The 57,364-nt window shown below is 55.8% G+C and carries 50 protein-coding genes and 2 tRNA genes (1 of these 52 cut by a window edge); 26 read left to right on the top strand and 26 right to left on the bottom strand.

All coding sequences use genetic code 11. The annotated features are described in order from the left end of the window. The 8 genes from ACMWL8_RS21940 to ACMWL8_RS21905 form a co-directional block, all read right to left on the bottom strand. Positions 1-1,365: the 5' portion of a gamma-glutamyltransferase family protein gene (locus tag ACMWL8_RS21940; protein ID WP_045259785.1), read on the bottom strand. 237 nt of this gene lie to the left of the window's left edge; 1,365 of the gene's 1,602 nt are visible here — the first part of the coding sequence; it begins with the start codon at positions 1,363-1,365; its stop codon lies off the left edge, out of view. A gap of 9 nt (positions 1,366-1,374) precedes the next feature. Further along, positions 1,375-2,250, bottom strand: coding sequence for an ABC transporter permease (locus ACMWL8_RS21935; RefSeq protein WP_045259784.1), 876 nt, complete (start codon positions 2,248-2,250; stop codon positions 1,375-1,377). A 2-nt stretch (positions 2,251-2,252) separates the two neighbouring features. Next, the gene (locus ACMWL8_RS21930; protein WP_028012068.1) at positions 2,253-3,194 is read right to left on the bottom strand and encodes an ABC transporter permease; all 942 of its coding nucleotides are present in this window, start codon (positions 3,192-3,194) and stop codon (positions 2,253-2,255) included. Positions 3,195-3,212: 18 nt separating this feature from the next. Next, positions 3,213-4,727, bottom strand: coding sequence for an ABC transporter substrate-binding protein (locus ACMWL8_RS21925; RefSeq protein ID WP_200891416.1), 1,515 nt, complete (start codon positions 4,725-4,727; stop codon positions 3,213-3,215). Between the two features lie 2 nt (positions 4,728-4,729). Further along, positions 4,730-5,812 carry an ABC transporter ATP-binding protein gene (locus ACMWL8_RS21920; RefSeq protein ID WP_045259782.1) on the bottom strand — a complete coding sequence of 361 codons (1,083 nt, stop codon included), beginning with the start codon at positions 5,810-5,812 and terminating at the stop codon, positions 4,730-4,732. After that, positions 5,809-6,822, bottom strand: coding sequence for an ABC transporter ATP-binding protein (locus tag ACMWL8_RS21915; RefSeq protein ID WP_045259781.1), 1,014 nt, complete (start codon positions 6,820-6,822; stop codon positions 5,809-5,811). Before ACMWL8_RS21915 ends, ACMWL8_RS21920 begins: the two co-directional genes overlap by 4 nt. Beyond that, the gene (locus ACMWL8_RS21910) at positions 6,819-7,538 is read right to left on the bottom strand and encodes a FadR/GntR family transcriptional regulator (RefSeq protein WP_028012064.1); all 720 of its coding nucleotides are present in this window, start codon (positions 7,536-7,538) and stop codon (positions 6,819-6,821) included. The genes ACMWL8_RS21915 and ACMWL8_RS21910 overlap by 4 nt, the downstream gene beginning before the upstream one ends. A 365-nt stretch (positions 7,539-7,903) precedes the next feature. After that, positions 7,904-9,733: a glycosyl hydrolase family 18 protein gene (locus ACMWL8_RS21905; protein ID WP_045259780.1), complete on the bottom strand. Its 1,830-nt coding sequence runs from the start codon at positions 9,731-9,733 to the stop codon at positions 7,904-7,906. A 316-nt stretch (positions 9,734-10,049) separates the two neighbouring features. Here ACMWL8_RS21905 and gspG point away from each other — a divergent pair, with 316 nt between their 5' ends. From gspG to ACMWL8_RS21835, 14 genes are all read left to right on the top strand, one after another. Further along, a complete protein-coding gene (gspG, locus tag ACMWL8_RS21900; RefSeq protein ID WP_045259779.1) occupies positions 10,050-10,469 on the top strand; it encodes a type II secretion system major pseudopilin GspG in 420 nt (139 codons plus the stop codon). 2 nt (positions 10,470-10,471) lie between these two features. Next, positions 10,472-10,936, top strand: a complete 465-nt coding sequence (locus ACMWL8_RS21895; RefSeq protein ID WP_032644836.1) for a lytic transglycosylase domain-containing protein — start codon at positions 10,472-10,474, stop codon at positions 10,934-10,936. Further along, a complete protein-coding gene (locus ACMWL8_RS21890) occupies positions 10,933-12,102 on the top strand; it encodes a type II secretion system F family protein (protein WP_045259778.1) in 1,170 nt (389 codons plus the stop codon). Before ACMWL8_RS21895 ends, ACMWL8_RS21890 begins: the two co-directional genes overlap by 4 nt. After that, positions 12,102-13,721, top strand: coding sequence for a GspE/PulE family protein (locus ACMWL8_RS21885; protein WP_052682935.1), 1,620 nt, complete (start codon positions 12,102-12,104; stop codon positions 13,719-13,721). Before ACMWL8_RS21890 ends, ACMWL8_RS21885 begins: the two co-directional genes overlap by 1 nt. Beyond that, on the top strand, positions 13,705-14,421 hold the full coding sequence (locus ACMWL8_RS21880; RefSeq protein WP_045259777.1) for a hypothetical protein: 717 nt from the start codon (positions 13,705-13,707) through the stop codon (positions 14,419-14,421). The genes ACMWL8_RS21885 and ACMWL8_RS21880 overlap by 17 nt, the downstream gene beginning before the upstream one ends. Then, positions 14,399-14,914: a hypothetical protein gene (locus ACMWL8_RS21875; RefSeq protein ID WP_045259776.1), complete on the top strand. Its 516-nt coding sequence runs from the start codon at positions 14,399-14,401 to the stop codon at positions 14,912-14,914. Before ACMWL8_RS21880 ends, ACMWL8_RS21875 begins: the two co-directional genes overlap by 23 nt. Continuing rightward, entirely contained in the window at positions 14,898-15,416 is a 519-nt protein-coding gene (locus ACMWL8_RS21870; RefSeq protein ID WP_028012056.1) for a hypothetical protein, read from the top strand. The genes ACMWL8_RS21875 and ACMWL8_RS21870 overlap by 17 nt, the downstream gene beginning before the upstream one ends. Then, positions 15,413-15,925 carry a hypothetical protein gene (locus ACMWL8_RS21865; RefSeq protein WP_028012055.1) on the top strand — a complete coding sequence of 171 codons (513 nt, stop codon included), beginning with the start codon at positions 15,413-15,415 and terminating at the stop codon, positions 15,923-15,925. The genes ACMWL8_RS21870 and ACMWL8_RS21865 overlap by 4 nt, the downstream gene beginning before the upstream one ends. A 92-nt stretch (positions 15,926-16,017) precedes the next feature. Beyond that, positions 16,018-17,811: a secretin N-terminal domain-containing protein gene (locus ACMWL8_RS21860; RefSeq protein ID WP_223824739.1), complete on the top strand. Its 1,794-nt coding sequence runs from the start codon at positions 16,018-16,020 to the stop codon at positions 17,809-17,811. After that, positions 17,811-18,287 carry a type II secretion system protein gene (locus tag ACMWL8_RS21855; RefSeq protein WP_028012053.1) on the top strand — a complete coding sequence of 159 codons (477 nt, stop codon included), beginning with the start codon at positions 17,811-17,813 and terminating at the stop codon, positions 18,285-18,287. The genes ACMWL8_RS21860 and ACMWL8_RS21855 overlap by 1 nt, the downstream gene beginning before the upstream one ends. Next, on the top strand, positions 18,274-18,636 hold the full coding sequence (locus ACMWL8_RS21850) for a type II secretion system protein (RefSeq protein ID WP_080339181.1): 363 nt from the start codon (positions 18,274-18,276) through the stop codon (positions 18,634-18,636). The genes ACMWL8_RS21855 and ACMWL8_RS21850 overlap by 14 nt, the downstream gene beginning before the upstream one ends. Then, positions 18,623-19,111: a type II secretion system protein gene (locus tag ACMWL8_RS21845; RefSeq protein WP_045259774.1), complete on the top strand. Its 489-nt coding sequence runs from the start codon at positions 18,623-18,625 to the stop codon at positions 19,109-19,111. The genes ACMWL8_RS21850 and ACMWL8_RS21845 overlap by 14 nt, the downstream gene beginning before the upstream one ends. Positions 19,112-19,402: 291 nt before the next feature. Further along, a complete protein-coding gene (locus tag ACMWL8_RS21840) occupies positions 19,403-19,774 on the top strand; it encodes a hypothetical protein (RefSeq protein WP_041911158.1) in 372 nt (123 codons plus the stop codon). A gap of 60 nt (positions 19,775-19,834) precedes the next feature. Continuing rightward, a complete protein-coding gene (locus ACMWL8_RS21835; RefSeq protein ID WP_045259773.1) occupies positions 19,835-20,029 on the top strand; it encodes a hypothetical protein in 195 nt (64 codons plus the stop codon). A 20-nt stretch (positions 20,030-20,049) separates the two neighbouring features. On the opposite strand, the gene ACMWL8_RS21830 is transcribed toward ACMWL8_RS21835, so the two are convergent. Further along, positions 20,050-20,310, bottom strand: a complete 261-nt coding sequence (locus ACMWL8_RS21830; protein ID WP_045259772.1) for a hypothetical protein — start codon at positions 20,308-20,310, stop codon at positions 20,050-20,052. 97 nt (positions 20,311-20,407) lie between these two features. Continuing rightward, entirely contained in the window at positions 20,408-27,421 is a 7,014-nt protein-coding gene (locus tag ACMWL8_RS21825; RefSeq protein ID WP_246893713.1) for an inverse autotransporter beta domain-containing protein, read from the bottom strand. Positions 27,422-27,923: 502 nt separating this feature from the next. On the opposite strand from ACMWL8_RS21825, the gene ACMWL8_RS21820 reads away from it, so the two are divergent. The 3 genes from ACMWL8_RS21820 to ACMWL8_RS21810 all read left to right on the top strand — a co-directional run bounded on the left by ACMWL8_RS21820 (position 27,924) and on the right by ACMWL8_RS21810 (position 32,438). Continuing rightward, the gene (locus tag ACMWL8_RS21820; RefSeq protein ID WP_045261195.1) at positions 27,924-29,903 is read left to right on the top strand and encodes a S8 family serine peptidase; all 1,980 of its coding nucleotides are present in this window, start codon (positions 27,924-27,926) and stop codon (positions 29,901-29,903) included. Between the two features lie 314 nt (positions 29,904-30,217). Beyond that, on the top strand, positions 30,218-30,655 hold the full coding sequence (locus ACMWL8_RS21815) for a hypothetical protein (protein ID WP_045261194.1): 438 nt from the start codon (positions 30,218-30,220) through the stop codon (positions 30,653-30,655). Positions 30,656-30,671: 16 nt separating this feature from the next. Beyond that, positions 30,672-32,438 (top strand): lytic polysaccharide monooxygenase, encoded by a 1,767-nt coding sequence (locus ACMWL8_RS21810; RefSeq protein WP_131678085.1) that lies wholly within the window; start codon positions 30,672-30,674, stop codon positions 32,436-32,438. Positions 32,439-32,555: 117 nt separating this feature from the next. Here ACMWL8_RS21810 and ACMWL8_RS21805 read toward each other — a convergent pair whose 3' ends face one another. Both ACMWL8_RS21805 and ACMWL8_RS21800 read right to left on the bottom strand, forming a co-directional pair. Then, positions 32,556-33,305: a prepilin peptidase gene (locus ACMWL8_RS21805; protein WP_045261192.1), complete on the bottom strand. Its 750-nt coding sequence runs from the start codon at positions 33,303-33,305 to the stop codon at positions 32,556-32,558. A gap of 45 nt (positions 33,306-33,350) precedes the next feature. Beyond that, positions 33,351-33,569 (bottom strand): ANR family transcriptional regulator, encoded by a 219-nt coding sequence (locus ACMWL8_RS21800; RefSeq protein ID WP_120266880.1) that lies wholly within the window; start codon positions 33,567-33,569, stop codon positions 33,351-33,353. Positions 33,570-33,736: 167 nt separating this feature from the next. Here ACMWL8_RS21800 and ACMWL8_RS21795 point away from each other — a divergent pair, with 167 nt between their 5' ends. Further along, positions 33,737-34,933: a hypothetical protein gene (locus ACMWL8_RS21795; protein WP_193541135.1), complete on the top strand. Its 1,197-nt coding sequence runs from the start codon at positions 33,737-33,739 to the stop codon at positions 34,931-34,933. Here the strand turns inward: ACMWL8_RS21795 and ACMWL8_RS21790 are convergent. The 4 genes from ACMWL8_RS21790 to ACMWL8_RS21775 all read right to left on the bottom strand — a co-directional run bounded on the left by ACMWL8_RS21790 (position 34,896) and on the right by ACMWL8_RS21775 (position 38,428). Next, the gene (locus ACMWL8_RS21790; protein ID WP_028015621.1) at positions 34,896-35,423 is read right to left on the bottom strand and encodes a cytochrome b; all 528 of its coding nucleotides are present in this window, start codon (positions 35,421-35,423) and stop codon (positions 34,896-34,898) included. The two genes, ACMWL8_RS21795 and ACMWL8_RS21790, sit on opposite strands and share 38 nt — an antisense overlap. A 65-nt stretch (positions 35,424-35,488) precedes the next feature. Then, positions 35,489-37,090, bottom strand: coding sequence for a glycosyl hydrolase family 18 protein (locus ACMWL8_RS21785; protein WP_052683017.1), 1,602 nt, complete (start codon positions 37,088-37,090; stop codon positions 35,489-35,491). Between the two features lie 148 nt (positions 37,091-37,238). Beyond that, entirely contained in the window at positions 37,239-37,718 is a 480-nt protein-coding gene (locus tag ACMWL8_RS21780; RefSeq protein WP_126296587.1) for a hypothetical protein, read from the bottom strand. After that, on the bottom strand, positions 37,688-38,428 hold the full coding sequence (locus ACMWL8_RS21775; protein WP_028015618.1) for a winged helix-turn-helix domain-containing protein: 741 nt from the start codon (positions 38,426-38,428) through the stop codon (positions 37,688-37,690). The genes ACMWL8_RS21780 and ACMWL8_RS21775 overlap by 31 nt, the downstream gene beginning before the upstream one ends. A 535-nt stretch (positions 38,429-38,963) precedes the next feature. On the opposite strand from ACMWL8_RS21775, the gene ACMWL8_RS21770 reads away from it, so the two are divergent. The 3 genes from ACMWL8_RS21770 (at position 38,964) to ACMWL8_RS21760 (ending at position 43,666) form a co-directional block, all read left to right on the top strand. Then, positions 38,964-39,560 carry a response regulator transcription factor gene (locus tag ACMWL8_RS21770; protein ID WP_028015617.1) on the top strand — a complete coding sequence of 199 codons (597 nt, stop codon included), beginning with the start codon at positions 38,964-38,966 and terminating at the stop codon, positions 39,558-39,560. A gap of 2 nt (positions 39,561-39,562) precedes the next feature. After that, positions 39,563-42,895 (top strand): ATP-binding protein, encoded by a 3,333-nt coding sequence (locus ACMWL8_RS21765; protein WP_045261190.1) that lies wholly within the window; start codon positions 39,563-39,565, stop codon positions 42,893-42,895. 84 nt (positions 42,896-42,979) lie between these two features. Next, positions 42,980-43,666 carry a LuxR C-terminal-related transcriptional regulator gene (locus ACMWL8_RS21760; RefSeq protein ID WP_041911170.1) on the top strand — a complete coding sequence of 229 codons (687 nt, stop codon included), beginning with the start codon at positions 42,980-42,982 and terminating at the stop codon, positions 43,664-43,666. Positions 43,667-43,744: 78 nt separating this feature from the next. Here the strand turns inward: ACMWL8_RS21760 and ACMWL8_RS21755 are convergent, their stop codons facing one another. Together ACMWL8_RS21755 and ACMWL8_RS21750 are read right to left on the bottom strand one after the other, a co-directional pair. Further along, positions 43,745-45,691 carry a TonB-dependent copper receptor gene (locus tag ACMWL8_RS21755; RefSeq protein WP_082071020.1) on the bottom strand — a complete coding sequence of 649 codons (1,947 nt, stop codon included), beginning with the start codon at positions 45,689-45,691 and terminating at the stop codon, positions 43,745-43,747. A gap of 144 nt (positions 45,692-45,835) precedes the next feature. After that, on the bottom strand, positions 45,836-46,750 hold the full coding sequence (locus tag ACMWL8_RS21750; protein ID WP_045261189.1) for a LysR family transcriptional regulator: 915 nt from the start codon (positions 46,748-46,750) through the stop codon (positions 45,836-45,838). A 101-nt stretch (positions 46,751-46,851) separates the two neighbouring features. Between ACMWL8_RS21750 and ACMWL8_RS21745 the strand changes: the two genes are divergently transcribed. Beyond that, positions 46,852-47,784, top strand: a complete 933-nt coding sequence (locus ACMWL8_RS21745) for a DMT family transporter (protein ID WP_045261188.1) — start codon at positions 46,852-46,854, stop codon at positions 47,782-47,784. A 37-nt stretch (positions 47,785-47,821) separates the two neighbouring features. Here the strand turns inward: ACMWL8_RS21745 and ACMWL8_RS21740 are convergent. Continuing rightward, a tRNA-Asp gene (locus tag ACMWL8_RS21740) sits at positions 47,822-47,898 on the bottom strand. Between the two features lie 132 nt (positions 47,899-48,030). After that, on the bottom strand, positions 48,031-48,762 hold the full coding sequence (dnaQ, locus tag ACMWL8_RS21735) for a DNA polymerase III subunit epsilon (protein WP_045261187.1): 732 nt from the start codon (positions 48,760-48,762) through the stop codon (positions 48,031-48,033). A 64-nt stretch (positions 48,763-48,826) separates the two neighbouring features. Here dnaQ and rnhA point away from each other — a divergent pair, with 64 nt between their 5' ends. Beyond that, complete coding sequence (gene rnhA / locus ACMWL8_RS21730) at positions 48,827-49,294, top strand: ribonuclease HI (protein WP_028015610.1); 468 nt, start codon at positions 48,827-48,829, stop codon at positions 49,292-49,294. Here rnhA and ACMWL8_RS21725 read toward each other — a convergent pair whose 3' ends face one another. Next, a complete protein-coding gene (locus tag ACMWL8_RS21725) occupies positions 49,295-50,011 on the bottom strand; it encodes a class I SAM-dependent methyltransferase (protein WP_045261186.1) in 717 nt (238 codons plus the stop codon). Between the two features lie 32 nt (positions 50,012-50,043). Between ACMWL8_RS21725 and gloB the strand changes: the two genes are divergently transcribed. Both gloB and mltD read left to right on the top strand, forming a co-directional pair. Beyond that, positions 50,044-50,802 (top strand): hydroxyacylglutathione hydrolase, encoded by a 759-nt coding sequence (gene gloB / locus ACMWL8_RS21720; protein ID WP_045261185.1) that lies wholly within the window; start codon positions 50,044-50,046, stop codon positions 50,800-50,802. Positions 50,803-50,870: 68 nt separating this feature from the next. Then, a complete protein-coding gene (gene mltD, locus ACMWL8_RS21715; RefSeq protein WP_045261184.1) occupies positions 50,871-52,235 on the top strand; it encodes a murein transglycosylase D in 1,365 nt (454 codons plus the stop codon). Between the two features lie 52 nt (positions 52,236-52,287). Here the strand turns inward: mltD and ACMWL8_RS21710 are convergent, their stop codons facing one another. The 3 genes from ACMWL8_RS21710 to ACMWL8_RS21700 form a co-directional block, all read right to left on the bottom strand. Continuing rightward, complete coding sequence (locus ACMWL8_RS21710; RefSeq protein WP_045261183.1) at positions 52,288-53,061, bottom strand: class I SAM-dependent methyltransferase; 774 nt, start codon at positions 53,059-53,061, stop codon at positions 52,288-52,290. Positions 53,062-53,136: 75 nt separating this feature from the next. After that, entirely contained in the window at positions 53,137-53,937 is an 801-nt protein-coding gene (locus tag ACMWL8_RS21705) for an endonuclease/exonuclease/phosphatase family protein (protein ID WP_028015605.1), read from the bottom strand. Between the two features lie 136 nt (positions 53,938-54,073). Beyond that, positions 54,074-55,249 carry an MFS transporter gene (locus ACMWL8_RS21700; protein ID WP_028015604.1) on the bottom strand — a complete coding sequence of 392 codons (1,176 nt, stop codon included), beginning with the start codon at positions 55,247-55,249 and terminating at the stop codon, positions 54,074-54,076. A gap of 104 nt (positions 55,250-55,353) precedes the next feature. Here ACMWL8_RS21700 and yafC point away from each other — a divergent pair, with 104 nt between their 5' ends. Further along, positions 55,354-56,259 (top strand): DNA-binding transcriptional regulator YafC, encoded by a 906-nt coding sequence (gene yafC, locus ACMWL8_RS21695; RefSeq protein WP_028015603.1) that lies wholly within the window; start codon positions 55,354-55,356, stop codon positions 56,257-56,259. Between the two features lie 28 nt (positions 56,260-56,287). On the opposite strand, the gene dkgB is transcribed toward yafC, so the two are convergent. Together dkgB and ACMWL8_RS21685 are read right to left on the bottom strand one after the other, a co-directional pair. Further along, positions 56,288-57,091, bottom strand: a complete 804-nt coding sequence (gene dkgB, locus ACMWL8_RS21690) for a 2,5-didehydrogluconate reductase DkgB (RefSeq protein WP_028015602.1) — start codon at positions 57,089-57,091, stop codon at positions 56,288-56,290. 160 nt (positions 57,092-57,251) lie between these two features. Next, positions 57,252-57,328, bottom strand: a tRNA-Asp gene (locus tag ACMWL8_RS21685). Between the last annotated feature and the right edge of the window lie 36 nt (positions 57,329-57,364).

The following is a 57,364-nucleotide window of genomic DNA, read 5'->3' as shown; positions in this document are numbered from 1 at the left end:
CGGGTTTTGCCCGTGCAGCATAATGCGCAGCGCCATCTGCATGTGCCCCTGCGCCTGCATCGGGCCGCCCATCACGCCGAAGGACATCAGCGGCTGGCCGTTGCCGTCCATCGCAAAGCCCGGAATGATGGTGTGGAAAGGACGCTTGCTGCCCGCCAGCGCGTTCGGGTGTTTGGGATCGAGCACAAAGCCGCAGCCGCGGTTTTGCAGGCTGATTCCGGTATCCGGCACCACAATGCCTGAACCGAAGCCCATAAAGTTGGACTGGATAAACGAAACCATCATCCCGCTGGCGTCCGCGGTGCTGATGTAGACCGTGCCGCTCTGCGTCGGTGAACCGTACACAAAGTCAGAGGCGTTATCGCGATCGATAAGCGCCGCACGCGACTTCAGATAATGGTCGCTCAGCAGCTCTTTTGCTGCGAACTCCATATGTTCTTCATCCGCCACGTAGCGGTCGAGATCCGCCAGCGCCAGCTTCATGGCTTCAATGGATAAGTGCAGAGACTGCACGGAGTCCGGATGATGTTTCTCAATGCCGCATTGCTCCAGAATACCGAGTGCAATCAGCGTGGCGATCCCCTGCCCGTTTGGCGGCAGCTCCTGTACCGAGCCGCCCGCGAAGTCGCGCGACAGCAGTTCAACCCAGTCCACGCGATGGTTTGCCAGATCTTCCGCTGACAGGTGCGCGCCGTGCTCCTGGGCGAAGGCGGCGATTTTCTGCGCCAGCTCACCACGGTAAAAGGCTTCACCGTTGGTTTTGGCAATCAGCTCCAACGAATGTGCCTGCGCCGGGTTACGGAAGATCTCCCCCACGCGTGGGGTGCGGCCTTCCGGCGCGAAGCAGGCGCTAAAGCCAGGCTGATCTTTCAGCTTGTTATAGCCGCGCTGCCAGAGATGACCAATCAGCGGCGAGACCGGGAAGCCGTTGCGCGCGTAGTCAATCGCAGGCTGCGCCAGCGTGGTCAGCGGTAGCGTGCCGAAGCGTTCTGCCAGGGCCACCCAGCCCGACACCGCACCCGGCACCGTCACCGCGTCCCAGCCGATTTCCGGCACTGCGCTTTTACCGGCAAACAGATCCGCATGCCAGCTGGCCGGCGAGCGCCCGGACGCGTTCAGGCCGTGAAGTTTTTCACCGTCCCAGACGATGGCAAAGGCGTCGCTGCCGATGCCGTTGCCGGTCGGCTCAACAACGGTCAGCGCCATGGCGGTGGCAATGGCCGCATCGACGGCGTTGCCACCCAGCTGCAGCATTTTCATTCCCGCCTGCGCCGCCAGCGGCTGCGAAGTGGCAACGGCGTTGTGGCCCATCATCGGCGGGCGGCGTGAAGTGTAACCGGATGTAAAATCAAGCGCTTTGGTCATCATGACTCCTTAGTCGTGGCGCGGATCGAGCGCATCGCGCAGCCCGTCGCCAAGTAAATTAAAGCCCTGCACGGCAAGGAAAATCGCCACGCCGGGGAAAACGGACATCCACGGCGCCTGCTCAAGGAAACCTTTCGCGGTATTAAGCATGGACCCCCAGGACGGATTGGGCGGCTGCTGCCCCAGCCCTAAAAACGACAGGCTGGCTTCGGCAATAATCGCCGAGGCAATGGCCAGCGTGGCCTGAACCATGATCGGCGACATCACGTTTGGCAGAACGTATTTAATGATGATCCAGCGATCCGGCAGGCCAATCGCCCGCGCGCCGTCGATGTACTCTTCATTGCGAATGGCGATCACCTGCCCGCGCGTCAGGCGGGCGAAGATCGGCATCGCCGAAAGACCGATGGCGATCATCGCGTTGGTCAGGCTCGGGCCTAAAAATGCCCCCAGCGCGATCGCCATGATCAGGAACGGGCAGGCCAGCAGCGCCTCGATAAAGCGCGAGATGACGCCGTCCCACATTTTCTGGAAGTAGCCCGCCACCAGCCCCAGCGGCACGCCGATGGCCACCGCGATAACCACAGACATACAGCCCGCCATCAGCGAGGTTCGCGCTCCCCAGATTATGCGGGACAAAATGTCGCGCCCCAGCTCGTCGGTGCCGAACCAGTACATCGCTGACGGCGCTTCGCGCACCGCGAGGAAGTTGGCTTTAACCGGGTCAAACGGGGCGATCCACGGCGCCAGCAGCGCCACCAGCACAAAGAAACCCACCACAAGCGCGCCAACCACCGCGCTTTTATTGCCGAGGAATTTCTTCAGCACCCGGTTCTGCGCGTGCGGCAGCGCGGGGGCTACGGTTTGCGTCGTCAGTTCCGCCATCGTTAACCTCGCATTTTCGGGTTGATAAGGACGTAAAGCACGTCGGCCAGCAGGTTGAGCAGCAGGAAGCCGATCGCCACGATCAGCACCACGCCCTGCACCACCGCGTAGTCACGGTTGAACACCGAGTCGACGATCATCTTGCCAAAGCCCGGAATGGTGAACACCTGCTCGGTCAGCACCGCGCCGCCCAGCAGCTCGCCGAACAGCAGCGTGGTGAGGGTGATCACCGGCACCAGCGCGTTGCGAAACGCGTGCTTTAGAATGACCGCCTTCGGCAGCAGCCCCTTGGCGCGTGCGGTACGGATATAATCCGCTTTCAGCACCGCAATCATCGACGCGCGGGTATGGCGCATCAGCGTCGCCGCCAGCCCGGTTCCGAGCACGGACGCGGGCAGCAGCAGCGTGCGCAGGTTCTGAAGCGGATCTTCACTGAACGGCACGTAGCCGGACGCGGGCAGCCACTGCAGGTTCACCGAGAAGACCAGAATCAGCAGGATCCCCAGCCAGAAGTGGGGAATAGAGATCCCCGAGATCGCCACGAAGTTCGCCCCGTGATCGACCCAGCTGTTTTTGTTCACCGCCGCAAGGATCCCCATGCTGATGCCAAACACCAGCGCAATAATCATCGCCAGCAGCGACAGCTCCAGCGTAACCGGCAGCTTGCTGGCGATAAGCTCGGTCACCGGCTCGTGCGTGCGCAAGGAGACGCCCAGATCGCCCTGCAGCGCCCGCGTCAGCCAGTGGAAATACTGAACCGGGATCGGCGCATCCAGGTTCAGCTCCGCGCGCAGCTGGGCGATCACCGCCGGATCGCGTTCCTCACCGGCCATCGCAATCAGCGGGTCGCCGGGCAGCAGCTTTTGCAGCCCGAACACCATCATGCTTACCAGCAATAGCGTCGGGACGGCCAGCAGCAGACGTTTGCAAATCAGTTCCAGCATGGGTTCTCCTCAGGACGTTTATTTCGCCAGCGTCAAACCCGCCAGACGCACGATGCCGTCCGGGTAAGGCTTAAAGCCCTGCACGCGCTTGTTCAGGCCAAAAATGCGCGGCTCGAAGTAGAGGTAGGCAATCGGCATATCGGTTTGCAGCTGCTTCACCACCTTGTCATACAGCGGCTGGCGTGCGGTCTGGTCGATGCTCTGGCGCGCCTGCGTCAGCCACTCATCGACCTGCGCGTTGCTGTAACGGCCATCGTTAAGCGTGCCGTTGCTGTGGATAAAGCCGTAGATGCTGCCGTCCGGATCCGGGCGACCCGACCAGCCGGAGAAGCTCAGCTGATAATCACCGCTCTGCTGGCGATCCAGCAGCGTGGCAAATTCGGTCATCTGCAGGTTCAGCGTGAAGCCGGCCTCGGCGACCATCGCCTGCAATACCTGACCCACCTGCTGCGAGGTTGGGTTGTTCGGCACCAGCAGGTTGACGGTCAGCGGCGTGGTGACGCCTGCCGCTTTGAGCAGCGCTTTGGCTTTATCAACGTCGCGCGGCGGAACCGGCAGATTCACGTGATACGGGCTCACCGTCGAAAACGCCTGGTTGGCTGGCGTATACAGCCCTTCAAAGACCACCTGGTTTAACGCATCACGGTCGATGGCCTGAGAAAACGCCTCGCGCACGCGGGCATCTTTGAACGGATCGTTCGCCGGGACCTTGCCGTTGTTAATATTGAAGGTGATCCCCTGATAGCCCAAGCCGGTGACCTTCGCCAGCGCCAGCTTGCTGTCGGCTTCGACGGTTTTGACGTCGCTGGCGGCGATGCCTTCGGTCAGATCCAGATCGCCCGCGCGCAGGTTCGCCAGACGCACGGAGGCATCCGGGATCGGCAGATAGATAATTTTGTCGAAGTGGTAGGCGCCTTTGTTCCAGTAGTTGTCGAAGCGGGTCAGAACGATGCGGTCCTGCGACACGCGGCTGTCGAACTTGTACGGGCCGGAACAGACCGGATGGGCGGCAAAGTCAGGCTTTTTCGCGGCCTCGGGTGCCATCATCGCGCCCGCGCGGTCGGTAAGCTGCATCAGCAGCGCGGCGTCCGGCGTTTTCAGGTGCAGCGCTATCTGCATCGGGCCGGTGACCTCTACCGATTCCACGGAGGAGATCTCGCTTTTCCGCAGGGAGCCTTTGAGGGTCAGGGCGCGGTCGAGGTTGTATTTCGCGGCGGCGGCATCGAATTTCTCTCCGTCATGGAAGGTCACGCCTTCGCGCAGATCCATGGTCAGCGTTTTGCCGTCGGCGCTCCAGGCCCACGATTTCGCGAGACCTGGCACGACCTTCAGATGCTCGTCGACGTCCACCAGCCTGTCGCACAGGGAGGCAAACACGAAGCGGCCATAGTAGGTGCGCGCCAGGTGCGGGTCGAGCATGTCCGGGTCTGCCCCCAGGCCGATTCGCAGCACGCTTTCAGAATGGGCGGGCAGCGCCGCGCCAAGCAACATAACACTTCCCAGTACGGTCAAAAGAGAATTACGCATTGTCATTATCATGAGTTCCTTGAAGGAAGGGAGGAGTGAGTGGCCGCGTGTTCAAACAGCGCGCGGCGGCGCAGAAAGGCTGCGGATGGCGGTGCGATCTGGATAACGCTGCGATCGCGGTTAATCTCCTGCCAGCGGTGGCAGGCAACCTGACGCCCGCCGTCGAGCACCTGATTAATCGGCTCGACCTGGCGGCATTCGTCAGTGACGTACGGGCAGCGGGTGTGGAAGCGACAGCCCGACGGCGGGTTCGCCGGGTTCGGCAGATCCCCCTGCAGCAGCGGCGCGTCGCGCTCAATACCCGGCTGCATCTGCGGCGCCGAGGCGATCAGCGCCTGGGTGTAAGGGTGCAGCGGTGCGTCAAAGATCTCGTCGACGGTGGCAAGCTCAACGATTTGCCCAAGGTACATCACCGCCACGCGGTCGCTCATGTGGCGGATCACCGCCAGACCGTGGGCGACGATCACCATCGTCAGCCCCAGCTGGTGCTTCAGGCTCTCCAGCAGATTAACCACCTGCGCCTGCACCGATACATCCAGCGCGGAAACCGGCTCGTCGCCCAGCAGCAGCTTTGGCCCCGAAGCCAGCGCGCGCGCAATGCCAATACGCTGGCGCTGCCCGCCGGAAAACTCGTGCGGATAGCGCCCGGCCCAGGCGGCAGGCAGGCCAACGGTCTTGAGCAGCTCCGCGACGCGGTACTGACGATCCGCTTTCTTCATGTTCTGGTGCAGCCACAGCGGCTCACCGACGATCTGCTCCACCGTCATGCGCGGGTTCAGCGAGGCAAAAGGATCCTGAAAAATAATCTGCAGCTCGCGCCGGAGCTGGTTCAGACGGGCGCCTGTGGCGTGGGTAATCTCCTCCCCCTGATAAAACACGCGTCCTTCGCTGGCGGCCAGCAGACGCAGCAGCAGACGGCCAAGGGTGGATTTCCCGGAGCCGGACTCGCCGACAATCGCCAGCGTTTCGCCCGGCATCACGGCAAGCGAAACGCGATCGACCGCCGTGACAAACCGGGCCGGGGAAAAGAGTTTTTTCGGACCAGGGAAAAGCTTGCTGAGGTCCCGGGCTTCAAGAATGGGCGTGGTCATGCGGTCTCTCCCAGGGCAATGTGGTGTTCAAGCGGCACGCGGAAGCAGGCGACCTGATGGCCCGCGCCGAGCGTGGTGAGCTGCGGTTTTTCATCATGACAGCGCGACTGCGCAAACGGGCAGCGCGTCGCGAAACGGCAGCCTTGCGGCATGGACTCCGGCAGCGGGACCGATCCGGGAATGGTGGAGAGCTGGCCTTTGCGTGCGCCCAGCGAAGGGATCGAGCCCATCAGGCCGATGGTGTACGGGTGCTGCGGGTCAGCGAATATTGCCTCAACGCTCCCCTGCTCCACCACCTGCCCGGCGTACATTACCGCCACCTGCTGGGCCACTTCAGCCACCACGCCTAAATCGTGGGTGATCATCAGCACCGCCGTGCCGGTTTCCTCTTTTAGGGTGTTCAGCAGGGTCAGGATTTGCGCCTGGATGGTGACGTCGAGCGCGGTGGTGGGTTCGTCGGCAATCAGCAGTTTAGGGTGGTTGATCAGGGCCATGGCAATCATCACGCGCTGGCGCATGCCGCCGGAAAGCTGGTGCGGATACGCCTTGAGGCGCATCTCCGCCGCCGGGATCTGTACCTTCTCAAGGATCTGCAGCGCGACCTTCATCGCCTCCGGGCGCGTAACGTTCTGGTGACGCATGACCGCTTCACTGAGCTGATCGCCTAACGTGAAGGCCGGATTGAGCGAGGTCATCGGCTCCTGGAAAATCATCGCCAACTCGCTCCCGCGCAGGTCGGCATACTCCCGCGGCGAAAGCTTGCGCAGGTCGTGGCGGCGAAACTGCATCTCGCCGCTGACAATCTGCGCGCTGGCGGGCAGTAACCCCATCAGCGCCAGTGAGGTGATACTTTTCCCGCAGCCGGACTCCCCCACCAGCGCCAGCGTTTCGCCCGCTTTGACCGTCAGGGAAATTCCGTCCAGGACGCTGACCGGCGAGCCGGAAAACTTAACGTTGAGATTATTCAGCCGGAGTACAGGCGTGGAGTCCTTAAACGGGATCGTCGTCATAGCGTGAAATCGTCCTCAAGGTGGATCGCCTGAATCAGGGCGTTTTGCAGGCTGAGCAGGTGTTCGCGCATGGCGGCCGCTGCTTCATTAGGCTGGCGATGGATAATCGCGGACATGATCTTGTGATGGTGGTCGTTGTAGCTGTCGACACGTTCGGGCGTGCGGGCTAATTCACGCAGATGCTGCCAGCCGGGTTCGCGCCGCACGGCGTCAATGGCGTCAAACAGGCCGAGCATCAGGCGATTGCCCGCCGCCTCGGCAATGGCGCGGTGAAAGGCGCTATCCCAGAGTTCATTGAGATCGCGGTCATCCGGGCTGACCTTGTCGATGCGTTCCAGCATGCGCTGCATGAGCGCGAGGTTTTCCCTGGTGGCACGCAGTGCCGCAAGCCGGGCTAAGCCGGGTTCGATCTGTATACGAGCTTCCATCACTTCCAGCAGATTGGTCTGCTGAACCAATCCCTGAAGGGCCAGCGGTTCAACAGGGGCAGCCGGACCAATAAAGGTGCCTTTGCCCTGTTTACGCCAGATCCGCCCTTCTTCTTCCAGCACGTCCAGCGCGCGACGCACTTCGCGTCGTCCTACGCCGAGTGTTTCCGACAGCTCACGTTCCGTGGGCAGCGGAGTGCCTGGTGTTGACTCATGCTGGTTGATTAGCCCGCGCAGTTGCTCAAGCGCGGTGCTGGAATTGGCCAGAAACCGTGACGGTTTTTCCATATTGGTTCGCTCACTATCATCGTTATTTTCTTTTTATGAACGATAAGTTATTGATATGGCGTGCTACTTATCGTGCTAATGATTAAGCAATAAACGAACCAATTTTTTAATGGTTCAAAAGAGATTTAAAAAAGCGGTAGTAAATGAAGGGGTTACAGCAACGTATTGTTACAGATGCAAGCGGCATCCTGAGACGATAAAGGCCAGAAAAGAACATGAAACGCACAAAAACAGTGCAAATATTGCACCGTAATAGTGCCATTGTTAATTTTTTGCACTATAGATGATAACAATAAGTTAACAAAAAGTAATAAATAAGGCGTGCTTACGCCTGAAAATGGCCCCCTTGCGAGGGCCGCGAAAGATTAAGGAACAGGCTGCCAAAGCGTCGCAGCCGCAGTCGGCACCCAGTCGGACTGAGACGTATGCCCCTGCACGCAGCGATACTGTGTGCCGTTATACGTGACAATTTCTCCAGTCTTATAGCGCGTACCGACTTTCCACTCGCCTTCCGGCTCAGGCGTCACAGACCCCTCTTTCGTCGTGGCTTTAAGCGGTGTACTGGCGAGAGACTGATGACCTTTGGCATTTTCGGCGATCACCTGGTAGCTGTAGGTTGTTCCCGCGCGCAGGCCGCTGTCGAAGATCTGCGTTCCGCTTACGGTGAGTAACTCCGCCCCATCGCGTAGTACGTGGTATTTCACCGCGTTGTCTACCGCATTCCATTTCACCGTCAGGCTGTTTTCCGTCGAAGAAACCAGGGCCAGGCCGCCTGGCGCGTCAGGACGTCCCTCTTCGACCTGTACGGTTTCTACCTTAACCACGTTGCTGCTTTCAGAGATATTGTTCGCTGCATCACGTGCTTTCACGCTGTAGTGGTACACCACACCGCCGGTCTCTACCGCATTATCGGTCCACTGGGTGTCCGTTGAAGACCCGACTTTGATGTCATTACGGTAGATGTCATATCCCACTACGCCACGGTCATCGGTGGAGGGCTGCCAGGCAAGGGTGATAGTCAAGCCATTGTTCAGCACCTTCAGTCCTGCTGGCGCAGTTGGCGCGACGGTATCCTGCGGGCGTTCAGGCGACATCAGGTCCGCGCGCTCTTTCATTTCATTGAAATAGTCAACCTGCTGCGGGATGGACAGTTGCTGATCGTTTGAACCCAACGTCCAGATAAAGAACCCACCATAGCCGTTTTCCGCCTGCCAGCCCGCACGGTTTACGTTGTTCTGTCGGTTCTCAACAAAGCGACCTTCTGGCCCCCACTGGGAGTTGATGGTCTGACCGAGAACGATTTTGCTCTTATCACCCACCGCCCGGGCGTAGTTAGCCATCGCCACGTCATACTTAAAGCGTGGGCCGGCGTCATAGGCCATGACGTTGAAGAAATCGAAAACGTTTTTCCCCTGCGTCAGCAGCGGCAGAACTTCGCCATGGTGTGAAGAGCGAGCCGTCTCAACGAAGGAACAATTCTCGGTTACCGCGCTGTTGGTGCAGTTCTCCGGGTCAGCACCAACGTGATAGGTGGTCAGGCTCAGCAGCTTTTTGCTGCCGGACGCATTGAGCTTGCTACGAACCCGTTCAGCCAGATCCAGCAGGTTTGCGTTTTCCTCTGGCGTGACGCGATCGGGCTTTTCAAAGTCAAAATCGATGCCGTCAAGCTGAACGGTACCCGCCTTCTGGTAGTTCGCCATATTACATTTGCCTTGCCAGTCGGCGCTCAGGCATTCGCCAACCATCTCTTCCGGCTTCAGGTTCTTTTTATATACCGGGAAGTTGGTATTCAGCAGATTCACCAGATTCTGCGCCAGCGTTTCTCGCGTTTGCGCGTTATTCAGATAAGACCACATCGCGGAATACGTCTCGCCGCCGAGCGCCAGCATCATTTTTTTCTCCGGGTGCGCCAGCTTCAGCTGACTCCACACGACATAGGCTGGCGCATTAATGTACCAGGGATCATATTGTGGTACTGCAACAATATTATCGGAACTGGACAGCTTACCGCTTGCATCCCAGCCACCAAATGAAAGCAGGAATGTATCCGCTTTCACCTCTTTCATATCCTCAACGGACTCGACCGGAACGCCCCAGGAGGTCAGATAGGTGACCGCTCGCGGTGCCTGCGCCGCGAAAGCCGACTGCGCCATTAGTGCGCTACCAATTAACAGAGATAATGTAAGTTTTTTCATCAAAGTTCCTTATTGCTTTGTGATGATAGTCCTGTGGATTACCTCGCAAATTGTCTTTTTTTTTAGCGCCGAGATCGTTGGGGATAATAGAGTGGTGAATCAGGAAACCCTCCGCGTTAAATAAGAAATATCTCTCGCATTTATAATAAATACTTCAACGACAGCGCGGGAGAATTCTCGCATCCTGTAAGACGCTTCTTTATTTAATTTTCCCATCTTCACCAATTAAAAAAGATGGCATACCTGTGTTCCCGCTCTTTTATCAGGGAAAATTCAGGAATTAATCACAACTATTATCCAACTAGGGACGCTCTCAATGAAATATGCAACAAACGTGATGCGAAAACAGGGTGGTTTTACCCTGCTTGAACTGCTGGTCGTGCTGATGATTATTGCGCTGCTGGCAGGATTTGTCGGGCCAAAAGTCTTCTCAAATGTCGACTCGGCTAAGGAGAAAACCGCCATGCGCCAGATGCGCTCGCTTGCTGAGGCTCTAGGGCAATATCGCCTCGACACCGGCAGTTATCCAAGTGAAACACAAGGTCTGAAAGCGCTGACTGAAAAGCCTTCCAACGCGCAAAACTGGAATGGCCCTTATCTTAGCCAGCATGTGCCGTTAGACCCGTGGGGCAATCCGTACCAGTGGCATAACCCCGCCCGGACAAAAGACGCCATTAATGAAGTCGAAATTACCTCCGGCGGTAAAGACGGTAAGCCTGTCACTTACGGGTTCTGAATATGCTGCGCCTGTCCATATATTCGCTGTTTATCTTCAGCGTATTTTCCTGCCGGGCCGATTGCTGGCAGTTGGCGGGAGAACGTTACGGCATTGAGCCAGAGCTATTACAGGCGATAGCGATAGTGGAATCCAACGGTAATACCCGGGCCATCAACAAAAATCGTGATGGCTCAATGGATGTCGGTCTGATGCAGATCAATAGCATTCACTTCGATGCGCTGCGTAAATTTCGTATTAGTCAAAAAGATCTGCTAACCGACCCTTGCCAAAGTGTCATGACCGGCGCCTGGATCCTGGCAGGTCAAATCCAGCGCTTTGGTTATACCTGGGACGCGGTGGGGGCGTATAACGCCGGAACGGCAAATACCCCCCAGCGCCGCGCGCTTCGTCAACAATACATAAAAAAAGTGGCTCCGCATTATGCCCGCCTTAAAAGGCAGAGCCATACACTGTCGCCAAAATGAAACCATATACCGTCACCATCCTCCAGGGGGGGAAACGCGTCAATCAGACCGTACTTGCCGCGTCGCCTGATGATGCCAGCGCCCGCATTATTGCCGGCGGCGGCATCGTTTTGCAGGTACAGGAACGCCCCGCCCGCAAGGAGAAACGCTTTCCACTGAATCTGTTCTTGCAGGAGCTTATCGCTCTGCTGGAAGCCGGGCTGGTCGTGGTCGAGGCCGTCGAAGCGCTGCGCGAAAGCAGCCGCGATGGTGGCACCTCGCTGGTTCTGGATACGCTGGTTAAAAAGCTCTACGAAGGAGCGCAACTCTCCCAGGCGATGATGGCGCTACCAGCACTGTTTCCGCCTCTGCTGATTAACACCGTTGCCTCTTCTGAGCAAACCGGACACTTACCCGAAGCGCTAAAGCGTTTTCAGTTTTACGAATCAAGAATGGAAATTCTGCGCAAGCGGATTAAATCAACCCTGCTCTATCCGACGATTGTCATTGCCGCCGGCGGGATAATTCTGTTCTTTCTGCTCGGCTTTATTATTCCACGTTTTTCCGTGGTGTTTGACGGGATGAAGAACCCGTCCGCCAGCGCACAGCTTATCCTCTGGTGGGGACGCCTGACGCAAACCCATGGCTCGCTGCTGCTGGCCGGTTGCGCGGCAGCGGTCGCAGGCATCGTGATGGCGGTGCGCAGCCCGCGCCTGCGCCAGCGTGCGCTCGGTTTGTTGCTGCGCATTCCCGCCTTACGCCAGCAGCATCAGCTTTCTGTGCTGGTGCGTTTTTACCGCACGCTGGGCCTGCTGCTGCAGGGCGGCCTTCCCGCGCCAGATGCGCTAATGCTGAGCCGGGAGATCCTGCCCGCCACGCATCGTCAGCAGGTTGAACAGGTTATCCGCGACGTCGCCGCCGGCGAGTCGCTCTCCCGCATGCTGGAAGCCCAGCAGATGACGACTCCTGTCGCCAGCCGCCTGCTGCAGGTCGGCGAACGCAGCGGCGAACTGCCTGCCATGTGCGAGCGGATCGCCGCTTTTTATGATGAATCGCTGGAACGCGCGATTGAAACCTTTAGCAAAATTTTTGAACCGATTCTGATGATGGTCGTTGGCGGTATCGTTGGGCTCGTCGTGTTTTTACTGTACATGCCCATTTTTGAACTGGCAGGAGGATTGCAATAATGTCTCACTCACCGTCTGTAGAACCCCTTTTCGACCTGCCAGACGAGCAGCGCTGTCAGGCGCTGGCGGAACTGCTGGACAGTTTCCCCGGCGCGTTAGAAGAAGCCGCCGGTTCCCTGGGGCTCACGCCGCTCTCACCCACACAGCTCGCCGACAGCGAAGAGGATTTCGAAGCCGTGCCGCTGACCGAATCGCTCAGCCAGCGAGCATTGCCGCTGCGCGTTAACGGTCAGCTCCACGTTGCGCTGGGCGATCCGTTTTCACTGGCGCTGCGCCAGTGGGCTTATAACGTGAATGCGCTCCCCGCGCTCGCCCCGCTCTCTCAGCTTAATGCCCGCCTTGATGAACTGGCAAAACAGCAGCGCACGCTCGATCAGCTGGAGCAGCAGCAGAGTGAAGAGAATAAAGAGGCCCGGTGGCTGGAGATCACCCCAGCAGCCATCGCCAGTGAACCCCATGCCGTCATTAAGCTGGTTAACGCCACGCTGTTTGATGCCCTGCAGAGCCGCGCCAGCGATATTCATCTTTGCGCCGTCGCAGATGGGTTGATGGTGAAGTACCGCATTGATGGCGTCCTGCACAGCATTCGCCACTGCGCCGGACTGCAGCAGGCGGAGCAGGTGATCTCCCGTCTCAAGGTATTAAGCTGCATGGACATTTCCGAACGACGCACGCCACAGGACGGGCGCTTTAAGGCGTTGATTCTCCAGCGTCCCGTCGATTTTCGCGTGTCCATCATGCCGGGCGTCTATGGCGAGGATGCCGTACTGCGCGTGCTGGATAAATCTCACGATCAAAACCTGCGCCTGGAGACGCTCGGCTTTGATGAACACACGCTGGGCGCGATTCGCCAGTTAACCCATCTGCCCCACGGTATGGTGCTCGTCACCGGGCCAACGGGGAGCGGGAAATCCACCACCCTCTATTCAGCACTCAGCGAACTCAACAGCGGTGAATGCAAAATTATCACCATTGAAGATCCCGTGGAGTACCAGCTCAACAGCGTGCTGCAAATTCCGGTCAACGATAAAAAAGGGCTCACCTTCGCCCGCGGCCTGCGCGCCATTTTGCGTCACGACCCGGACATCATTCTGGTGGGTGAGATCCGCGACGGTGAAACCGCCGGCATTGCCGTGCAGGCGGCGCTCACCGGCCACGTGGTGCTCTCCTCGGTTCACGCCAATGACGTCTTTAGCGTACTGGAACGTTTTTTATATATGCAGGTGGAGCCCGCCAGCCTGATCACCGCCCTTAACGGCGTCGTGGCGCAGCGGCTGGTGCGCCAGATTTGCCCGGACTGTATTGATGACACCACGCCCACAGATGACCTTCTCGCGGCGTGGCAATCCGGACCGCTGCAGGAGCTCACGCCCCGCTGGCGTCGAGGGCGAGGCTGCGATACCTGCCGCGACAGCGGTTTTCGCGGCAGGCTGGCGCTGGCGGAAGTGCTGCATTTCAGCGATGCGATGAAAGAGGCAATGCTGGCGCGATCGCCCCGGCGCAGGCTAAAGGAAGTGGCGCTGAATGACGGTTTTGTTCCGCTCTCGACCATCGCGCTGCGCGCCGTGGTCGAAGGCAAAACCACCTGGGAGGAGGTAAACCGTGTTATCACTCACTAACACCTGGCAGTGCGACATCTGGCCTCATGCCGTGCGGTTGCGCCGCAACAACGTGGTTCTCGCCACCCATGAACGCCGGCCAGATGAGCCTCTTGACGCCGCGCTCGAAACGCTGCTGCGCCTGCGCCCTTCCGTCTTACCGTGGCGTGACGCGGTGGAGTTTCACCTCGATACCGACGATCTGACGTTTTTAATTCAGCCCTGGCATGACGGCGTGACCACACCGCAGGAACTGCTCCAGCTCGCCCGACAGCAGGCAGTTCTTCGCGCGAGTCCGCCCGTCGACTGGCAGGTGCGCTTCGAGACCCTTAACTGGCAGCAGTCAGCGCTGGCCGCGTGCCTGAAGCAACCTTGCTGGCACCTGCTTGTCGCGCTGGCGCGTCGGGAGCGGCTGCGTTTTCGCGGTGTTGTCACGCCGTTTCAAAAGCTGTTTAGCCACTTCGCCGCCGCACTGCCGGAAAACGGCCTGTTTGTGGCGATGAGCCCCCACCATAGCCGGATTGCCAGCCGTCAGCACCACAGCTGGCGCGACGTCTGGACACTCACCCTGCCACAGCAGGAGATGGACGCCCAGCTGCGGGTTATCGCCCGGCTAAGCGGAATGCAGGACTGTCCTGGCTACGTCATTCATACCGACGGTGAGCATCACCAGGAAGTCGCGCTACAGGAGAGTCCTCATGACGCCGCTGTTTACGCGTAGTTCCCCGTGGGCCGTACGCACGCTGCTGTTAACCGGACTCCTCTGTTTACCGCTCACCGGTGCCGTGATGTATGGCCTGTTTGAGCACCAGCGCCTTGAGCTGGAGACATCGCAGGTACAGCAGCAGCTCGCCCAACGGCAGCAGGTGCTGCGCAAGCTGCGTGAAGCGGAGCAGCGCCGGTTGCGCCAGGCTCAGCAACTGCAGGCCGTCCCGCCGGCCATCAAGCTGCTGGACAACATCGGCAGCGTACTGACGCCTGATATTGCGCTCCTGAGCATTGACGTCATTGCCAGTAAAGGCGATGCGCGGCTTACGGTGAATGCAGGCAATCTTGACGCCCTGCTCGCCTTTAGCGAGCGGCTACAGCAGTTGCCGGCGCATGTGGTGCTTGAGAACCATCGCCAGTCGGCGCAGGGCGATCCTGCCTGGCCGATTAACGCGGTACTCGACGTCAAGGTGACGACGGAGGCGCACCATGCGGCTTCAGAATAAACCCGCCGTGCTGCGCTGGCAGGCGGCGTTATTTGCCGGGCGCATCGGAACGGTTCCGCTCGTGCTCGCCGGGCTGCCCGCAGGACTGCTGCTGTTATGGCTTGGCGGCGTGCGGCCGCACACCATCCATTTGCAGGAGAACCTTGCCCGGATCCAGGCGCAGCTACAAACCGCGCTGCCGCTGGATAAACAGCAGCCGGAACTGCAAAGCCGCATCAGCCTCGGAGAATATCAGCAGGTCAGGCTCATTTTTGAGCAGTTCAGGAGCCGAGGAATGAAGGTCGACGCCAGCCGCTATCAGCTGGAAAACGACGACGGCAAAACCGCGCTACGGCTGGATATTCCGCTGCGCGGTGAATATCTGCCGCTGATGGACGCCCTGGAAACGCTAAGCCGCACTTTGCCGTTACGCATTGAGCAGCTAAGCCTGCGGCGCGCCGGGCCATCGGAAAGCCAGCTCAGCGCCACCGTGCAGCTTCGCCTGTTGAAGGAGTCGCCATGAAACTGCCGCGCTATTTACAGCTGGCGCTGGTGCTGACCGCCGGTGCTGTTTTCTGGAGCCAGTTTGCCGATGACGAGATATCGCAAGCGCCGCTTGAGGCGCAGCCGGTCTCACGCCCGCGCCCCGCGCCAGCAAAGCCGGAGACGGCTCACGCAACGCGCATCGATCTCTTTTCAACGCCACATAGCAGGGCGCAAGACGCAGCAGAAAAGCCGCCGGAAAACGATCGGCCTGAAGAGGCGACACCAACCGCACCGCCGCTACCGCTTCAGCTCCTCGGTGCCTGGTGGGAAAACCGTCAGAGGATCGTTGTGCTGACGGATGGCAAAGAGACCTGGCCGGTCTGCGAGCGCTGCAGGGCGGACGGCAGGATCTGGATCGGCAGTTCGCCGGTCAACAACTGGATTTTAAAAGCGGTGGCGAACGACCACCTCCTGTTTGAATGGCAACCCACCCATAGCCAGCAGCGGCTGGAACTGGATGAGCTGCAATCGGAACCGACACATTAATCATGAAAAAAACTATTGCTCTCACTTTTTTGTTGTCATGCGCGCTACTGAGCGGCTGTGCACAACGTGCGGCGCCTCCGGTCCGGGAATCAGTGACCGCCTCGCCGCAGGTGCTGGTTAAGCGGCTTAAGGAGATAGACCAACAGCGCATCGCCAGCCCACAGGATATTGCGCTTCGCGCCGAGCAGGCTGACATCAGCAAAAAGCTGGTCAATGACTATCTGAAAAACGCCGATCTCGCGGTGCGTCAGAACAATTACACCCTGGCGACGCAAATGTGGCGCGATGCGCTTACCTATGAGCCCGGTAACCTGCGCGCCCTGCAGGGCTTACGCAAACTCGATGCCCGTAGAGCGCTGGACGCATTGTATAAGGAGGCGGTGGCTAACAGCACCCGCGACCCGGCACGCGCGCTGCACAAAATCCAGCAGGTGCTGGAAGAAGATCCCAACTGGCCCCAGGCGCGCGCGCTGCGCGATCACCTGATGCGTGAGGTGTCGCGGATCAACCAGCCGGAGCAGCGTCTGAACCGGGAACTGCAAAAAACGATAGCGCTTAATTTTCGCGAGCACAGCCTGATGGCCATCTTTAACACCATCAGCCAGATGACCGGGGTCAATATCATCTTTGACAAAGATATTTCCTCCAGCACTACCGGCAGCCTGATAGCCAAACGCACCACTGCGGAAGATGCTATCAACGTGCTGCTGTTGTCGAATAACCTGCGGAAGAAGGTGCTGAACAGCAATACGTTGCTGATCTACCCCGCCACCGCGCAAAAAGAGAAGATCTACCGCGACGTGGTCGTCAAAACCATCTTCCTGGGTTATGCGAAAGCAAAAGAGGTCAACGTCGCCCTGCGCAATATGGTCAAGCTGAAGGATGTGCACGTTGATGAGCGAACCAACTCCGTCACCCTGCGCGGGCCAAAAGAGAACGTGGAAAAAGCGGAGCGCCTGTTAGTGACGCTCGACCGGCCTGAAGCGGAGGTCACGCTGGCCGTTGAAGTGCTGGAAGTAAATACCAACGATCTCGAAGCGCTTGGCGTGAAGCTACCGCAAACCATCAGTGCGGGTTTTGCGAAAAGTAAAGAAGGTGATTTAAAGGGAAGCGGGATCCCGCTGGGCGACCTGAGCGCCAAAAATATCATGGTCGATATCGACAATATGACCATTGACATGAAAAAGGTGTTAAGCAACGCCAGAGTGCTGGCCAACCCGCGGATCCGGGTGAAAAACAATAAAAAAGCGCTGGTTGATATTGGTCAAACGATCCCGGTACTGACCACAACCGTCAATGACGGGATTTCGCAACAGAAAGTGGATTATCAGGACGTCGGCCTGAAGCTGGAAGTCACTCCGGAAGTCAGTATGGATGACAATATCTCAATGGAGGTGAAGTTCACGCTCAGTGCCCTGGGCGCCGAAGAACCCGGTGAGAACGGAGCAAAGTATTACCGCACCACGAAACGCGAAGCCAATACCACGCTCAGCAGTATGAACGGCGAGACCCAGATGCTGGCAGGGCTGATCAAGCAGGATGAAACCACGACCCAAAAAGGAACACCGTTATTAAGCGACATCCCGGGGCTGGGCCGCCTGTTTAGCAGCAATTCCGACAACAAAGAGCGCACGGAGGTGGTGCTGTTAATTACGCCGACCATTGAGCGCAACCTCGATTTACCGGGAAGCCACGTCAGTACCATTGAGATGGGCAGCGACGATTTAACGGGCGACAGCATTCAACTGCGCGACCTGCAGCACGACGAGCCGGGCAGCGGGTTTACCGCACCGGCGCTTGCGCCGCCGGCCCATTTCCCTGACCGGGCGGCCACGCTGCCGCCACCGATCCTCGATGAGTCAGAGACGGAAAACGGAGCATCGTAATGCAACGCCAGCGCGGTTTTACCTTGATTGAGATGATCGTCACGCTGGCGCTACTCGCCACGCTTGCCGCTGCCGCTGCGCCGCTGATGCGTAACTACCATCAGCGGCAGCAGGAGACGCAGCTACGTGAGTCGCTGCGCACGCTACGCGATGCCATTGACCGTTATCACCAGGCAAGCGTGGACGGCATCATTGAGAAAAAAACCAGCGAATCGGGATATCCGCCGACACTAAAAAGCCTGGTGGAAGGCGTCCGGGATAAGACATCGCCCACTGGCGCGATGATCTACTTCCTGCGCCATATACCGCGCGATCCAATGTGCGATTGCGAGGGAAAAAATGATGAAGAGACCTGGCGGTTACGCGCATCCACGCAGCCACCCGGCGATTTCAGCGGCGGAGGGAAAGACGTGTTTGATGTCAGTAGTACCAGTACGGCCAGCGGTCTGAATGGAGTGCCCTATGCGCAATGGTGAAAAAGGTTTTACGCTCATCGAGCTGCTGGTGGTGATGGCGATCATCGCGACATTGATGACCCTGGTCGCTCCACGTTTTTTCCAGCACGCGGACAGAGCCAAAGAGGTGGTGCGCGAGCATAACCTGCATGCGCTGCGCAGCGCGATCGATCACTACCGCCGCGATCGCCTGGCGGGGCCATACAGCCTGGAGGATCTGATCGAGGCCGGTTATCTGCGCCAGATGCCGCTGGATCCCATCACCAACCGCCGCGATATCTGGGAGGCGAAGACCGATGACGAAGGGCAAATTATTGACGTCGAGACGCCACCTAAACCCGGTCAGGATCATCGCGATGCGTTCGATTAAACAACAGGGAGGTTTTACCTACCTGCTGCTGCTGATTGCGCTCTCCACGCTGGCGTTGTCGCTGCTGAAAAGCCGCGATGAGGTGCAGATGCGTTATCAGGCGCAACAGGAGGCTGAGCTTTTATTTCGCGGGGATCAAATCCGCGCGGCGATACAGGCCTACCGCGGCAACGGTGATGGCTGTTTTCCCGTGCGTTTCGAACAGCTGCTTATTGATAAACGCGGGCGAAAACCGCTTTATCACCTGCGCCAGCACTACGCCGACCCGCTAACCGGGAGTAAAAACTGGGGGATGATCCTCGATCCTCAGGGGCGCTGGATTGGCGTGCGCAGTCTCGGAAAAGGTACGCCACGGAAAAAAGTCGGCTTTCGTCACGATCCAAAACAGTTTGCCAAAGCGAAAACGTATTACGACTGGAAATTTCAGGTAGAGAGCGATCCGCAGGCCCCGCTGCCTGCGGCCTGTGGTCGCTAATGCAACGGCTGTCTTTGTCATGAAAAAACCCTCTTTGAGAAAAATAAAAACAACAAGTTTACGCAACAGTGACCATATCTTAATGCGTCAGGCCGTAAAACATACCACCAGATAAAATCATCGTTTATTTATTTTTAACTCATAGATACAGAGAAGATTCTTATTAATCAGAAGACCAGCACCGTCTTATTTTATTCTGAGGAATGAATATACTGCCTTGCCACTATTCAGGCAGGAATAGTAGGCTTAATAGCCCTCTCATATATTTTACCCTGATGAGCGAGACATAAGATGGAACCATCAATTAAACAGACTCATGAAAAAATTCGGGTTTGCGTGCGAACAAACTCTTTTTTATTCGAAAAAGGGCTTGAAGAAATAGCACGATTTTATTTTATCGCCAGAGATAAAATACTGTGCATTATCGATGCTGACACGTTTGGCACGAAGACGCATCTGGTGAAGTATCTGGAGTTCATCAGAAGAATTAAACCCGACATGCTTGTTTTGATCACGGGTCATCACACCCGAAGCGAGCAGCACGCATGGTATGTAAAAGCAAATGAATCCCTGTCGGGCTGGTGCGAAACCATTGATGCCATGAACTTTATGCGACCCAATCTCGACAGCGTTATCGATTTTTACAGAAGACAACATGATTGAAAATCTTTTGCAAACGGAGGACTAGACGTGAAGTTAAGTTTTTGTATCAGGACGAATATTATGGCGAAAATGGCCGATGTCACCGAGGCTGAATTAGTGTATGCGCTCATGACGACGGGTGAGCTGTTCGGGGTGAAAATACCGGCACCGTTACCGGGCAGGCATAATGCCAAAACGCGTAGCTTTGATTACAAAGAAGCACTGGATTTTGCTGAAGAAGTGAAAATCGCCCGAGACAGTAAAAGGCAGATCTGAAAACGTAATAAATCCATCCCTTAATCAAGTGATACCTCAATCCATTCCTTATATTTATAGCAGCACTGCCCGGATGACTTAGCGTTTTCCTTCAACATTGATAGCGCAATATAAATGACTTCAGCGTACAAGCAATCATTAATACTCCGGGCATACTCAAGTTTTTTACCCAGATAATAACTAAGCGAAACATGATCAATATTAATCCCCTGCAAGGATAATTGCGTGGCGGCATCGCCAATGAGTATTGATGCTTGCTTTTCAGGATAGACATTATTCATGAATTTTAGCCCTGCACTTTGGAAATATTCGACAGGTAGAGTTCAGGGGGCTTATGCCCCCTTGTTTACAAAAACACCTCAGAATGTATTAACGTGTTTACCAATCACAGCTACTTAAGCCCGTATTTTTAAACGTTTTTGATTCCGTCTTTCCTCTGATACCGTCCTTATTAACTGGCGTCACATAAAGCGTGACTTCCCCCCAATAGCCTAAAGTAACGCTTTTTATGTTGGAAACGACGGTGCTTCCCCACTTCCACTGAAATATCGTGTTGCCTTCAGATGCACCGCCATTAGCGTTGTAGGTGTAGGTTGCCGTTATTCTGTTACAGGCTCCGGTACTGCCGCTGTAACCCAGGTTTGTAACGAAAGGCGCAGGCTTAGATCTTATGGTAACAGCTCCACTAAAGGCCTGAGTGCCAGATAACGGCTGCCCTGAACCTTTAGGCGTCACGGCCACCCGCACGTCATAGCCCGCATAGCTGTCCGGCAGCGTGAACGTTTTTGCCGTTCCGCCTGCGACATTCCTCCACGTCTGGCCATCCTTCCACTGCCACTGGAAGCTGGAGACGTCCGTACCGGCCCCGTTTGCCGTGAAGGTATATTCCGCCCTCAGGGTCTGCCCCACCTCCGGCGTGCCGGAGATCCTTAGCCCCGTCACAGACGGCATACCATACACCGCTACCGCCGGGCTGTTCTTTACCGCACCGGTCAGCGACGGCTGGCTGCTGCCCTTCGGCGTTACCATTACCCGCACGTTGTAACCCGCATAGCTGTCCGGCAGCGTAAACGTGCTTGCCGTGCCGCCTGCGGCATTCTTCCATGCTGCACCATCCTGCCACTGCCACTGGAAGCTGGAGATGTCCGTACCGGCCCCGTTTGCCGTGAAGGTGTATTCCGCCCTCAGGGTCTGCCCCACCTTCGGCGTGCCGGAGATCCTCAGGCCCGTTACCGACGGCGCGTCATAGGCTGCCATCGTCGGACTATCCTGTACCACACCGGTCAGCGACGGCTGGCTGCTGCCTTTCGGCGTTACCACCACCCGCACGCTGTAGCCCGCATAGCTGTCTGGAAGCGTAAACGTTCTTGCCGTGCCGCCTGCAGCATTCTTCCATGTTGCACCATCCTGCCATTGCCACTGGAAGCTGGAGGCGTCCGTCCCGGACCCGTTTGCCGTGAAGGTGTATTCCGCACTCAGGGTCTGCCCCACCTTCGGCGTGCCGAAGATATGCAGATTGGTTATTGACGGCGCACCATAGGCATCCACCGCCGGGCTGTGCTGTGTATCGCCCTGCAGTTGAGGCTGGCTGCTGCCCTCCGGAATTACCGTCACTTTAATGCTGTAACCCGCATCCTCGGCCCGGAGGGTGTATTCCCGCCCCGTGGCCCCCTCGATCGGCATCCAACTGGTTCTCTCATATCTCCCCCAGATAAAGGTGGATTTATCCGTCCCGGACCCGTTTGACGTGAAGGTGTATTCTGCACTCAGGGTCTGCCCCACCTTCGGCGTGCCGGAGATGTGCAGATTGGTTACCGACGGCGCCCCATAAGCGTCTACTGACGGGCTGCTCTGTACCGCTCCGGCCAGTGCTGGCTGGCTGCTGCCCGTCGGCGTCACCACTGCCTTAATGCTGTAACCCGCGTCTCCCGCCTGAAGAGTGTATTCCCGGCCGTTAGCCCCCTCGATCGGCATCCAGCTGGTTTTCTCATATCTCGCCCAGATATAGGTTGAAGCATCCGTACCGGTTCCGTTCGCTTTGAAGGTATATTCCGCCCTCAATGTCTGCCCCACCTCCGGCGTGCCGGAAATGTGCAGATCTGCCACCGATGGCGCACCGTAAACATCTAATGCCGGGCTGTGCTGCACCGCCCCGACCAGCGACGGCTGACTGCTGCCCTCCGGTATTATCGTTACTTTAATGCTGTAACCCGCGTCTCCCGCCTGGAGGGTGTATTCCCGGCCGTTGGCCCCCTCGATCGGCATCCAGCTGGTTTTCTCATACCTCGCCCAGATATAGGTTGAAGCATCCGCACCGGTTCCGTTCGCCTTGAAGGTGTATTCCGCCCTCAGGGTCTGTCCTACCTCCGGCGTGCCGGATGTACGCACGTCCTCCACCGCTGGCGTGCCGTAAGCCGTCACCGCCTGGCTCTCCTGTAACGTTCCGGTCAGCGACGGGTGACTGCTGCCCTTCGGCGTCACCACCACCCGCACGCTGTAGCCCGCATAGCTGTCCGGCAGCGTGAACGTGCGTGCCGTATTGCCAGCGGCTGCCGCATTCTTCCATGTCTCTCCGTCCTTCCACTGCCACTGGTAGGTGGACGCATCCGCACCGCTCCCGTTTGACGAGAAGGTGTATTCCGCCCTCAGGGTCTGCCCCACCCTCGGCGTGCCGGAGATGTGCAGATTGGTTACCGACGGCGCCCCATAAGCGTCTACCGACGGGCTGCTCTGTACCGCTCCGGCCAGTGCTGGCTGGCTGCTGCCCGTCGGCGTCACCACCGCCTTAATGCTGTAACCCGCATCTCCGGCCTGGAGGGTATATTCCCGGCCGGTGGCTCCTTCGATCGGCATCCAGCTGGTTCTCTCATACCTCGCCCAGATATAGGTTGAGGCATCGGCACCGCTTCCGTTCGCCGTGAAGGTATATTCCGCCCTCAATGTCTGCCCCACCTCCGGCGTGCCGGAAATGTGCAGATCTGCCACCGATGGCGCACCGTAAACATCTAATGCCGGGCTGTGCTGCACCGCCCCGACCAGCGACGGCTGACTGCTGCCCTCCGGTATTATCGTTACTTTAATGCTGTAACCCGCGTCTCCCGCCTGGAGGGTGTATTCCCGGCCGTTGGCCCCCTCGATCGGCATCCAGCTGGTTTTCTCATACCTCGCCCAGATATAGGTTGAAGCATCCGCACCGGTTCCGTTCGCCTTGAAGGTGTATTCCGCCCTCAGGGTCTGTCCTACCTCCGGCGTGCCGGATGTACGCACGTCCTCCACCGCTGGCGTGCCGTAAGCCGTCACCGCCTGGCTCTCCTGTAACGTTCCGGTCAGCGACGGGTGACTGCTGCCCTTCGGCGTCACCACCACCCGCACGCTGTAGCCCGCATAGCTGTCCGGCAGCGTGAACGTGCGTGCCGTATTGCCAGCGGCTGCCGCATTCTTCCATGTCTCTCCGTCCTTCCACTGCCACTGGTAGGTGGACGCATCCGCACCGCTCCCGTTTGCCGAGAAGGTGTATTCCGCACTCAGGGTCTGCCCCACCTTCGGCGTGCCGGAGATATGCAGGTCTGTCACCAACGGCGCGCCGTAAATCTCCACGCCGGATTCGCCTTTTTTGCCGTTGACCGTGGCGCTCACCGTGATGGTTCCACCGGTATTTTTCGTGGTGACGGTCATTGTCCCCACGCCTCCGGTTCCGGTGATGGTGCTGGTCTCCCCCCGGGCCACCAGCTCCGGTTTGTCGATATCCCAGACAATCGCCTCGCCCACTACCGCACGGCCAAAGCGGTCCTTCACCGTGGCGGTGTAGGTAATGGTGTTCAGCCCGTTAGCTTCCACGCTGGCCGCACTGGCAGTGACCGTCACGGCTGACGCTTTCCCGGTGACCGGCTCCGTTTTTGATGACGCCTTATAGCCCTCATTTTTGGCCGCGTTGGTGGCGGTTACCGCGACAAACAGCGTTGCCCCTGTGTCCTGCTCTGTCGGGTGATAACTGTCCGACGTGGCGCCGTCGATCGCGCCACCGTCACGGTGCCACTGGTAGCTCAGCTTCACCTCACCGCCGCCGTTCTGTTCCACGTCCACCTTCTCAACGCTTACCGTGTCACCCACCTTCAGCCCGGCGGTTTGGTTCAGCGTGATGCTTTTGATCGTCGGAATCCCCTGCAGCGCCACGCCGGACTCGCCCTTCTTGCCGTTGACCGTGGCGCTCACCGTGATGTTTCCGCCGGTATTTTTCGCGGTGACGATCATCGTTCCCGTGCCTTCTGTACCGGTGACGGCGCTGGCCTCTCCCCGGCTCACCAGCTCCGGCTTGTCGATGTCCCAGACAATCGCCTCGCCCACCACCGCACGGCCGAAGCGATCCTTCGCCGCGGCGGTATAGGTAATGGTGTTGAGCCCGTTCGCATCCACGCTGTCCGCGCTGGCGGTTACCGTAACATCTGACGCCTTCCCGACCACCGGCTCCGTTTTCAACGACGCCTTATCGCCTTCATTTTTGGCATCGTTGGTCGCGGTCACCACCACAAAGAGAGTCGCCCCCGTATCCTGCTCCGTCAGGTGATAACTGTCTGACGTGGCGGCATCGATCGCGCCACCGTCACGGTGCCACTGGTAGCTCAGCGTCACCTCGCCGCCGCCGTTCTGCTCCACGTCCACCTTTTCCACGCTTACCGTATCGCCCACCTTCAGCCCGGCGGTTTTGTTCAGCGTGATGCTGCGGATAATCGGGTAACCGTTGAGCGTCAGTTGCGTCGCTTGTTTTTTGCCGCCAATATCGACCTCTATTTGCGCATTGCCCCCCGCGGATGCGGTCGTAAACGTGGCCGTCGCCTTGCCTTCTGCATCGGTTTTTTCGATCGCGTTGCTCAGCGCGCCAAACTGCTGCGTGATTAACGACCACGTTACGGGTGCGTCCGGTACGCTATTGTTGTGCTCATCCAGCGCGATGGCGGTCAGCGTCGAAGTGCTGCTCCCATTGGCATTCAGCGTATCAGGGGTACCTTTAAGCTCAACATGATTCACCTTCCCGACAGTCACATTGACGATCTTCTGCTCATCACCGGCGGAGACTTTCACCTGCGTTGGCGCTTTTTCAGGTACTACGACGGTTGCACTGGCAATACCGTGCTCATCGCTGTCTCCGGTAGGCGCTTCCCGGAACTGACTCCCTTCTATCCGCCAGGTGATGGCCTGCTTACGGCTGATAACCGCGTTATCAAACCGGTCATACAGCTGCGCGCTAACGGCTTTATCCTCACTGCCTGCGACCACGTTTTCCGGGACGTCCAGCACCACTTTTGCCACCGGCCCTGGCTCAAGGCTTACGGGCGCTGACGGGCTACTCACGGTATCTACCGTGGCGTTCACCACCCACTTCTCTGCTGCTTTTTGCGGCGCGATAAGTGCGATGGATGCTCTTCCCTCGCTATCCGTTTTGCCGCTCAGGGTTTCACCGTTACTGCTCCACGTGACGTTCTTCTCAACCGTCAGAGGCTTACCATCCTGATCGGTAACTTCAATAGTGAACGTCTTTTCCGTGGCAACTTCTGCGCGCTCGGGAGAGGCCACGAAGCGGATGGCAAGCGGGTGGGCAAAATCGACCACCAGCGCCATCTTCTCCTGCTGAACATTGTTATCACTGGCGGTGCTCTGGGTCTGGATCCCGCCTGGCGGGATCAGCGAGGCCGTAATTTCATCTTCACCATCCGCCATGATGTTTTCTATTTTTACCAGCGCCTGACCGTGCTCATCGGTGCGTACGCTGTTTTGCGACAACGAGCCAAGCGAGTTCCTGCTCTGCCAGTACACCATCTGATCGGTCAGAGGGGAGCCCTGACCGTCTTTCACCTCGGCTAACACCAGCAACGCACCGTGACTCTCTTCGAAGAACTTCACGCTGCCGTCACGGCGGATCTCACCGGGTGAAAGCAGATGATCGATACGCAGGGTGGTTATCGTTGCGCTCCCGGTAATTTTCGCCGTTCCGCTCTCCCCTGGTATCCCTTTTTTGTTGAACGGTGTGACTTCAAAGACCACGCTTCGGGCCATATCACGCGTTTGCACCTCATACGTGGCACTGCCTTCCTTGAGCAGTTCGCCTGAATCTGCGTCATACCACCGCAGCCGGGTTTTCTCAGGATCTTCATCCTCCCCTTCATTGCTTTTATAGAGATAACTCCCCTCCAGGATCTGGCCCGGGGACATGTCCCCCTTAATGGCAACGCCCTCGACGGAAGGGGCAAAATCGCCCGGCGTCACGGTCAGGTGATAGCTGGCGGAACTTAATACGTGCTCCGGATCGACAGGTGACGTTTCCGTCGCTGTGATGGTGACATCGCCCCGATGCGTTGGGTTCACCAGACCGCTGCCCGGCTCCACGGTCGCGATCGCCGTGCTGGAGGAGGTGTAGCGAATGACGCCCCCCTGCCCACCTTTCACCGCGTGCAGCAAAGGCACGCCAGCCTGCGTGGTTTTTTCCGTCGGGCTGAAATAGAGACGTCTGTCTTTTTCTTCCTGCTTATAGGCGAGAACGATATTGTTATTACGGGTAACGAACTCCGTGCGGGACTGCATGAGCGAGGGCAAAGCCGCCGCATTTTCACTTGCCAGCATTTCGGAAAGTTTTCGGCCAAACTCCCAGTGGAAATTCAGACCCACAGAGAAGTTATCCCGCTGCCCGCTAATCATGCTCTGCTCCGCGCTGACCCCTACCAGCGGCACAGGTTGCCACTTAAGCCCGAGGTTAAGCCCGTGAGGGTTGTGGCTGGCCTCGCTGCGGCTGCCGTTAACGTCCACTTTGTCGCCATACCACTGGAACCAGCCCAATTTAAGCGCGACGTGCTGTGAAAGGGCCGTCTCCAGATTGAGATCCCAGCCGCGGGCGGCACGTTCATACAGTTCATAGCGGTCGGGATCGTCATTAAACATGCTGTCGTCAGAATGACGCCAGCCGCTCAGAGGCAGGTAGTAGTTCGCGGACGCACGGATCCCATCGCTCCACAGCTCGGCGCCTGCCCCCATTCGGTTATGGTGGCGCGTGACATCCTGATCGAAAAAGAGGTTTCCACCCGCCATTAGATGAGGGTTAAAGGTATGCCGCCAGCCCAGGCCAACGTTAAGGATATCGCGCTCGTTCCAGCGGTGTGCGCTCATCTGAGTGAACAGAATGTCGTGTTGCCAGATTTTAACCGGCCACAGATAGTCCAGCCCGAAATCGCGGCTATCGCTCCCGCCAATACCGACGTCTGCCGTAACGCGGGCTTTCCCGCCGATATTGTTTAACCACGCTTCCACTTCCTGGGTTAACGCGGCATTCACCTCGCTATTTGCCGCACCGCGCAGGGCATCACCCGCGCCGTTTTGTTGGGCGCTTCCCCACATGCCGGCCATTTTATCCCGCAGGGGCTGATTGCTTTCGCTTTCAATGGTTGCGTGAGTTTCAGTTTGCGCCCGCGCGACGGGGGGAACCGTGAGCAAAAAGATGGAAAATAAATAATGTAAAAGGATTATCCACACGGATAATTTTTGACGTAAAGAACAGTACGAAACGCTGGGCATTGTGACGCATCCCTAATTAATTAAACTCCCTGGTTAGCGATATTAAGATCCAGATAATTCCTAAACTCCATACAGTAATCAGGAGATGATCATGAGATTTTCCGTCCCTCATTAAATTCAATACTTAGGCATTGATGTTTAACAACTCTTTCAGCCTGCTTCATAAATTTCTCAGCCCAACTTCAGCCGTATATTTTCCGGAGCAGGTAATTCTTAACATGGAACAGACACCTCGCAATTTTATTGCTGACCGTCTTCTTATGCAGGTTTTCCCCTAATGGCAGGATGATCCCAGCAATACTCTGGATGTCATTTAATAAGGAAGATCGTTGACATGAATAAAACTGGACTGGCCCTGCTTATTTGTGCACTATTGAGTGCCCCCGCTTTTGCGCAAAATTCCGTCACGCACGAGCAGGCCTGGGAAGGCACTTCGTATCTCTCCGTTATCGTGAAATTAAAACCCGGTACAACGCTTAATAAGTCTTCACCCTTTTCATTACGCGACAGTACCTTCGCCGTGAGTCCGTTATTTACGGCAAATCATTTGCGCAGCAGTGAATTAAGCGAGATGGATGCGCTTAATGAACGCTATGGCTTTAACCGTTATTTACGTATAGCTCTGCCAGCCGATAAGCAACATGACGCGGCGTATATCAATGACGTAATTAATGAACTGACGACGCGACAGGATATTGAGCTGGCTTACCCGGAATCCATGCCGGTATCGCTGGAAAAGGGTGTCAACGTTCCCGACGTGCCACCCTATTCCGGACTGAGCTATGCCCTGAATAGTACCAGCCAGACCACGGTCCCGGATTTTCGTAGATTGCAGGATTACACCAAATCACCAGATGAAAAACGGCCCGGCTACTACATGGGTGGGGTAAATCGCGACAGCGTGAATCAGTATACAGGGCACGATGGTAGCGGCATTTCGCTGGTTTCAATGGAAAACAATGCGTGGAATACCAGCCATGTGAATTTGCCGCCGATCGAGTTCCATGAAGGGGATAAGCGCTATACGCCTGGCGAAGATCATGACACCAGCTCCGTCGGGATTATGGCGGCGAAAGATATCAATGCGGGCATTAAAGGCCTGACGTGGAACGCCCGCATGGGGTACGTCAAATGGCAGGCCAATAATCTCTACAATATGATCCCCAGACTTAAGGCGGGAGACGTGGTGCAAATTGGAATGCAGACTGGCGGAGGAGATGTAACGGGTTGTACTTCTTCCTGCTATGTTCCGCAGGAAAACGCCCCGGCCTACTACGACGTGATTAAAGCCCTGACGGATAAAGGCGTGCACGTTATCCAGGCGGCAGGCAATGGCAATATCAACCTCGATCACGCTGGGTTTAATGGAAAATTTGACGTTAAAAAGCGCGACTCGGGGGCGATCATTGCGGGCGCGTTTTGCGCAGATAATGGCAAAAAAGCCTCTTTCAGTACCTATGGCTCACGCGTGACCAGCGCCAGCTGGGGCTGCTGGGATGTGGTTACTACGGGTTATGGTGGTTTGCATAGCATAAAAAATGCGGAATACACCTCAAGTTTCTCCGGCACCTCATCCGCGAACCCGATCATCGCAGGCGTGGTCGCCAGCCTGTCTGCGATTGCAAAAGCCCACAATATTACCGTCACGCCTCAACAGATGCGCGCCATCCTGCAGGAAACGGGCAAGCCTTTAGCGTCAGGGGACTCAGCGAAAGTAGGTACTCACCCGAACATGGCGAAAGCCGTGGCCAAAATTCTTGAACTGAAAGAGGAAGATCAGGATGAGGTCAAAGCCGTGCCCGGAGAAAGCTTTACCGTTACCGGCACGACCGATGCCTCCCGGGCGTATCAGTTAGACGGGAGCGCCAGCAAGAATGCCGTCTCCTGGAAATGGACCATCGACAAAGACAGTGCGGGCAAATTCTGGCTACAGGAGAAACATGCCGGCGTCTGGGTACGTGAAGTGTCAGGGCCAACCGCCCGGGCACTCATTCCCGCCAATACAGACGGAGAAGCGACCTACTGGTTAACCGTCACGGGTAAAGACGGAAGCGTGAGCGCTGAGAAGATCACCGTAACGGTGAAAAAACCACAGTTACCTGATATTCCTGATGACAGCGCAGAAGCGTATAACCCGCGGATTGCCTACCCGGTGAAATGTACCCGCGTATCGCATAACGGCAAAATCTGGCTGAACCAGTGGTATGTCAATCCAGGACAAGAGGAGCCGGGACGCGGCGGTGAGTGGGGAGCATGGCGAGCGTCGGATGCAGCCAATAATAGCTGTCCTTTAATATCCGTTTGGTTAAGATGATATTAAAGCCTGGTTGCAAGCCAGGCTTTATTTTATTACCGCTTCATTCCGCATTATCGTAAAAAAGACATTATTTTAAACTGGACTGGCTCAGATTTAAATAAAACAGTAAGTGATTGATAATAGCATGACCGGCCGCTCTTCTCTGCCGAAACTCCCCGACTCTTAATGGCTCAGAGAAGTCTCTTATTCAAGCCAGTTGTCTCCTCCCGGTACTATTTGTCCCTGTTATCACACGGTAATAACGCCTTTTTTACCTGCGCCGCAGGTGAGATTTACCTTTGGTTATTATTTAGTCATTAATAAGGGAACTTATGAAATTAACAGGATCTGCTTTTGTCCTTGCCTCGTTACTGGCAGGGGCGGGCGTCAGCGTTTCAGCCAACGCCGCCACGACCTCGCCAGCAGCAAACTGCGAACAGGGTCACCAAAACTGCATGAAAGAACTTGGCTCACTGGAACGCGCCGTCAACGGTGAGAAAGTGAAGGTCGTTGAAGGGCAAACGATTCGTGCGCGCTTCTTTAACAACGGAACCGAACTGCCAAATCTGGAAACACGCGTCACCATTCTTGCTGGCGAAGAGGCCCACTGGTCCTACGCCCTCGCTCAGGCTATCAACCAGCAGCACCCCGAACTGCGTGCCGGTTTCAAGCACAGCAACGGCGAGATTACACCTGATGAGTCAGAGCCAAATAAGGTGTATGCCAAACAGAACAACCCCCTCAGTCACGTAGAAGTGTCCTTCAATTAATTCAGGGAAGATTATTTTGAAACTACTCAAGATGAATAATATTACGTCAGCGTTAGCCGTGGCATTGATTGGTATGTATTCCACGGGCGCACTGGCGCACGGCTATCTTTTTGAACCAAAATCCCGTTCGGTGATTCATTTCCCGCCGATGAATGATAAGGGTGAACACAGTAACGTCTGGCCTGCTGACGCCGTGGAAGCACCGAAGCTCCCGGCAGGCAACGATATGAGCCCAACCCCGATCGCTAACGAACAGCTGTTCCAGTTCCCGCCGGATGGAAAACTGGCAAGCGGTGGTTCAACGGCAACTCCCGCCTTCAGCAAGCTTGATGACGAAAAGCAGAATACCTACAACAACCCGATGTCTGCGGGTCCGCACCAGTTTAAATGGCATTTACCGGCTAAGCACCGCACCACCTATTTTACCTACTACATCACTAAGCCGGACTGGCAGTCAGTTCCGGGAGCGGATACGCGCCTGACCAGAGCGATGTTTGAAGATACGCCTTTCTGCCACAAGGTGTATACCTACGCGCCAGGCAACCCATCAGCCGATATTTCGATCCCGACAGGCTTCGAAACCCACACCTGCAACGTACCGGAGCGTGAAGGTAAGCAGAAAATTTATGCCGTGTGGCGCGTGCGTGATACCGATAACGCATTTTATCAGATGGTCGACGTTGATTTCGGCGGTGAAGTCATTAGCAAACCGGTGGCCAGCGTCACGCCTTCCAGCCATAACCTGTCAACCAGCGCGCTGTCGCTGGACGGTAGCGCCTCTACCGGGAAAGAGCTGAAATATCACTGGGCCGTCACCAGCAATGCCGACAAGGTCATTCTGGAAAACAGCACCAGCGCGAAAGCCAGCATTCGCCTGAAGGCTAAACCTGATAGCGATTTTACCGTTAATGTGAAGCTGACCGTCACTAACGATAAAAACGAGATTGATTCAAAAACCGTCACCCTGAATGCCAAAGCGGACGCAGGTGACACGGCACCGGTGGCGAAGCCGGGCAAAGACTTCACCGTGACCAGCAACAGCAGTTCCCGTGGTTATGACCTTAACGGTTCCGCAAGCGTGAATGCTGAAGAATATCAATGGACTATCGACTCTGGCCATGACATTGGTGCGTTGCAGGTCGCCGATGGCGGTGAATGGGTTTCAACCGTCAAAGCAGCGAAAGCCCGTGCGCTGATTAAACCCGGCAAAATCGGTGTAGTGACCTATCGCCTGACGGTTAAGGCCAAAAATGGCAAAACCAGCACCGACACTATCAAGGTGACCGTGAAGGAAGCGCAGCAGGCTTCAGATGTGCAGATCAATACGGGCAACAACCAGGACACCATCGTTGGCAGTGACATTATTGCTGCCGCCGTCGTGTCCAAAAACAACGATTCCTTAAAGGGGTCAAAAGTTGAATGGTCCGCACTGAATCACGCCGATAAGATTCAGATCTCGTCACCAAATAACTTCAGCACCAACCTCATGGGTAAACATCCGTATACCGATAATGTGGACGTGACGCTGCAGGTGAAAGTGACGGCGCCTGATACCGGTAAAGTCTCCACGGCAACGAAGGTGATCAAGCTGCGCCCGGCGCAAACCGATGTAAAAGCCTGGGATCACAGCAAGACTTACAAGACACCTTGTGAAAAAGTGAGCTATGAGGGCAACATCTGGCTGAACAGCTGGGAAACCCGAGGCGTTAAGCCTGGTTCCGATGGTGAGTGGGGCGTCTGGAAAAAAGAAGGTGCCGCCAACATGCCTAAAGAGTGCAAATAATACTGTGAGTTAACTCTGGCCGGGTCTTAACTGACCCGCGCCAGACATTATTATTCCCCGCCTACACTTTCGTTATCATTTTTGCGCCGGAAATCGCCCCTTCGTTCCGGCGCTTTTTTATCGGTATAAGATCACCCATCCTATTGCGGCAATAATCGGATACGGGCCGAAAGGAAACGGTTGACCGGGCTTGATCCGCAACAGAATCAGCGCCGCGATCAGCGCCAGCAGGGTCGAGGCAACAAAAACATCCAGCAGCGCCAGCGGGCCAAGCCACGCCCCGATCGCCGCCAGCAGTTTCATATCCCCCATCCCCATCCCTTCATGTCCGCGCAACAAACGGAACAGCAAAGAGAGGGTCCAGGGCACGCCAAATCCCAGCAGAGCGGCGATTAGTGCCTGCGTTGGCTCCACCCGGCTATAGCCGCTGACGGCAAACGCCAGCGACATCGCCAGCAGCGGGAGCGTCAGACGGTCGGGCAGGAGCATGGTGCGCAGGTCGATAAACAGCAGCGGCAGCAAAAACGTCACCGCCAGCAGGTCGAACAGGCTCTGCGGCGTGACGCCCTGCTGCCAGATAATCACCCCGTACAGCAGCGCCATAAGCCCTTCAACCAGCGGATAGCGCCACGATATCGCCTGACCACAGCTGGCGCAGCGCCCGCGCAGCAGCAGCCAGCCCATCAGAGGAACATTGTGGCGAAATTTAATGGGGTGTTTACAGCGTGGGCAGTGGGAAGCAGGCCACGATAAAGAGAGTGCTTCACCGTGGAGAATCAAGGGGAGCCGATAAATGATGACATTGCAAAAACTGCCGATAATGGCACCCAGAAAAACGCTAAAAACGAGTATTACACTCTCAACCATGGTTCCACACTCTAAGGGACATGCAATCTCCGATAATAGCAGAGACTACTCGTTATATTTAGGCAGCCTGTTTGCACGTAAAGTACAAAAGTCTCCGCGCAAGTTCGCCCATTCATTATTCAGATGCGTTTTTGCATACTGTGCCGCTTCTTTCCACAATAATGCCGCGATATGCCACTCCTTTCCCTGTTCATGTTCTGCCGCTCGTGAAGAAAGTGAAAACCACAGGGTAGCAGGGTCGCGTTTGTCGCTTTGCCAGTCCATCGTTAAGCCCTTTAGAAAAAATCCCAGCGTATCAATAGCGACGATAAAATAATTGAGCTTAAAATGATAAATACCTGAATAACGCTGAATGCCTCAGTGGGAGAACAACGCTGATTACCAATATTATCCGCTGGCTGGCCTTTTCGGGTCTCTATATCCTGCTGGCATTGCTGAGCTTTCATACGCGGGATAGCTGGAGCCTCTCCACCACGCTTTGGCTTCCGGCACCGCTGCTTTTTGCCGCGTTATGGCTGACGGCCCCGCGAGAGTGGCCGCTGTGGCTGGCTACCGCGGGCTTGCTGCATGTGTTTGCTGGCGTCTGGATAGGCCGCCCGCTCACGCTGGCGTGCCTGTTCGCCCTCTTCGACGTCGCGATATTTCCGCTGTGCGTCGCCGTCTTTCGTCTGAATGCGCAACTGCCTGCGCTGCGTTTTGCGCGCAGGCCGATTATTGGTGAACTGATCTACCCCCTGCAGTTAATCTTCAGCATTTTTTGCGGCAGCCTGCTGCTTAATCTGGCGCTGTTACTCTCAGGGTATCCGATTGCGCCACTGCATTTTTTCTCCTGGGTGCTGGCGGCATTAACCGGCATTCTCGCCATTCTGCCGCTGCTGCGTGAGAGCAAAATGCCGTCGCACCCGCAGTTTAATCGGCGGGAAGCGTTGCTCCTTGCCGCGAATACCCTGGTGCTGGTGACGGGGTACTTTTTCCTGCCACAGCTCTGGCAGGGGCTAAACCTGCTGCTGGTGCAAACGACGGTGGTTTTACTGAGCGTGTTTGCGCTCTCCGGACGCGGCGTTGGCGCTCTGCTGCTTATTCAATACCTGATTGTGGTGCTGGCGACCCAGCAGCGGGAAGGGATTTTTTACACGCTAACGCCCGATCTCATCCCCGCAATCTGGCAGGCGCAGTGGTATCTGGTATTTTCGGCGATTTTTGCCAACTGTTTATATCAGTACCGCCGCTGGATCCAACAGCAACAGGCGCTCGCAGCCAGCACCAGTGCCATCATTATTCGCCTGTCGCAGACGGGTTCTTGCGTCGTGTTTCGCCTCTCGATGCCAGAGGAGGAGATCCACTGGCAAGGCAGTACGGAAGCGCTGTTCCCTGATGAGGAAAAGACGCTGAGCACCCTGACGCTACTGGACGCACACTGCGATACGCCGTTCCTGCCCGGTTTTCGCGCCTGGTACTCACAGCAACGTGAAAGCAGCTTTGCCCGGGAAGTTGTTCTGCAAACGCTGCACGGAAGGCAGATGCGCGGGATGGTGATGTTTCACAGGATCGGCAACACCGCGCATCTGATGGGGGGAGTGAGCCTCTTTCTCACAGCATCCGCTGCAGAATCTCCCGCTGCCCGCTAAAGGTGTATTTCAACACCGCCGCGACATGCCCAAGCAGAATCACACCCAGCAGAATGCAGCTATAGCGATGCACCTGGAAGAAAAACGCATTCACTTCGGCGATGGCAATCGGGCGGGAAACCGGCACCAGACCAAACAGGTTGTAGTCTTTTTGCAGCATCAGAAAACCGCTAACCAGCACCACCATAATGGTCAGATAAAACAGCTCATGAATAAATACCACCAGCTGTTTTTTACGCCCGGCTACCGTTGCCGGGTAGGGCACCGAAGGGCGGAAGAAACGCCAGACGAAGCGCACCATCATGATGGGTGTGGCAATGGTACCCAGCGACATATTCAGCACGGAGAAGAAGGTAAACCAGCGGGTTCCTTCCAGCGCGTGCAGAATATAGCCCATGCACATCGCGTAGATAATGACGGCTGCGACCACCCAGTGCAGAAGGCGAGAAAACCGATCGTAACGTTTGGCAATAACCAGAGAAGTTTGCATAGTCGTTGTCCTGTAAAACAAAAAGCACGGCTCCCTGCGAAGCCATGCTGTTTTAAAGAAATAGGTTATTCAGCTACCCACAAGTTGCGGGCCCGATCCGGCGACCAATGGCTGGCACCTGTATGGCCAATCTGACAGCGATAAACGTTGCCCTCATAGAGCACTTTATCCCCTACGGCATAGAGTTTGCCCGGCGTGAATGGGGTAACGTCGCCGCCCTGGCCGCCCTCTTCGCCTCCGCCATCGTCATTATCGGGCACGGTAACGTTGACCGGCTGGCTCGGCGTAGCGAAGTTGTTGGCTGCATCATAGGCGATGACCGTATAGCGATAGCTCATGCCAGGCTGGGTTTGGGTGTCGGTAAAGTTGAGTTCATGGGTATCACCGATCTTTTCCAGACCGCGCCAGATGGCATACCCCGCCACGCCCTTATTATCCTTAGCTGGCAGCCAGCTGAGCGAAACATCCTGCCCCTTCAGCGTGGCCTGCACGCCCTGCACCTGTGTTGGCGCCTGAGTATCCGTTTCGTCGCCCCCATCCGGCAGACTGCCGTCAAGGATGCTCTGGTAGCGGTTCAGAAATTCATAGCCGTAATGTTGACCATTTTTAGTGTTGCCATTGTCCCAGTTCACTGACCAGGTCATGAGCCCTTTTACCGCTTCATTTTTCGCTTCCAGTCGCGAAAGTGCGTTAAAGACACTCTGCGCGTCTCGCACATAGCCGGTTCCTGCCGCATCCGGGTTGGCCGGAAGACCAATCACCAGCTTGTTCGCCGGGATCTTCACATAACCGCGCGTCCCGTTTGCCAGGCTGTCGGTGAGATAGTAAAGGAAAAGCTCTTTTTGACGGTCGCTATAGCCCTTCCCCCATTCCTGCGGCAGCCACCATTCACCGACTTCGTCCTTCTCCTCCTGCGTCATCATATTTACGCCGTCGCCCGCCTGGTTGTAATACTGTGGAGCGATAAAGTCATACACGCCCTCAAGATTTTGCAGGTAGGCTTTGTAGTTCACCCCGCGATCGGCCTGGAGATAGGGGAACTCTGGCGCCATGCTGATGATGAAGTGTTTGCCCTGCTGCTGATAATGGTCGCGCACCATTTTCAGCGCCGCCGGGATCACCGTACTGTTGTCAGCCGCGGTAATGGCCGTCTGCTCCAGGTCGATATCAAGACCATCAAAACCATAGCGATCGGTCAGGCGAATAATCTCCGCTGCAAGCGCTTCAGTCTGGTCTTTGTTCAGTGCAATGTGCGCGTCAGCGCCGCCCAGTGAAATCAACACCGCGCGCCCCTGCTCGTTCAGCTCTGCAACCTGAGCGCGGAACTCCTCATCGCTCGCGTTGTAGGGTTTGAAGGTGGGAATATTCCCGCTCTGGCCATCCATAACTTTCATGAAGGAGACGTTGACGACGTTGTAGCCTCTCGGCACTTCACGCAGCGACATATCAGAAGGTAAGCCTCCCTGATAGCCGCGCGCTTTGTCTATCTCTTCCGGGTTAATTCCCCAGTTGTGCCAATAACCGACGAGAATTTTTTTCTGACTGATATCCGGCATCTGTGAGGCGGCGTCGGTTACAGCTGCATGGCTAAACGAGCTGACCAGCATTCCGCTTAACGCCAGGCCTGCGGCAATAGCGCTCAGAGATATTTTATTTTTCTTTAACATGGGAGATATCCTGCTCCAGGTTTAATAATGAAATCCTGTGTTGCAAGATAGGATATTCATCTTCCTGAAAACAGGAGAACAGCTCACTGCAGCAGCAGATTTAAAACTCGCCAGCCTGGATATGTCTTATAATAAAATTATCGTGAGATTATTTATACTCACACATTGCTACCCAGTTATCATTAATTTTCATCAGCCAGCTATCTTTATTAATCGGCTTGAACAACAGGTTAATATACTGACCATCTTCACTTATCAGAAAGGTCTTCTCCGGCAGCTGATCGCCAACGGCGATTTTTAATTCTGCCACCCGGCCATTGATGACGTTTCCCTTCTGTGTCACCGATTTTAACTGCAGGGTTCGGTTGAATACCCGGTTACCAGCCTCATCGGTTTTTACACCAAATAGCGTTAGCCTGTGGAGTTTAGGCCACCAGGTGATCACACCATTAAACTGGTAATGCTGCAGGCTTTCATCAATAAATTTGCCATTACGTATGACGCTGCTGCAGGGCTCGGCGGGCACTTTTCTGCTCTCCAGGTAGTTGCTGGTCAGGTAAGCCAGCGCGCCACCCAGCGAAACGCTGATGCAAACCATCAATATGACGAATAGTATTCGTAACCGCATTTTCCCTCCTGAGATAGTTCGCCTTCACATTGCGCAACGAACACTTTTGGACCGTTCGACGCGATGTACACGTTATTGATGCCCGCCGGCAGGGCATGCCGCTTTCTCGCCAGCGCCTGCCGATCGACACTGCGCAGCGAAGAGAGATGAAACATGACGCCATCTACGTAGATATTTTCCTGAAACGCCTGCGGCGTGTCCGCCGTGCAGACCACCACCAGCGTTGGAAGGATAATCAACAAGCTGCACAGCGCCGCCAGCAGAGCCCCGTATTGACGTGGGGGAGTTTTCATTGGCTCCGCCGTGATAGCAGGCAACGACGGGCAATCGACGGGAGTGGGACAAGACGCGTTATCAGGCTCTTCTGGCGGCGGGCAAGCGACCTCACTGTCCTGCGTTTCGCAGGGTGCCAGTACTACACCATAACGGGGAATGGTTTTAATGATCGAGCCCGGCAGGCCGGCATTTTGCAGCTTGCGGCGGAGCATTTTTATAAGCTGGTGATAGCTGGATTCGCTAACAATCATGCCCTGGTTAAGCCAGATCTCTTCAAATATGGTCTCTTTTTTACATTTGCCGCTGAGGATCAACTCCAGCAAACGACGCTCGTTGGGCGTGAGATGTATATCACCATGATCCACGGTTGCCAGAGATGATTTTTCCGGTACGAACGTTACTGACGCTGAAAGAGAGATTTCTTCGTTATTCACGGGTAGGTCCTGGATAATAAAATTACAGCGTTTACATTGTTATGACGAAAAGCGCAGGTATTAACAGTTACATGTCTGTTATCTAATTCAGGCACAAATTAACAACATATCCCTATAAATGATAGTACCTTCGCCATTTGCGCTATTTCCCGTCCTGATTTTTCCACAACCAATTCATGATTTCAGAAAGTTTATTCTGAGTTACGCCTGAGCAATACCTGATATTCAACCTGAACAATAAGGAACTCCTTTCCGTACCTGAGAAATATCGCCCTCCATGCCGCTATTTCGCGATAAATAACAAACCATTCAGCTGCTCCGAAAAAAATCTCTATCATAGAATGTGAAAACGTCGTTACTTTACCTTTCGGTTTTCCATCAGGATCGGCTGATGCCCCCCAGCAACTATACAGCCCACCACTTTTTAGCTACTCTTTTTCACCTCACTCTGCTCTACACTGTAAGAGTGATGCTAAAGCGCCATTCGCTAAGATGTGCGGTGAACACCTGTCTTTTCCTTGCCGGATCGGATGTCATGCTAAAAACAGTTCTGATTGCCGACGACCACCCTGTCTATTTATTAGGCTTGCGCACATTGCTGCAGACGCGCCCGGACCTTTATCGGGTCGTTCACGAAGCGCTCAGTGCTGATGAACTCATGAATAAACTGGCGAGCGAGCCTGTCGATATCATCATCACCGACCTGAGTATGCCCGGCACGCGCAGCCCGGACGGATTAACCATGATCCGCTCGCTGATTCGCCATTATCCGCAGAGCATGATTGTGGTGGTCACCATGATCACCAATCCTGAGCTTCTGGACTCGCTGCGGCGCAGCGGGGTGCATGCCGTTCTCAACAAAGCCAGTTTGTCCAACAATCTGCTGCAGACGCTGCGCAGCACCCTGCGGGGGCAAATCGAACCGGTGAAGCCTCAGGCACAGTTGACCGAACGGGAAACAGAAGTGCTTCGCCTGCTGGTGCGCGGTTTCACCGTGAACGAGATCAGCGCCCAGCTTAACCGGACGAAGCAGACCATCAGTACGCAAAAAAAGAGTGCCATGAGCAAACTCAACGCCAGGAATGATTTCGAACTGCTCCAGTGCGCGCAAAGTCTGGGGCTGGTTAGCTGAGCATGCGCAGAGGCTGGCTGACGACATTATTTATCCTCATGCTGATAAGCGGGCACGCGGCGGCTGGCACGCTGCGCGTGGGCCTGCTGAGCGCCGCGCCGCCTTTTCTCGTAATCGATCGGCCGCCGGGCATTCTGGATGATGAACTCAGCATATTGTTTAGCAATACGACGCTGCCGGACGTCCAGCGTTTTAGCGACCCGGCAACGGCGCTGGATGCGTTAAAGCGAAAGCGCATCGATGTGTTAATCGCCGCCCGGCGTCCTGCAGCCGATCTGGTCGCCAGCGAGCCAATGTTCGCTTTCCCGCTGGCGTCCCTGAGCATAAAAGAGGGACGCGGCGGTACACTGTGCTTTCCGGAATTACCGTCAGAGGTCGCGCCCCGCTGCTCTGCGACAGGTTCAGCCTCACCGGGGGAAAACGTCAGGCAGCTGGCAGCAGGGAAAGCGCGGGAATTCATCGCCCCGGAGTTTGTTTTACGTAACTGGCTGACCCACTCCCCCGCCACCACGCTGACCCTGACGCCGCTGGACGATACTCCCCCGCTACATTTTCGTGCCTGGGCTCTGCCTGAGCAGGCAAACACGCTGGAAATCTTCAACGAGCGTATTCACACCCTTAACCCGGAAGACGCTGAATGGCTGGAACAAAAGTGGCTTTTGCCGGACGGCAGCGTCTTTGACGCCCGCCATTCCCCCGTGAAGGAAAATGCGCCCAAAATCACGCTGCACGTTTTGCTTCCCGCTATTTCGCCGCCAATGGTCACACTCACGGCTGACGGGCATATTCAGGGGGTATGGCGCGATCTGCTGCTCAATCTGTTTCCGTCCAACCTGTATAGCCTGACCTTCAACCTTGATGCTCCCCCGCTTCAGTATGCGGAGAACACGTTGCGCATAGTCGCCAGCGCGACGCCACCGTCAAAGAGTGCCATCACGTTTGACTCACTGAGCTGGGCCCTGCTCAGTGAGGACAGCAACCCGCTTTCCGGCTCCTTGTCCGCATTACAGCATAAGCGGATTGCCGTCATACGCATCTCTCCGCTCGTCACGTTACTGCGTCAGGCGTTACCTGCGGATAACCTGGTGCTGGTTAACTCGCTCGATCAGGGTTTTGAATTACTCAAAGCCGGAGGCGCGGACGGGCTTGCGGGCGATGCGTTTATACTCCATCACCTGCTGCGCCAGCATAACGCCAGCAATCTGTCGCTGACGCCGCTGGCGCTGCCGGAAGTGCCGCTATGGTTTGTACCAACTATTTCTGACCCGGCGGATGCCAAAAGGGTGAATGCGGTCATGGCGTCCGTAACGCAGGCTGATATCTACGCGAGCCTTAACCTGTCGCAGGCCGTACAGACGACACCCACCGCCCCGGTGCAATCGCTATGGCTGGTCATGCTCGCCGTGGTGGCGATTTGCGCGGCATTCGTCGCCCTGCTGACCTTTAGCGCCGCGCAGAGCCAGCGACGCCAGCGCGAGCGGGACACGGCAGAGCTGCATAACGCGCTCTCACTCTGGCAAACTCTGATGAACAATGTCCCGGTGCCGCTGTTTGTCTGCGATCCGACCGGGCGGCTGACGCGCTATAACGACTCCTTTATTCACTCACCGTTACTCACGGCACTGCCCGAAGAGGGCGCCTCCTTTTCCAGCCTGCCTTTGGGCGAGCTTGCCCAACAGTTTACGTTGCCGCATCGCCTCTCGCTGCTCCATGCCGCGTCGCCGTTAACGGGTGAAACCACTCAGAACAATTCCACCCTTTACTGGTGGCTTTGCCGCTATACCGATACGCGGGGGCGGCCTCAGGGCGTGGTCGGAGGCTGGATCGATATCACTGAAAAAGCCGCGCTGACCGCTGCGCTCAATCAGGCGCTGGCGCAGGCGGAGCAGGCCAGCACTGAAAAATCGAACTTCCTCGCCCGCATGAGCCATGACATTCGTACCCCGCTCAACGCCATGCTGGGCCTGCTTGAGATGGAGCGCGACAAAAGCGAGTCCCTCAACATCGCCTGGCAGGCAGCCGGGTCATTGCGCGACGTAATTGGCGGCGTACTGGATTTGTCGCGCATTGAAGCAGGCGAGTTAAGGCTGGAGCCACAGGCCTGGCCCCTGTGGCAGACGCTTAACGCCAGCGCGGAGATTTTTGCCAGCAGCGCCAACGCTAAAGGTCTCCACTGGCGCAGCGAGTTGAACGTGCCGCACGATGGCTGGTTCCTGTTCGATAAAGCACGGCTGAATCAGGTCATCGCCAATCTGTTGGGCAACGCCATTAAATATACGCCGCAGGGAGAAATTGTTTTTCACGCCGAGCACAACGGTGAACATTTGCAGCTGTTGATTCGCGACACTGGCATCGGTATCCCGGCCGATGCCCTTCCACACCTCGGCCAGCCGTGGTTTCAGACTGACAGCAGCACGCCGCAAAGCAGCGGGCTAGGGCTGGCGATCTGTTACCAGTTAGTCGAGCTGATGGGAGGCGTGCTGACGATAGCCAGCGAAGCGGGGAGCGGTACGCAGGTGACGGTGAGCATACCGCTTCACGTCGCCAGCGCGGCGGCAACGGCCGATGAGACACCTGTAATAACCCCGCTGCCACCGCATCGCATTATGATCGTTGACGATTTTCCGGCAAACCTGACGGTGTTAGCGCTCCAGCTGCAGGAGCTGGGTCAGGAGGTTATTCCTTGCGCCAGCTCTGGCGAAGCGCTTGCGCGCCTGGAAAACGAGCCGGTGGATATCCTGATAACCGACTGCCAAATGGCCCTCATGGACGGCTATCAACTTACATCGTTAATACTCCTGCGCGATATTGCCGGCAGCATCACCGCGCCGGCCGCTATTCTCGGTTACACCGCCAGCGCGCTGCAGAGTGAGGACGATCGGGCAAAACATGCCGGGATGGACGCGTTATTGCGAAAACCGCTCTCCCTCAATGCCCTGCATCAGGCGCTGGCGCAGCAATACAGCCTGCACAATCAGGGGCCTGACCTCAGCGAACTCCGGCGTCTGGCCAACGGTCAACCGGAGATCATGACCCTGATGCGCGAGCAAATGCGCGAAGCCATTACCCTTGATATTCGACAGCTACGGGAAAACACCCCGTCACCGCAAACGCTAAGCCAGCTCGCGCATCGTCTGAAGGCCTCCTGGAGCCTCTTTGCCATGCGCAACGCCACCCGCACCTGTCAGGCGATTGAAGTGTTGCCGGAGATGCTGGCGGCTGGGGTCATAACGGCTGAAGCCCTGCCTGCGCTGACATCGCGTTTCTGCGCGCGCATGGAAGCCAATCTGCAGCAACTCGATACCGCACTGAAGGAATTATCTGACAAGTACTAAAGAATGCTCTGCACAGGATCTGTATCTTTCTGGTCATCCGGCGGCGTTATCCCTACCGTCGCCCACATTTTCGAAGGAGAAACCATGAAAGTCCGTATCGCTATTGCCGATGAGCACACTATTATCCGTCGTGGCGTCTTATCCATGATCACCAATATGCCCTCTCTTTTCAGCGACGGCTCACCCCGCCCGGAGTTTTGCATTCAGGGCGATACCGCAACGCCATCTGAGCTGCTTTCACTGCTATCCCAACAGCCTGTCGACATTCTGTTCCTTGGCTTTTCTCTTGCCACCAGCCAAACCGTTAACCCGCTCAACGGAATGGACGGCGTATTGCTGATTAAATGGCTCAGCCGTAAATATCCGCAGCTTAAAATCATTGTGCTTTCGCCCTACAAAAACACGCAGCTTATCCGCATGTCGCTGGAGGCAGGCGCCAAAGCCTATATTAGTCGGGACACCTGTGAGAAAACCCTGAGCAGAACGCTGACGTCGGTGATCAATGGGGAAGTCTATATTGAGCGCGAGCTGATGCATTCCCTGTTCCAGACCGGTGCACAAACGGAGCAAGAGCTCTCGCCCCGTGAAATTGATGTGTTGCGTATGCTCTGCAAAGGGATGAGTCTGACAGAGATCGCCAGACAGCTGCATTTGAGTAATAAAACCGTCAGCGCCCATAAGCTGCGCGCGATGGAAAAACTGGGGGTTAACAGCGACTGTCAGCTCTATTGCCTGCTGGCGAAAACGCAAATGTTCGATATTGCTATCTGAAATAAAAAAACCGCCTGTAAACAGGCGGTAGAGGCAAACGTACGCCTCAACGGTCGCTCTCAGCAATGACGCTCAGGATCAGAAATGGTATGTCATCGCCAGCCACCAGACGCGCCCCGGTTCAGGGATTTGCTGATTTGCGGCGTATCCGAACTGGCTGGCGCCCGCCAGGTTGAGGTGCTCGCTGTAGTATTTATTGAACAGATTCTCAATACCCACGCGGGACTCAAAATGGTCGTTAAATGTGTAGCCCGCGCTCCACGAAAGCACGCCAAACCCCGCGCTCGGTCCGAGATCCTGGCCGGTGACGTTACCTTTGTTTTGCGCCACGCGATGCTGCGGCGCAACCACACGCCAGAGTAATCCGGTGCGCCACTGTTGCCCGGTATAGTCCAGCGCCAGCCGCCCTTCGAGCGGCGGCATCTGCGGCAGCGGCTGTTTATCGCTACGATTCTCGCCCCAGGCGTAGCTCAGGCTTCCCGTCAGTGCCCAGTTGGGCGTCAGGCTCCAGCTTGCGCCCGTCTCCGCGCCCATAACGGCGGCATTGATGTTGCTGGCCTGCGACGGCGTGCGGCTATAATCAAACAGAATGTAATCGGTAGTTCGCCCGACATAGGCCGATGCCCAGGCGCTAACCTTGTCGCCGTGTAACTGCACGCCGCTATCCCATTGCAGGGTCTTTTCTGTTTTCAGCTGACGAAAGCTTTGTTCTCCAGCCTTGCCGGAAAATAGCTCCCAGTAATCAGGAAAACGTTCGGTATAACCGATGCCGCTATAAAGCATGACGGGTGCGTCAGGTACGCGATACTCATAGCGCGTGAACGCGCCGGGCAGGAGGTCGTGCCGGGAGCTATTTTGCGCGCTGCGCCGATCGTCCGCGCGAATGCTATCCAGTCTCGCACCCACGATGACCGTATCGTCCGCCGTGACGGACTGGCGCCATTCGCTAAACAGACCCGCCTGGGTAAAACGGGCATCGTCACGCCACGATCCCGCGCTTTTTTTACGGTGACTTTTACGCATTACGTCCGCGCCGGCGGTAATCGTGGTGGTTTCATCTTCCCACACGCCGGCAAGGCGGCTGCCCATCACCACGCCGCCAACTTCAGACTTACGCTTCGGTCCAACGGGCTGACGCAGGCTGTAGTTATCCATGATGTGGTCAGTATCATTGGCATAGAGCTGCCAGCTAAGTTTGCTGACGTGCTCGCTCAGGTGATATTTCTCCAGTTTTAGCGCCGCGCTTTTACGGGCAAAACGGCTACCATCCATCATCCGCCCCGCATAGCGGGCTTTACCGTCGCTGGCTCCCACGCTTAGCTCCGCCAGCGAGTCCTCATCAGGCGTGAGCCCAACCGTGACGCCGCTGTTCCATCTGCGCCACAGGCCAGGCACGCGGTTGCCATGACCATCCCGGTAGTCATCCGCCTCCGAATGATTACCGTCCAGGCGGACGTAGCCGCGCGGGTCGCCAAACGCGAGATTAAGGTTTTGATCCGCGCGCCCGTTAGCGCCCCGCAGCAGCTCAGCGCTGCCTTTTAGCTCAGGTACGCTGAAATAGTCCGGCTGGCGTTCAAAAAGCAATGTTCCGGCGGACCCCATTGGCCCCCAGAGCACGCTTTGTGGGCCTTTGATGACGGTTATCGTGTCGTAACTTTGCGGAGTGATATAGGCCGTTGGGGTGTCCATGCGCGAGCCGCAGCCCCCCTGAGTGCTGACGCCGTCTGCAAGAAGCGTCAGCCGGGAGCCGAACATTCCGCGCAACACCGGATCGCCGTTACTCCCGCCGCTGCGCAGTACGGAAAAACCCGGGATGTTTTTTAGCGCGCCCGCACCGTCGCTGGCAGGCAATTGTTGTGCTGGAGTATGAGCCGGAGCGATAAATGACGCGGGATCGCGATAATACCCCTCAACGGTCATCGACTCTTCAGCGTATGCCGGCCAAGCGGTGGCACAGCAGAGAACCAACAAGAGTGGACGGGAGGCGAGCAGGGAACGAATACCGCTCGCGGTGATACCAGACATAGCACAATTCCGTTTCGGTAAAGAAAATAAGCAAGGCGCTTATTGTCTTCATCCCCAGCAGCGGAATACACGACCTGCGGGCAAGAAGGCCCTCAGGGAAATCAGGAAATATCTGGCGGATAACGGAAATCTCAGGGACGCAGTTCAGCGCGCTTCGCCCAGGCGTGCCGTTTGCTGTCGTAAAAAATCCATCAACCGCAAACAGGCCGGCGAAAGCGGCTGCCCGACGTTTTTGACGATGCCCACATCCATATAGGTAATGCAGTCGTCAATGGTGCGCCGGATCACGCGCTGACCGCCGAGCGCCCACGGGCGATAGACCAGATCGGATAAAATCGTCACCCCCTTTCCCTGCGCGACCAGACTTCGAATCGCCTCAAAGGAGTTGGTGCGAAAATGAATGTCAGGATGGCAGCCCCTGCTTTGCCAGTAGTCGGATATCACATCGGGATAATCGTCCGTCACCAGCAATAGAAATGGCGCCTTTTCCACATCCTTTAACCGAAGCTCCGGCACGCTGAGAATAGGATGGCCGATGGCGGTCCATAACCGGCGCGGCGAACGGATCCACGTTTCGACCTCAAGCGTACTATCGTGGCTGATATTGGAGGTCAGCAAAAGACAAAAATCGAGATCTCCCTGACGCAAGGCCTGAAGCAGCTGCGATGCGGGCGCCTCATGAAATGCCGTCTCCAGCAGCGGAAAACGCTGCGCGATATCGCCCCAGAGATTGGGCAGCAGATAAGCGGAAAGGGTTTCGGCAATGCCGATGCGCACGACGCCGTTAATCGCCTCAGGCTGCTGATGGAGATCCTCCACCGCCGCGCGGCTATCGTGGAGGATCTTGCGGGCATGATTGAGAAATCGCTCCCCCACGGGAGTTAACTGGATCCCTTTTGCATGGCGGATAAAGAGAGGGGCATTCACCGCCTCCTCCAGGTTGCGCATAGAGACCGTCATGGAAGATTGCGATATATGACAACGGCTGGCCGCTTTGGAAATTTGTAATGTTTCCGCTAACGCAATGTAGAACTCAAGTTGCCTGAGAGTAAACTTCATAGTTTCAGCCAATACCGTGAGATGAAAATATTATATTAGCATTTAATTCTGTACCGGCAGTACCCTAAAGGCAGACAAAATGTTTATTATCAGGAGCCTCTATGCCCTATTTTTTACTCAGTCTCGCGGCCTGTTTTTGGGGGGGTAATTATGTCGTCGGTCATTTACTGGTGGCGCATGCAGACCCGATTATATTATCCGCCGCACGCTGGATAATTACGGCTCTTCTTTTATCGATGCTTTATATCAGACAAATTCGCGCCCAGTGGCCGATGATGAAAAAGGCGAAAGGTACGATCATATTTCTTGCGTTGTGCGGACAGGTTATGTTCCCACTCACGCTGTATATCGGTCTGCAATATACTTCATCTCTTAATGCAGCTATTTATTTATCTACAACGCCTGCCCTGGTTTTATTGATAAATAAGCTGGTCTTTAAAGAGCAAATATCAGTACAGAATATTGCTGGCGTTGTTCTCAGTTCATTGGGCGTCGTCTGGCTGGTCATGCAGGGCGATCTGCTGCATCTGGATACGCTTAAAAATCTGAATCGCGGCGATATCTGGACCATGGGCTCTGCCGCCAGCTGGGCCGTTTATTGTGCTTTCTTGCGGATGAAGCCGAAAAGCGTCGGTGGGAATGCATTTGTGGCCGTGAGCGCGGTCCTCGGTGCCCTGGTGTTGTTACCGGTACTGGCGATATCGTTGATAAAGACCGGCTTACCTGAGTGGACGGCCTATACCGCACCGGGCTTTTTAAGCGGGCTGATGTACCTGGTGGTCTTTCCTTCCTGGCTCTCTTACCTGCTGTGGAATAAAGGCATTGCGGCTATCGGTGCAACCCGCGGGGAGATTTATTCCCACCTTATTCCGCTGAGCGGCGGTCTGTTCAGCGTGATGTTCCTGCACGTTACGTTGCATTCGTATCATCTGGTCAGCACGGTACTGATTCTGTTTGGCATTGCCCTCTGCTCTCGCGCCTCGCAAAGGAAAGTCGCGAAGATCGAACGCGCAGACGAAAAAGTACAGATATGAAAAAGGCCCACGTTATAAATAACGTGGGCCTGAATAGTGGCGGAACGGACGGGACTCGAACCCGCGACCCCCTGCGTGACAGGCAGGTATTCTAACCGACTGAACTACCGCTCCACTGTTCCCGTTTGGGGAACGAGGCGCATATTACGGTGTGCCTCCGATCTCGTCAACGCTTTTTCTCACGTTTTGAATCGTTTGCTGCAAAATTCACCCAACCGATGATTTTACAGGCATTGTGGCGTTTTTTCAGGCGCGCCACATACAGCTTCCGCCCTTCTTCTGCACCAGGTCGAGACGGGATTCATGGTTAAGTAGCTCTTCATCACTGGCTAAAACAACCCGCAAGCGGCTTGCCTGACGGACAACGCGCTGAATGCCCGCTTCGCCCTGCGTCTGCTGCGACTCATTTTCCATGCTGAACTTCATCGACGTCTGTCCGCCGGTCATTGCCAGATAGACGTCGGCCAGGATCTGGGCATCGAGCAATGCCCCGTGCAGCGTTCGCTTGGTGTTGTCTATTTCGTAACGTGAACAGAGCGCATCGAGGCTGTTACGCTTGCCGGGAAACATCTTCCTCGCCAGCGCCAGGCTATCGGTCACTTTGCAAAAGGTGTTTGTTTTCGGAATATCGCGATGGAGCTTACTAAACTCATAGTCCATAAAGCCGATATCGAACGAGGCGTTATGGATGATGAGTTCGGCGCCTTTGATGTACTCCATAAACTCGTCTGCCACCTCTCCAAAGGTCGGTTTATCCAGCAAGAACTCATCGGCAATACCGTGAACGCCGAACGCCTCTGGATCCACCAGCCGATCGGGTTTGAGATACACATGGAAGTTGTTCCCCGTGAGACGACGGTTCACCACTTCAACGGCACCGATCTCAATGATCTTATGCCCTTCGTAGTGCGCGCCGATCTGGTTCATACCGGTGGTTTCGGTATCGAGGACAATCTGGCGAGTAATTGCAGTGCTCATAGCGGTCATTTATGTCAGACTTATCGTTTAACTGAACGTTTCAAATACAGGAAGTCTACCAGAGATGCGTAAACAGGTAGAAATTTTCACCGATGGATCTTGTCTCGGCAACCCAGGGCCCGGCGGCTACGGCGCGATTATGCGCTATCGCCAGCATGAAAAAACTTTTAGCGAAGGCTATTTCCTGACCACCAACAACCGTATGGAGTTGATGGCGGCCATTGTGGCGCTGGAAGCCTTAAAAGAACACTGCGACGTGGTGCTCAGTACCGACAGCCAGTACGTGCGCCAGGGTATCACCCAGTGGATCCACAACTGGAAAAAACGCGGCTGGAAAACTGCGGATAAAAAGCCGGTTAAAAATGTCGATCTCTGGAAGCGGCTGGATGCGGCATTAGGTCAGCACCAAATAAAATGGGAATGGGTAAAAGGGCATGCTGGTCACCCTGAGAACGAACGCTGCGACGAACTGGCGCGCGCGGCGGCTTTAAACCCGGCCCATGAGGATGCAGGCTACCAGCCTGAATCCTGATCAGGGCTTTCTGTACTGCCGCGTTGCGCCAACGGTCTGCCGGATAGGCGTTTTCGATTTGCTCTGCTTCATCGGGTTAAGCGTAAGGGGGATGGTTCGCTTACGCGCGACGATAAACTGCATGCAGCCTAAGGCGGGCAAATGCGTGCTTAACAACACTCCCCCCTTCCGCGCCCACGGCAGTACCTGAAAACCGCCGTAGCAGAGCACTTCAAAGTTCAGCAGTGAAAGCCAGTCGAGCTGGCGCATCATGGTGAACATTCGGCTGTTATAGGGTGGCGTTCGGCGCAGCACGGGTACCAGCTTGCGCAGCCCCATCAGGCTCAGCGGATTGAATCCGCTGAGGATCAGCCAGCCGTCATCAATCAGAACGCGATCGGCTTCACGCACCATACGGTGAGGATCGCTGCACCAGGGCAACGCGTGTGCAAGAAGGCATGCATCAACGGATTTCTCTGCAAATGGCAGATGCAACGGGTCTGCCTTCACCTGAACCGGCGATCCGCCGAGAGAGACGTTAACCTGATGTGAGATAGCGCAGCTTTCGGTATTGATTTCCGCGCTGAGATTGCCAATCTTAAGCAGGTGAAAGCCATACATTTTCGCGAGCCAGGGCTTCAGCTGCTGCTCCAGTGCCTCGCGATAGTATTCACCCCAGGGCAATTCCGCCCAACGTTCCGGTGCTGCGACAGTCTGAGGTATCCTTGCCGGTTTCATCAAAACACCCGCCACGCTATAAGAGGTAATGTATGAATCTTATCAGTATTCCCGCTTTTGAGGACAATTACATCTGGGTTTTGGTCGATGACGATCGTCGATGCGTCATTGTCGATCCCGGCGAATCCGCCCCTGTACTGCGCGCCATAAATGATAACGGCTGGCAGCCTGACGCCATTCTGTTGACGCATCATCATAACGATCATACTGGCGGCGTGCAGGAACTGCGCGCCCAATTTCCGCATCTTGTGGTGTACGGACCGGCTGAGACACAAAATAAGGGAACGACGCAAGTAGTCGAAGAAGGCGAAAATATCCTCATCCACGAGTGGGAGTTTTCCGTATTTGCTACACCGGGTCACACTTTGGGACATCTGTGTTTCTACAGCAAACCTTATCTTTTTTGTGGCGACACCTTGTTCTCTGGCGGCTGCGGAAGACTGTTTGAAGGCACGCCGGAACAGATGTATCAGTCTTTACAAAAGTTTAGCGCATTACCGGATGATACCCTTATTTGTTGCGCCCATGAGTATACGTTAGGAAATATGAAGTTTGCTGCAAGCCTCTTACCCGAGGATCGAGCGATTCAGGATTATTATCACAAAGTGAAGGAGTTACGTGCAAAAAACCAAAATACACTGCCCGTAATTCTGAAAAATGAGCGTCAGATTAATTTATTTTTACGAACAGATGATATTGATTTAATTAATAAAATTAACCAAGAAACAAATTTGCAACAACCTGAACAGCGATTTGCATGGTTAAGGTCAAAGAAAGATAACTTCAGATAAATGCGGGTTGCCTTTTCAAAATTTCGCCGTTATCATCGCTCGTCTTTTAAGCAACTATTGACACACACATGAAGGCAAAAGCGATATTACTCGCCTCTGTCCTGCTTGTAGGTTGCCAGTCGCAGAACGGCAGCAACGTACAACAGCACGCACAGAGCCTTTCTGCAGCTGGTCAAGGGGAAGCAGGGAAGTTTACAAGTTCGGCGCGCTGGATGGACGATGGGACATCTTTCGCGCAGGAGCAAGACTTGTGGACCTCTATTGGCGACGAGCTAAAGATGGGAATTCCGGAAAACAGCCGGATTCGCGAACAGAAACAGAAGTATTTAAGAAATAAGAGCTATCTCCACGATGTAACGTTACGGGCAGAGCCGTATATGTACTGGATAGCCGGGCAAGTTAAAAAACGTAACATGCCTATGGAGCTGGTACTCCTACCCATAGTGGAGAGCGCTTTTGACCCACACGCGACGTCTGGCGCCAATGCCGCAGGCATTTGGCAGATCATTCCGAGCACCGGGCGAAACTATGGTCTGAAACAGACCCGCAACTATGATGCGCGTCGCGATGTTGTCGCTTCAACGACAGCCGCTCTCGATATGATGCAACGTCTGAACAAGATGTTTGACGGCGACTGGCTGTTAACGGTCGCAGCGTATAATAGCGGCGAAGGTCGTGTACTGAAGGCAATGAAAGCGAATAAAGCACGGGGTAAATCCACCGATTTTTGGTCGCTCTCACTGCCACAGGAAACGAAGATTTACGTACCGAAGATGCTGGCCTTGAGCGATATTCTCAAGAACAGCAAGCGTTACGGTGTACAACTGCCAACACCAGACGAAAGTCGTGCACTGGCGCGCGTTCGCCTCAGCAATCCGGTTGATATTCAACAAGTTGCTGATATGACGGGTATGTCGGTAAGTAAATTGAAAACCTTTAATGCTGGCGTTAAAGGCTCGACGCTGGGGGCAAGCGGCCCGCAGTATGTGATGGTTCCGCAGAAACATGCGGCGCAGTTACGTGAGTCTTTAGCATCGGGTGAAATTGCCGCCGTTCAGTCAACGCTGATCGCCGATGCTTCATCCGTTAGCAGCCGCAGCTATAAGGTGCGTTCAGGGGATACCCTTTCAGGCATTGCCTCACGTCTTGGCGTGAGCGCAAAAGATCTTCAGCAGTGGAACAATCTGCGTGGATCGGGCTTGAAAGTGGGTCAGAATCTGACGGTTGGCGCAGGTAGCAGCGCTCAGCGTCTTGCCAACAACAGCGATAGCATTACCTATCGCGTGCGTAAGGGTGATTCGCTGTCCAGTATCGCAAAACGTCACGGCGTGAACATCAAAGATGTGATGCGCTGGAATAATGATACTGACAATCTGAAACCAGGCGACCAGCTGACGCTGTTTGTGAAGAACAGCGCCACGCCAGACTCCTGATTACACGATCGAAAGATAAAAAGGCACCGATTCCCCTCGGTGCCTTTTTTGTTTATCCCGCTTTTTGCGCTTCAGCCATGATGGTATCGCTCGTAAATGAGCCATCCGCCTGCAGTTCAAAGTACGCCTTCACCTCTGCGGACGCACTCTCCTGGTAAAGCCTAATTGCCTGGCTTAACGCCTCCGGGGTACGCATACGGGCTATCCAGGAGCTGAACTCCAGCGGTAAACGGTCTGTTATTAACGAGCGCGCAATCAGCCCGGCTTCAGTGATAAACGATAACCACTCCCCGCTGGCGTAGTTTTGAACGTGCGAGGTGTCGCGCAGCGCTTCGACCGTCTGCAGCCAGATATTACGCACCGGATGTCCGGGAGACATCACGTCCATAATGATGAAGGTGCCACCCGGCTTCAGAACACGTCTGACTTCGCGCATTGCCTGGCCGACGTCATGCCAGTGGTGTGCAGAATACCGGCTGATCGCGACATCAAACGACGCGTCATCAAACGGTAAAGACTCCGCATAGCCCTGCCGCGTATCAATATTGTTCAACCCTTTCGCTTTAGCCGCTTCAGCAACGACGTCCAGCATCTGGCTCGATAAATCATATGCGGTAACGTGGGCTACCTGCTGCGCAGCCGTAAAGCTGGCGTGCCCTGCCCCACATCCCAGGTCCAGCACGTGCGCCTGCGGGAATGCCGCCAGACGTTCACCGAGACGCACCAGATCGCGACCTGAAGCATGCACGGCGCTGCTCAGATAAGCACTTGCCTGAGAACCAAACTGTTTTTCTACGTTGTCATGATGGGAGTGTGTTGTTGTCATCGTACTGTCCTTTGTTGGTTAAAAATAAAAGGGCAGCATCCGCGCGGCCTGCCCCACGGCAGACCTGACACACCATTATTTATCAGGTTTGCCGGGACTGAATTCAACGAGTAGAGGGTTGTGATCCGAAGCGCGCGTCACCAGTACAGAGGCGTCGTGCACGCTCAAACCGCGATAGAAGACAAAGTCGAGAGGACGACCAAAAGCTTTTTTACGCTGGTCATCACTGAAGCGAACTTCACGCAGCGACATTTCGCGCGCAAAGCGATACAGCGCATTCATGCGCGGACGGCTCCAGGCATTAAAATCGCCTGCCATGATGATGGGCCCGCTGTGATGCGCAATCTGATCGCCAATAGGAAGTAACTGCTTACTATACACATCCACGCCGAGGCTAAAGTTTACCGCGTGGATATTGACGACCATCAGCATACGGGTATCCGGCAGCGGATAGACCGTCACCAGCGCTGATTTCGCCAGACGCAGGATAGGTTCGCGCTCGCGGAGCGGGCAACAGTAGACCGGATGGGCAGCAGAAAGCGTCATTACGCCAGAGGGATGCTGCGGCAGAACAAATGCCGGCACCTGGTCGGCGGCAAGGTAATTCGTGGTGGCAAACCGTACCAGTTCAGGGGTAGTTTGCGCCTCCTGGAGCAGAACCAGGTGGGCATCTTTTCCAAAATTTTTGAGTACCGATAACCACTCCGCGCGCTGCTGCTTGAAGATATTCCAGACCAGCACCCGGATTTTATCATCGCTGCTTAACGGTGTGCCGGCGGGTAATGCCTGGCTTATGCTCGCAAACGACCCCGGAGGCAAAATCCTCTCCGCGGGCATTCCGGCAACATAACGCATGGCATAGGTATTTTTTCGCACTTTTGGAAACAGCCCCTGTAACATGAACCAGCCCTGAAAACGGACTGGTTCTAATGTTATAGGGACTTTAGGTCACACTTTCAACGCAATTTCTGAGAAACCGCTTTCCAGTTTTGTAAGCAAGCACTTACTGATGTTATCCCAGCGCTACGCGGGCTGGCTTATCGAGGCGTCCACTCAGGCCAATCAGCAGGAAGGCGACCAGGACAATCACCGCGCCAATCCATGGGGTCTGGGTTAATCCGAAGTGTTCGACGGTTTGTCCGCCAATAATGGAGCCCAGTGCGATACCAATATTAAAAGCGGCAATATTCAGACCGGATGCCACATCCACCGCATTCGGCGTATAGAGCTCGGCTTTCTGGACAACGTAAACCTGAAGCCCTGGCACATTACCGAAGGCGAAGATCCCCATCACCAGTACCGTGACCAGCGCGGCGTATTGCATTGAAGCCGTGAACTGGAAAATCATCAGCAGAACCACCAGGGCGGCGAAGATAAATTTCAGCGCCGGTACCGCACCATGCTTATCCGCGAGCTTGCCGCCCCAGATATTGCCAATGGCCACAGAAATACCGTATCCCAGCAAAATCCAGCTCACGGCATTCGGGGAGAAGCCCGCCAGGTCCTGCATCATCGGTGCCAGGAAGGTGAAGGCAGTGAATACGCCGCCATAGCCCAGAGCCGTAACCGCATAGATGATAAGCAAACGCGGATGGGTAAGCACTTTCAGCTGATCGCGCAGGCTGGCGCTCGCCCGGCCTGGAATATTCGACGGTACCAGCAGCAGGCTAGTCACCAGAGCGATAACGCCCAGTAAGGAGACGGCCAGGAACGTTTCACGCCAGCCGAAATGCTGTCCGATAAACGTTCCCAACGGTACGCCTGTGACCAGTGCGACGGTCAACCCACCGAACATGATCGCGATCGCTGAAGCCGCTTTCTCTTTGGGGACCAGGCTGGTTGCAATGGTGGAACCAATCGAGAAGAACACGCCGTGTGCCAGACCGGTCAGCAGGCGGGCAATCACCAGCGTGGTGTAGTCCGGTGCCTGCCAGGCCAGAACGTTCCCGGCGGTAAACAGCACCATCAGCGCGACTAACAGCTGCTTACGCGGAAAACGTCCGGTCAGGGCCGTCAGCACCGGCGCGCCGACGGCAACGCCCAGGGCGTAGATGGACACCAGTAACCCGGCTGAGGGCAGCGAGATGGCAAGCTGGTTAGCGATGGTGGGAACCAGTCCCACGATAACAAATTCGGTCGTGCCAATTGCAAAGGCACTGATCGTCAGGGCAAGTAGCGCCAGTGGCATAAAATACTCCGTATCATCAGGATTAAGATGACAGGCAGTATGCGCCAGTGCTTAAATAACAAAAATGGTCAAAATATCAATAGAATTTTGCAGGTGGTGCAACAATGAAAGCAACGTCTGAAGAGCTGACAATCTTTGTCGCCGTCGTCGAAAGCGGCAGCTTTAGCCGCGCGGCCGAGCAGCTGGGACAGGCTAACTCGGCCATTAGCCGCTCGGTGAAAAAGCTAGAGATGAAGCTTGGGGTAAGTCTGCTCAACCGAACGACGCGGCAGCTCAGCCTGACGGAAGAAGGGGAACGTTATTTCCGCCGCGTGCAGTCGGTGCTGCAGGAGATGGCCGCAGCGGAGACGGAGATTATGGAAACCCGCAGCACGCCGCGCGGGTTGCTGCGCATTGATGCTGCCACGCCGGTTGTGCTTCATTTTCTGATGCCGTTAATCAAACCTTTCCGTGAACGCTATCCGGAGATGACGCTCTCTCTGGTTTCGTCCGAGACGTTTATTAACCTCATCGAGCGGAAAGTGGATGTGGCTATTCGGGCGGGAACCCTGACGGATTCCAGCCTGCGGGCCCGCCCGCTGTTTGCCAGCTACCGTAAAATTATCGCGTCGCCACAGTATATTGCTGAACATGGTAAACCGGAGACGGTTGAAGAACTGAAGCAGCATCTGTGCCTGGGCTTTACGGAGCCGGTGTCGCTGAACACCTGGCCTGTTGCCTGTCATGATGGCCAGCTTCATGAAATTACCTGCGGGTTATCGTCTAACAGCGGAGAAACGCTGAAGCAGCTTTGCCTGGAAGGGAATGGGATCGCCTGCTTGTCAGACTATATGATTGATAAAGAGATAGCGCGGGGTGAACTGGTAGAGCTAATGGCCGATAAACGTTTGCCGGTCGAGATGCCTTTCAGCGCGGTGTATTACAGCGACAGAGCGGTAAGCACGCGCATACGCGCCTTTATCGACTTCCTTAGCGAGCATATAAAAACAGCTCCCGGAGGAGCTGTGTGAGGGTTCAGGTTACAGAGGGAGGGTCTTATTAATCCCAGTCAGGGGCTAAACCTTCCGGACTCACCAGGCGGTCGTTGCACTCCAGTGCTGCGATCGCTTTTTTATCATCGTCATCCAGATGAAGATCCAGCGCTAGCAGGTTGCTGGCCAGGTTTTCGCGCTTGGTTGATGATGGGATCACGGCATAGCCTTCACCCATTGCCCATGCCAGAATAACCTGCGCAGCAGTGGCGTTATGCTTCTCAGCGATACGGATAATTACCTCGTCTTTCAGCGCCTTACCGTAGGCCAGCGTCATGTAAGAGGTAATATGGATACCGTGCTGCTTTGCCCAGTCCACGACTTTGCGGTTTTGCAGGTATGGAGACAGCTCGATCTGGTTTGTCGCAATATTTTCTGCGCCAACTGCGGCAATGGCTTTTTCCATCAGCGGGATGGTGAAGTTGGAAATACCAATTTCACGGGTCAGGCCCTGCTTTTTCGCTTCCAGCAGCGCCTGCATGAACTCTTCCACAGAAACGGCATCGTTCGGTGACGGCCAGTGGATCAGCGTCAGATCGACATAGTCGGTACGCAGTTTCTTCAGGCTCTCTTTCAGGCTTGGGATCAGCTTGTCTTTGCTGAGGTTTTCGATCCAGATTTTGGTGGTGATGAACAGTTCATTACGCGGTACACCGCTCTCTTCAAGAGCCTGTCCAACGGCAGCTTCGTTTTCATAGATCTGTGCCGTATCAATTGCGCGATAGCCCAGTTCAAGAGCGGTTTTCACTGATGCGATAACTACGTCGTCTTTCAGGCGGAAAGTGCCAAGACCGAATGCAGGGAGAGTCATAATATTCCTCAATTGTTATGTTCGTTAACTGAGGACGATTATCGCTGGCGGTGTTATAGAGAAAAAGATCGTAAAACGCAGAGGATTTTTGCTAATTTCGCAATAATTAATCGTCAGATATGAAAAAAGCCCTGAGCGTTAACTCAGGGCTTTTAATAAGTGGCGGAACGGACGGGACTCGAACCCGCGACCCCCTGCGTGACAGGCAGGTATTCTAACCGACTGAACTACCGCTCCACCGAAGACTGCTTGTAACCACCGGATTAATGCACC

The organism is Enterobacter sp. 04-C-12-SI-ECC (assembly GCF_047530715.1).
Taxonomy (GTDB): domain Bacteria; phylum Pseudomonadota; class Gammaproteobacteria; order Enterobacterales; family Enterobacteriaceae; genus Enterobacter; species Enterobacter bugandensis.
The sequence above is the reverse complement of the archived record's forward strand: the minus strand, read 5'-3'. Positions and strand labels throughout refer to the sequence as shown.

Bases quoted from the DNA above. Each gene is read 5' to 3' on its own strand.
- ACMWL8_RS21935 (WP_045259784.1), bottom strand. From the start codon at position 2,250: ATGGCGGAACTGACGACGCAAACCGTAGCCCCCGCGCTGCCGCACGCG.
- ACMWL8_RS21930 (WP_028012068.1), bottom strand. From the start codon at position 3,194: ATGCTGGAACTGATTTGCAAACGTCTGCTGCTGGCCGTCCCGACGCTA.
- ACMWL8_RS21925 (WP_200891416.1), bottom strand. From the start codon at position 4,727: ATGACAATGCGTAATTCTCTTTTGACCGTACTGGGAAGTGTTATGTTG.
- ACMWL8_RS21920 (WP_045259782.1), bottom strand. From the start codon at position 5,812: ATGACCACGCCCATTCTTGAAGCCCGGGACCTCAGCAAGCTTTTCCCT.
- ACMWL8_RS21915 (WP_045259781.1), bottom strand. From the start codon at position 6,822: ATGACGACGATCCCGTTTAAGGACTCCACGCCTGTACTCCGGCTGAAT.
- ACMWL8_RS21910 (WP_028012064.1), bottom strand. From the start codon at position 7,538: ATGGAAAAACCGTCACGGTTTCTGGCCAATTCCAGCACCGCGCTTGAG.
- ACMWL8_RS21905 (WP_045259780.1), bottom strand. From the start codon at position 9,733: ATGAAAAAACTTACATTATCTCTGTTAATTGGTAGCGCACTAATGGCG.
- gspG (WP_045259779.1), top strand. From the start codon at position 10,050: ATGAAATATGCAACAAACGTGATGCGAAAACAGGGTGGTTTTACCCTG.
- ACMWL8_RS21895 (WP_032644836.1), top strand. From the start codon at position 10,472: ATGCTGCGCCTGTCCATATATTCGCTGTTTATCTTCAGCGTATTTTCC.
- ACMWL8_RS21890 (WP_045259778.1), top strand. From the start codon at position 10,933: ATGAAACCATATACCGTCACCATCCTCCAGGGGGGGAAACGCGTCAAT.
- ACMWL8_RS21885 (WP_052682935.1), top strand. From the start codon at position 12,102: ATGTCTCACTCACCGTCTGTAGAACCCCTTTTCGACCTGCCAGACGAG.
- ACMWL8_RS21875 (WP_045259776.1), top strand. From the start codon at position 14,399: ATGACGCCGCTGTTTACGCGTAGTTCCCCGTGGGCCGTACGCACGCTG.
- ACMWL8_RS21870 (WP_028012056.1), top strand. From the start codon at position 14,898: ATGCGGCTTCAGAATAAACCCGCCGTGCTGCGCTGGCAGGCGGCGTTA.
- ACMWL8_RS21865 (WP_028012055.1), top strand. From the start codon at position 15,413: ATGAAACTGCCGCGCTATTTACAGCTGGCGCTGGTGCTGACCGCCGGT.
- ACMWL8_RS21855 (WP_028012053.1), top strand. From the start codon at position 17,811: ATGCAACGCCAGCGCGGTTTTACCTTGATTGAGATGATCGTCACGCTG.
- ACMWL8_RS21850 (WP_080339181.1), top strand. From the start codon at position 18,274: ATGCGCAATGGTGAAAAAGGTTTTACGCTCATCGAGCTGCTGGTGGTG.
- ACMWL8_RS21845 (WP_045259774.1), top strand. From the start codon at position 18,623: ATGCGTTCGATTAAACAACAGGGAGGTTTTACCTACCTGCTGCTGCTG.
- ACMWL8_RS21840 (WP_041911158.1), top strand. From the start codon at position 19,403: ATGGAACCATCAATTAAACAGACTCATGAAAAAATTCGGGTTTGCGTG.
- ACMWL8_RS21835 (WP_045259773.1), top strand. From the start codon at position 19,835: ATGGCGAAAATGGCCGATGTCACCGAGGCTGAATTAGTGTATGCGCTC.
- ACMWL8_RS21830 (WP_045259772.1), bottom strand. From the start codon at position 20,310: ATGAATAATGTCTATCCTGAAAAGCAAGCATCAATACTCATTGGCGAT.
- ACMWL8_RS21825 (WP_246893713.1), bottom strand. From the start codon at position 27,421: ATGGCCGGCATGTGGGGAAGCGCCCAACAAAACGGCGCGGGTGATGCC.
- ACMWL8_RS21820 (WP_045261195.1), top strand. From the start codon at position 27,924: ATGAATAAAACTGGACTGGCCCTGCTTATTTGTGCACTATTGAGTGCC.
- ACMWL8_RS21815 (WP_045261194.1), top strand. From the start codon at position 30,218: ATGAAATTAACAGGATCTGCTTTTGTCCTTGCCTCGTTACTGGCAGGG.
- ACMWL8_RS21805 (WP_045261192.1), bottom strand. From the start codon at position 33,305: ATGGTTGAGAGTGTAATACTCGTTTTTAGCGTTTTTCTGGGTGCCATT.
- ACMWL8_RS21800 (WP_120266880.1), bottom strand. From the start codon at position 33,569: ATGGACTGGCAAAGCGACAAACGCGACCCTGCTACCCTGTGGTTTTCA.
- ACMWL8_RS21790 (WP_028015621.1), bottom strand. From the start codon at position 35,423: ATGCAAACTTCTCTGGTTATTGCCAAACGTTACGATCGGTTTTCTCGC.
- ACMWL8_RS21785 (WP_052683017.1), bottom strand. From the start codon at position 37,090: ATGTTAAAGAAAAATAAAATATCTCTGAGCGCTATTGCCGCAGGCCTG.
- ACMWL8_RS21780 (WP_126296587.1), bottom strand. From the start codon at position 37,718: ATGCGGTTACGAATACTATTCGTCATATTGATGGTTTGCATCAGCGTT.
- ACMWL8_RS21770 (WP_028015617.1), top strand. From the start codon at position 38,964: ATGCTAAAAACAGTTCTGATTGCCGACGACCACCCTGTCTATTTATTA.
- ACMWL8_RS21765 (WP_045261190.1), top strand. From the start codon at position 39,563: ATGCGCAGAGGCTGGCTGACGACATTATTTATCCTCATGCTGATAAGC.
- ACMWL8_RS21760 (WP_041911170.1), top strand. From the start codon at position 42,980: ATGAAAGTCCGTATCGCTATTGCCGATGAGCACACTATTATCCGTCGT.
- ACMWL8_RS21755 (WP_082071020.1), bottom strand. From the start codon at position 45,691: ATGTCTGGTATCACCGCGAGCGGTATTCGTTCCCTGCTCGCCTCCCGT.
- ACMWL8_RS21750 (WP_045261189.1), bottom strand. From the start codon at position 46,750: ATGAAGTTTACTCTCAGGCAACTTGAGTTCTACATTGCGTTAGCGGAA.
- ACMWL8_RS21745 (WP_045261188.1), top strand. From the start codon at position 46,852: ATGCCCTATTTTTTACTCAGTCTCGCGGCCTGTTTTTGGGGGGGTAAT.
- dnaQ (WP_045261187.1), bottom strand. From the start codon at position 48,762: ATGAGCACTGCAATTACTCGCCAGATTGTCCTCGATACCGAAACCACC.
- rnhA (WP_028015610.1), top strand. From the start codon at position 48,827: ATGCGTAAACAGGTAGAAATTTTCACCGATGGATCTTGTCTCGGCAAC.
- ACMWL8_RS21725 (WP_045261186.1), bottom strand. From the start codon at position 50,011: ATGAAACCGGCAAGGATACCTCAGACTGTCGCAGCACCGGAACGTTGG.
- gloB (WP_045261185.1), top strand. From the start codon at position 50,044: ATGAATCTTATCAGTATTCCCGCTTTTGAGGACAATTACATCTGGGTT.
- mltD (WP_045261184.1), top strand. From the start codon at position 50,871: ATGAAGGCAAAAGCGATATTACTCGCCTCTGTCCTGCTTGTAGGTTGC.
- ACMWL8_RS21710 (WP_045261183.1), bottom strand. From the start codon at position 53,061: ATGACAACAACACACTCCCATCATGACAACGTAGAAAAACAGTTTGGT.
- ACMWL8_RS21700 (WP_028015604.1), bottom strand. From the start codon at position 55,249: ATGCCACTGGCGCTACTTGCCCTGACGATCAGTGCCTTTGCAATTGGC.
- yafC (WP_028015603.1), top strand. From the start codon at position 55,354: ATGAAAGCAACGTCTGAAGAGCTGACAATCTTTGTCGCCGTCGTCGAA.
- dkgB (WP_028015602.1), bottom strand. From the start codon at position 57,091: ATGACTCTCCCTGCATTCGGTCTTGGCACTTTCCGCCTGAAAGACGAC.